This window comes from Streptomyces sp. NBC_00400, from assembly GCF_036048035.1.
GTDB lineage: Bacteria > Actinomycetota > Actinomycetes > Streptomycetales > Streptomycetaceae > Streptomyces.
Map to the genome: position 1 here is coordinate 2,042,683 of NZ_CP107940.1, position 52,318 is coordinate 2,095,000.

Here is a 52,318-nt window from a genome sequence, read left to right on the forward strand (position 1 = left end):
TAGTCGTCGGCGCCGAGGTTGAGGCCGTGGATGCGGGAGCGCACATCGGACCGCGCGGTGACCATGATGACGGGGGTGGCGCAGATCTTGCGGATCCGGCCGCACACCTCGAAGCCGTCCTGGTCGGGCAGCCCGAGGTCGAGCAGCACCACCGCGAACGGCTCCGCATGGGCGGGCAGCAGGGCCTTGAGCGCCTCCTCGCCGTTGCGTGCGTGCACGACGGACAGGCCGTGCTTGGCCAGCACCGCGGACAGGGCCGCGGCGACATGATCGTCGTCCTCGACGAGCAGCAGTCTCATGCGTGCCTCCTCCCGGGGTGCGTGTGTACGGGCCACAGGGCATCTACGGCGATACGAGGCATGCGCGTCAAGAGGAGGCCACCTCCTGGCCGCCATCCGTTACCCAGCCGGTACGCCCGCGGGGCCGGGCCGGCGTCGCCCTGCGGGGACCCCGCCTGACGCAGAGTGTCCGTTTGCGGCCGGATCGTTATCCTCAAGTTCCCCTCAGAAGTAATGACGCTGGTCGCAGGGCGTCATTACTGTCCTCCCAACCGAGGAGGACGGAGCTACACGCCGATGAGCGAAGTATCGGTGACCAAGAACGCCGAGGGTCCCGCGCCGGCAGGGGACCAGCTGGTCGTGCTGGACAACGTGAACAAGCACTTCGGCGCGCTGCACGTGCTCCAGGACATCGACCTGACGATCCACCGCGGCGAGGTCCTCGTCGTGATCGGGCCTTCGGGCTCGGGCAAGTCGACGCTCTGCCGCACGATCAACCGCCTGGAGACCATAGACAGCGGCAGCATCACGATCGACGGGAAGCCGTTGCCGCAGGAGGGACGGGAGCTGGCCCGGCTGCGCGCCGACGTGGGCATGGTCTTCCAGTCCTTCAATCTCTTCGCGCACAAGACGGTGCTCGAGAACGTGATGCTGGGGCAGACCAAGGTCCGCAGGACGGACAAGGCCAACGCCATGACGAAGGCCCGCGCCCTGCTCGACCGGGTCGGCGTCGGCACCCAGGCGGACAAGTACCCCGCACAGCTCTCCGGCGGTCAGCAGCAGCGGGTGGCGATCGCCCGTGCGCTGGCGATGGACCCGAAGGTGATGCTGTTCGACGAGCCGACGTCCGCGCTCGACCCGGAAATGATCAACGAGGTGCTGGACGTGATGCAGCAGCTCGCCCGGGACGGCATGACGATGATCGTGGTCACCCATGAGATGGGGTTCGCGCGCTCCGCAGCGAACCGGGTCGTCTTCATGGCGGACGGCCGCATCGTCGAAGAGGCTGAGCCGAACCAGTTCTTCAACAACCCGCGCAGCGACCGCGCCAAGGACTTCCTGTCGAAGATCCTCCACCACTGAGGCCGCAGTCGGGCCACCGTCATTGCCAACACTTGCTGAACCAAAGGATGTTCACCATGAGGATTCGTCAAACGGCTGCGGCCGGTGCGGTGGTGCTCGCGCTGGCGGCCACGGCGACTGCGTGCGGCGGCGAGAAGGGAACGGCGGGCGACAAGCCGGCCGGCGGAGAGGTCTTCAGCGGCACCTACAAGGTCGCCTCGGCACCGAAAATCGACTCCCCGGTGCTGAAGAAGGCCCAGAAGGCCAAGAAGATCGTCATCGGGGTGAAGGCCGACCAGCCGTTCCTGGGTTTCAAGGACACCGCCGGCAAATACTCCGGCTTCGACATCGAGATCGCCAAGATGGTCGCCGCCGACCTGGGCTTCTCCGAGAAGCAGATCGAGTACAAGACGATCGACTCCAACGTCCGTGAGACCACCATCTCCCACGGCCAGGTCGACTACTACGTCGGTACCTACACGATCAACGACGAGCGCAAGAAGCAGGTCGGCTTCGCGGGCCCGTATTACACCGCCGGCGCGGACCTCCTGGTGCGCAGGGACGACAAGTCCATCACCGGCCCGGAATCCCTCAAGGGCAAGAAGGTCTGCTCGATCGTCGGCTCGACTCCGCTGCAGGAGATCAAGAAGCCGAGGTACGGCGCGAACACCAGCGAGCAGTCGAAGTACTCGGACTGCGTCAAGAACCTCGTGGACGGCCAGGTGCAGGCGGTCACCACCGACGACGCGATCCTCAAGGGCTACGCGGCACAGCGCCCCAGCCAGCTCCGGGTCGTCGGCAAGCCGTTCACCAAGGAGCCCTACGGCGTCGGTATGCGCAAGGACGACAAGGCCCTGCGCACCGCCATCACCGAGGCGCTGGAGAACCACATCAAGAACGGCGACTACGAGAAGGCCTACAAGGGCACGCTCGGCAAGTCGGGTTCGCCCTTCAAGGCCCCGGAGACCCCGCTTCCGCGCGACTGAGGCACCCCGCCCGCCGGACCGCGCCGCCCCGTACGCCCGCCGCGGCGGGTGTACGGGGCGCGGTGTCTTCCGCGCCCGCCCCCTTTGATCCTCTTCCCGCCGTCGACCCGACCGCTACCGCGGAGACCCCATGAACGTACTCCTCGATTACCTGCCCGAGTTCCGGGACGGGTTCTTCGGAACCCTGGCGATCACCGCGTCCAGCGCGCTGCTCGCCCTGGTCCTCGGCGTTGCCATAGCCGGCTTCCGGGTGTCTCCGGTCCCGCCGCTGCGCGCCTTCGGCACGGCCTGGGTCACGGTGCTGCGCAACACCCCGCTGACGCTGCTCTTCCTGGTCGCGTTCTTCGTCGTCCCTCAGGTGCTCTTCCGCGGCGCCAGCCCGTACATCCTGGCCACCCTGGCCCTCGGCTTCTACACCTCCTCCTTCGTCTGCGAGGCGGTGCGGTCCGGCATCAACACCGTGCCGCTGGGCCAGGCGGAGGCCGCGCGCAGCATCGGCATGACGTTCTCCCAGACGCTGCGCGAGATCGTGCTCCCCCAGGCCACGCGCACCGTGCTGGCACCGCTCAGCAGCATCTTCATCGCGCTGACGAAGAACTCCGCCATCGCCGGAGCGTTCGGGTACGGCGAGCTGTTCAACGTCTCCAAGCTGCTCAACGACAAGGGGTACGCGATCGCCTGGATCTTCCTGTGGACGGCGCTCGCCTACCTCGTCATCACCTTCGCCATCAGCGGCGCCTTCCGGGTGCTGGAGCGCCGGATGGGGGTCGTGCGGTGAACGGACGCGGGAGGCCGGACGGGACGACGTGGGTGCCGCGCGCAGGCGGGGCGGAAACTAGTGAGGTAAGGGCATGAGCGGCGCCAGCGTTCTCTACGACGTACCCGGGCCGAAGGCAAAGACACGCAACCGCATCTACGGCGTCTGCGGTGCGCTCGCGATGCTGGGACTGCTCGTGTTCGCCGTGGTCCGGCTCAACACCAAGGGCCAGCTCGAACCCGAGGTGTGGAACATCTTCAACAACGCCGGAGTGCGGACCAACATCCGTGACGGCGTCCTGACGACACTTCAGGTCTTCGCGGTCGCGGCGGTGCTGTCGCTGGTCCTGGGCGTGCTGCTGGCGGTGGCGCGGCTGTCGGACCACAAGCCGGTCCGCTGGCTGGCGACCGGCTTCATCGAGCTCTTCCGCGCCGTCCCGCTGCTGATCACGATCTACGCGCTGTGGGTGGCGCTCCTGACCAACCGCGAAGCCCTCGGCCTCGGCGAGGACGGGCCGCAGTTCTGGGCACTGGTCATCGGGCTGACGGTCTACAACGGTTCGGTCCAGGCCGAGGTGCTCCGGGCCGGCGTCAATTCCGTCCCCGCGGGACAGCGTGAGGCCGCCTACGCACTCGGTATGACCAAGACCCAGGTCATGACGACGGTGCTGCTCCCGCAGGCCGTCCGCGCGATGCTCCCGACGATCATCAGCCAGCTCGTGGTGACCCTGAAGGACACCTCGCTGGGCTACATCATCACCTTCGAGGAACTGCTCTTCACCGCCCGCCAGATGAGCACCAACATCCTCGTCAACGGCAATGACACCTACGTGCCGTTCATCATCGTGACCGGTGCCCTCTACGTCGCGATGTGCCTGGCGCTGTCCTCCCTCGCCAACTGGATCGAGCGGCGCGGCAGCCGGGCCAGGACGGGCATCAAGGTGGCCGCGGCCGGCGAGCCGGTGGCGGCCGGCGACGCGATGGAGGTTGCCGACGCGGTACCGGACAAGCCGGCGGCCCCGCAGGACTGAGCTCCGGCCGCTGCGCCCCCGCGCCGCCCTGACGGCGCGCCGGCCCGCGCGGCTGAGATGAGACCGTCCGGAGGCGGTGGCACCGCTGCCACCGCCTCCGTCACTTGACGCGAGCGGCCGCAGTGGGTTGCATACGCTGTGTGATCACGCACCGGGTTCCAACTGCCAGTTTCCGCCTGTCCCGTACGTACCAGCGGCCCCGGGGAGCTGCGCCGTGGACCCGGTGATCGTGGTCGGTGCCGGCCCGGTCGGCCTCTCCCTCTCCCTCGCCCTCGCCCGCCTCGGCGTGCCCAGTGTCGTCCTCGACGAGACCACCGGCCAGGAGGACACCCGGCCCGCCCGCACCGCCGTGCTCCACCAGGACACCGCCGCTTTCGTCGGCCGTCTCGGCTGTGCCGACACCCTGGAGAGCGCCGGTACCCGGTGGACGGCCTGGCGCACGATGCGCCGCCGGCGCCTGCTGGAACGCATCGCCTTCGTCCCGCCGACCCCGGACGGCGCCGCCCCCGCCACCGCCGTGTCCCCGGTCCATCTGCCGCAGCATGCCCTCACCCGCGCGCTGCGCGCCGCACTCGCCCGCGAAAAGCTCGCCGAGATCGTCACCGGCAGCCGGCTCGCCGGCCTCGAACAGGACGAGCAGGGCGTCAGCGCCCTCACCCGCGGCACCAACGGAACGTGGTGGCGCGGGAGTTACCTCATCGGCTGCGACGGCCCCCGCTCGACGGTCCGCAAGCTGCTGGACATCCGCTTCCCGGGCCGTACGGCAGTGGAACGGCATGCGGTCGCCGCGCTGCGCTGCGAGCTCCCGTGGCCCGGCGAGGCACTGCTGCACCGCTCGCCGCCCCGGCACGGCGGCGGACCGGGCGGCGAGGTGTCCGCCCGCCCGCTGCCCGACGGCATCTGGCGGCTGGACTGGCTGCTGCCACCGGGGCGCGAACTGGTCACACCGGACGCGCTGGTCGCCCGGATCCGCGACTCACTGGCCGGCTGGACCACCGAATCCCCGGCGGACGCGGACGGCGCGGACGGCGGCGCGGCGCCCGCGCGGGGGCGCGGCCACGGGCGGCTGGTCCCGCCGTACGAACTCCTCGACACCGGTGTGCACACCGTCCACCACCGGCTGGCCCGGCGCTGGCGCCAGGGCCGCGCCTTCCTCGCCGGGGACGCCGCCCATCTGCTGGGCGCCCTCGGCACCCAGGGCCTGGACGAGGGGCTGCGGGACGCCGAGAACCTCGCCTGGAAGCTGGGCCTGGCCTGGCACCACGGCGCCTGTGAGGTACTGCTCGACAGCTACCAGGCCGAGCGCCGGGGCGCGGTCGCGGCCCGGCTGCGCGCCGCGGACCAGGCGCTGCCGCTGCTGCGCGACGGCCGGTCGGCCCGCTGGCGGACCGTGCTCCCGGGCGCGGTGCGCGGCCGCAGCACCCTGCTCACCGATGGTCATCTGAGCCGCGGCCCGCTGGGCGCGCCGCCGGTGTACGCCCGCACCCCGCTCGCGCCGCCCGTGACCGGGGGCCCCGTCGTCGAGACGCTTCCCGGCGCGGCCGTCACGGATGTGCCGGTGACCGCGTCCGACGGCTCGGTGGTCCGGCTGCGCGACCGGCTCGGGAAGGGCCTCCTGGTGGTGCTGGTGGCACCCGGTACCGGTGTCTGGGACCGGCGGCACTGGCAGTCGGCGGGCCTGATGCCGCGATTGGCCGACGCGGTCGGCGCCCTGCCGATGGCCGCCGAGATCCTGGTCACCGAGGCCTATCCGGGTGCGGCCGCGCACACCGTGCTGCTCGTACGGCCGGACGGCCATCTGGTCACCGCGCTGTCGGGGGTCCGCCCGGCCGAGATGGCCGCCTGTGCGGACGCGGTACGCGGCAGGGTGTCCGGGCAGGAGGCGGAGCCCGGCCGAGAACGGCGGCCCGAGGGGGCCGGCGACTCCGGGGGGTCCCGGGACGGCGGAGCCGGGCAGGGGGGAGCGGGAGCCGGGGCGGGTGAGCCCGGGGAGGGCGGAGCCGGGGCGAGTGGCGCCGGGGAGGGTGAGTACGGGGCGGGCGGAGCCGCGGAGAGCCGGGCTTGCGCGGTTGACCCTCCGCGAACGTCCATGCTTCACTCCGAGGGTGACTGATCACAGCTCGCGATTCTGGCGGAGGGTCCATCTCGACCTGCTCCGCTATGCGGGCTGTATGTGTCGTCCGTCCTGTTGATCCGCAGCTCCTTCCCCGCGCGGCCGCCTGCCCCTCCGGCAGCCGCGCCTCTTCGCGATCACCCAGGACGGTTTCCGTGCCCGACGTACGTACCCCTGCGCGCCCGCGTGCCACCGGCCATGACGGTGGGCCCGGCGCCCGTGAACTTCTCGACTTCGCCCACCGCACCGCCGCGGACCCGGAGCTCATCGCTTCGCTCCCGCTCGACCCCGAAGGCCGTACCTGGATCCGGCTGGACGGGCCGGGCGGCAGTGAGGCCTGGCTGATCGGCTGGCCGCCCGGCACCGGTACCGGCTGGCACGACCACGGCGGCTCGCACGGCGCCTTCGCGACGGCCGCGGGCGAGCTGACGGAACAGTCGCTCACCGCTCAGCTCCCCGCCGAGGGCTGGAAGACCCTGGAGCTCGCCGACGGTGTGGACCGGGAGCGCAAGCTCAGCGACGGCCGCGGCCGGGCGTTCGGCCCGCACCATGTCCATCAGGTGCTCAACCTCTCCCCACAGACCCATGCGGTGTCGGTACACGCCTACTACCCGCCGCTGCCGTTGATGCGCCGCTACAGCCGCACCGGGCCGCTGCTGCGGCTCGAAGCGGTCGAGCAGCCCGAGGAGTGGACATGAGCGCGGTCGACGAGCTGCTGGCCCGTGCCCGGCGCGAGCTGGGGCACCGGGTGGGTCCGCGGGAGGCCGCCGCCGTCCAGGAATCCGGCGGGCTGCTGGTGGACATCCGCTACGCGGAGCTGAGGGAGCGCGACGGCCTCATCCTCGGCGCACTGATCGTGGAGCGCAACGAGCTGGAGTGGCGGCTCGACCCGACGGGCGAGCACCGCGCCCCGGAAGCGACCCATCACGCCCTGCCGGTCGTGGTCGTCTGCAACGAGGGCTACGCATCGAGCCTCGCGGCACTTTCCCTGCGCGAGCTGGGCCTGCACCGGGCAACCGACCTGGAGGGCGGATTCCAGGCTTGGCGGGGGGCCGGGTTGCCGGTGGGGTGAGACGGCGGGCTGTGGGAGGTAAGGGGGCGGCGGCTCCTTCGCCGTCTTTCTCTCCCCCCACCCCTCCCCCACCCCCATGGCCTCGGCCTGCTCTGCTCACGTGTCCGGCAGACAGTGCTCCTCCAGGAGTGCCGGGTCCTCGCCTTCCTCCTCCAGGGCCTGCCTGACCACCCGGAGGGCGAGGCCTTCCGGGTACCCCTTGCGGGCCAGCATTCCGGCCAGACGGCGCAGGCGCTTTTCGCGGTCCAGGCCTCGCGTGGAGCGCAGTTTGCGGTCGACCAGCTCGCGGGCGGTGGCCTCCTCCTGTTCGGAGTCGAGGCGGCCGACGGCCACATCGATGAGGGCGGAGTCCACACCCTTGGTACGCAGTTCACGGGCCAGGGCGCGGCGGGCCAGGCCGCGCCCGTGATGGCGGGACTCCACCCAGGCGTCGGCGAATGCCGCGTCATCGATCAGTCCGACGTCCTCGAAGCGGGAGAGCACTTCTTCCGCCGCCTCCTCGGGGATGCCCCGCTGGTGCAGGGCGTCCCCGAGCTGCTTGCGCGTACGGGGGCTCCCGGTGAGCAGGCGCAGGCAGATGGCCCGTGCCTGCTCCTCGGGCGTACGCGGTGGTCCCGACCCGGCCCTCGACGCGTCGGGACCACCGCTGCTCTCCCGGCCATGACGGCCCCTGCGGCCCTGACGGGTCTCGGCGTCGCCGGCAGCGCTGCTGGTGTCGTCCTCGCAGCCCGGCCATTCCGTTCGCCGCGTCATGGCGGGCTAGCTCTTGACCGCGGCGGCCTTGGAACCCTTGGTGCCCTTGGCCGCCGGTGCCGGAGCTGCGACAGCCGGTTCGCCCGCCGCCACCGCGGCGTCCGCGCCGGGCTCCGCCGCCGGGTCCTGCGGCTTCACCCCGATACCGAGCTTTTCCTTGATCTTCTTCTCGATCTCGTTGGCGAGATCCGGGTTGTCCTTGAGGAAGTTGCGGGCGTTTTCCTTGCCCTGGCCGAGCTGGTCGCCTTCGTAGGTGTACCAAGCACCGGACTTGCGGATGAAGCCGTGCTCCACACCCATGTCGATCAGGCCGCCCTCACGGCTGATGCCCTGGCCGTAGAGGATGTCGAACTCGGCCTGCTTGAAGGGCGGGGAGACCTTGTTCTTGACGACCTTGACGCGGGTGCGGTTGCCGACCGCGTCCGTGCCGTCCTTGAGGGTTTCGATGCGGCGGATGTCGAGGCGCACCGAGGCGTAGAACTTCAGCGCACGGCCACCGGTGGTGGTCTCCGGGGAACCGAACATCACGCCGATCTTCTCGCGGAGCTGGTTGATGAAGATCGCGGTGGTCTTGGACTGGTTGAGCGCGCTGGTGATCTTGCGCAGCGCCTGGCTCATCAGCCGGGCCTGGAGGCCGACGTGGGAGTCGCCCATCTCGCCCTCGATCTCGGCCCGCGGCACCAGGGCGGCGACGGAGTCGATCACGATGAGGTCGAGGGCGCCGGAGCGGACGAGCATGTCCGTGATCTCCAGGGCCTGCTCGCCGTTGTCCGGCTGGGACAGGATGAGGGAGTCGGTGTCCACGCCGAGCTTCTTGGCGTACTCGGGGTCGAGGGCGTGCTCGGCGTCGATGAACGCGACGGAGCCGCCGGCCTTCTGGGCATTCGCGACGGCGTGCAGGGTCAGGGTCGTCTTACCGGAGGACTCCGGGCCGTAGACCTCGACAACGCGGCCGCGGGGGATGCCGCCGACGCCGAGGGCGACGTCAAGCGCGGTGGATCCGGTCGGGATGACCTCGATGGGTTCGTTCGGCCGCTCCCCCATGCGCATCACGGCGCCCTTGCCGAATTGCCGTTCAATCTGTGCGAGCGCGGCGTCCAGCGCCTTCTCGCGGTCGGTGCCTGCCATGGGTTCCACCCGATTTGCTTGAGTCGATCGCTTCACGTCCATGACGCTAACGCCTGCCACTGACAATGCGCCCGGACCCGGCTCCGGCCTGTGGATAACTCCACGGAAAAGCCCGAGGACACAGGCCGGATCTCCCATGAGAATGGATGTTCGATTTTGGTGTCAAGCGGTACCCCCGCGCGTCGCCGCCGCGGCTCCCGGCGTGCGCAGCAGTCCGGTCCGCTACGGCCTCCCGGCCGTGCGCAGCACCCCGGGGCCCTGCGCCGCGCGGGTCAGCGGACGCCCTCGCCGTCCTCCTGGACACCGCCGGCCGCCTTCCGGTCCTCCAGCGGGGCCGAGGGCTGCTCGTCGTGCAGGGTCCGCCGGAAGCGGGCCAGTGCGCCGGCACCGCGCCGGCGCCTGCCGTGGACCCGCAGGTCGTCGGTGACCTCGTACCGCTTGACGTATGCGCCGAGGAACGCCTGCAGCGTCGCCGTGGCCGGGATCGCGATCAGTGCGCCCACCGCGCCCATCAGGGCCGTGCCGGCGACGACCGAGCCGAAGGCGACGGCGGGATGGATGTCCACGGTCTTGGCGGTGATCCGCGGCTGCAGGAGGTAGTTCTCGAACTGCTGGTAGGTCACGACGAAACCGAAGACCCACAGGGCGTACCAGGGGTCGACGGTGAACGCGATCAGGATGGGCAGTGCGCCCGCGAGGTAGGTGCCTATGGTCGGGATGAACTGGGAGACCAGCCCCACCCAGATGGCCAGCGCCGGGGCGTAGGGCACCTCCAGGACCTGCAGCAGGACATAGTGGGTGACACCGGAGATCAGCGCCATCAGGCCGCGGGAGTAGAGGTAACCGCCGGTCTTGGCGACGGCGATCTCCCAGGCGCGCAGCACCTCCGTCTGGCGGTGCGGCGGGAGCACCGAGCACAGGGCACGCCGCAGCCGGGGGCCGTCGGCGGCGAAGTAGAACGAGAACAGGGCCACCGTCAGCAGGTTGAACAGGCTGCCCAGCACCGTCGCGGAGACGGCCAGGACGTTGTTGGCGCTGTCCTGGACGTACTTCTGCAGCCAGTCGGACTTCAGCAGGTTGTTCTGCACCTCGACCCGCGAGAGGTGGGTGTGCAGGGTGCTGTTGATCCAGCTGATGACGGAGTCCAGATACTGCGGGAACTCCTCCACCATGTTGGCTATCTGGCCGGCCAGCATGGAGCCCAGGAGGGCGAAGAACCCGGCCGCGGCGACGAGGATGCTCAGAAAGACCAGGCCCGTGGCCAGTCCGCGCCGCATGCCCCGGGCCGCCATCCAGTCGACGGCCGGTTCGACGGCCAGCGCGAGGAAGAACGCGATCAGCACATTCAGCAGCAGGGTGATCAGCTGGTGGAATCCCCAGGTGGCGAGCTGGAAACAGGCCACCAGAGCGAGCGCCAGCACCATGGCGCGCGGCAGCCAGCGCGGCATCCGCGCATCGGACCGGTCCTCAGGACGGCCCTCGGGGCGTGGGATGTCGTTGCTGATGATCTCATCTGACTCGGGCACGGAGCCAAGTGTCGCGCACAGCTGCGGCACCCCGGGTCCTGGCCCGTGCCTCCGCCCGCGGCGCCGGGCCGCCGGGCTCGCTTGTTTCCCAGGTCAGAGCCTCGCGCCCGGCCCCTCTCAGCGCTTTTCGGGCGGCACGTCCATCACCGAGCAGACCACCCGCCACACCTCTTTGGCGCTCCACCCCGCATCCAGCGCCTCATGAACGGTCCGGCCGCCGAGGTCCGCCATCACATGATCGCGCGCGAAGGAGTCGGCATACGCCGCACCGAAGTGGTCCGCCATCCGCTGCCAGAAGATCGTCAACCGCATGAGTTCCGCTCCGTACCCGCTGTGACCTGTAGGTCCGCTGCATGTTCTGCCCGCATGCCTTCGCATGTCCCGCACGCTCACGCAGGGATGTACGCAGAGTAAGGCCCACCCCGCCATGCCCGGGCCGGCAACCGGCCCGGACCGACGACCGGCGCCGGGCCGGCAAACCCCGGCAAGCCGGGGAATCCCGAGGTGTCCGGAGCGCGGATATCCCCGGGACGGGACGGACGGCAGGGACGTACAGCAGGGACGTACAGCAGGGAGGGGCGGCAGGAACGGGCGGCAGGAACGGGCGGTAAGCAGAACAGCGAGAAAAGCCGCCGCATTCTCGAATTTCCGGCCCGGGAAGAAGGCCGCTCTCGCGCCTCCCGAGTAATTCGGACGGATCTTTGGGTTCTTTCCTCACCTCCGGGAGGAGGTGCCCTCACACACGGGTGGGGCCGGACACCGAGGTCCGGCCCCCACCCGCAGGACGAGGATGTCGTGCCATGAATTCACCAGCGATACCACCGGCCACGCTTACCGCCGGCGCCCGCGGAACGCAGCACGAATCCCAGCAGCCACACGGCGAGCACGATGACCGCCACGATCCACAGGGCCTTCAATGCGAATCCGGCACCGAAGAGAAGAAGTGCGAGAAGAAGTACGAGAAGCAGGGGGACCATAGTTATCAACCTCCGAGGCGTCGTGTGAGGCATCGTGTGCCCCGCGGCATTTCCCCCAACCTCCCGAACTTATGTGTTTCTCAGCCGGTTCCCGGGGCATCAGGAATTGCTCACCTGACAAGATCTATTTCGTCGGCAGGCCCGGAGGCCCTAAAGGTGCCAGCTGAGGGTCCCGCTCCGGGAGGACAGCACCACGAGCAGCACGAGATCGAGGGCGCCGAACGCCAGGCCCAGGCAGGCGCGGAGACGGCGGACGGTTCCCCGGTAGAGGGCCGCGGCACCGAAGAACAGCGCGCACGGGCCGAGCACGATGTTGAACGCCAGGGCGCCCAGCAGACCGCAGACGAACCCGGCGACGGCCATCCGGTCGGCCTGGGGATGCGGTCCGGTCCTGACGGGGATCCGGGCGGAGGTCATCGGCCGCCCCCCTTCGCCGCCTTACGGCGTTCCTTGGTGAAGAAGACCACCAGCCAGGCCACGATGGCGAGAGAGGCGACGACGGTGACGGGCACGGGGACGTGCCCCGCGGTCCCCATCAGCACACCGAAGAGGAACAGCGCTACGACCAGAAAGAGCATGATGCACCTTTCCCATGAGTGGGACGGCAAGGAAGCGGCGAGCCCTCGCGGGCTCCAACTGCGCCTTTGCGGTGCCGCTTTCGCCCGCGTACCCAGACCGGCCGCATCCCACCGGGTCGGTTCCGGACGATCCGGGGAGGCACCGCTCCCCGACCCGATCGGACCGGGCACAGGATGTCGGGTCCGGCAGCCCGGCCGCTTCCTAACGTGAGCACCGAAAGGGAAGGAGGCCGAGATGCTGGAGCGGCTGAACCAGGCCATGGAACACATCGAGTCGCATCTCGACCGGGAGATCGACGTGGCCCGTCTCGCGCACATGGCAGTGACGTCGGAGTACCACTTCCGCCGGCTGTTCTCTGCGCTGGCGGGCATCCCGCTGTCGGAGTACATCCGGCGCCGGCGGCTGACCGTGGCGGGCGCCGAAGTGCTCGCCGGTGAGCGGACGCTGCTGGAGGTCGCGATGCGCTACGGCTACGGCTCGGGAGAGGCCTTTGCCCGGGCGTTCCGCAGTATGCACGGGGTCGGCCCGGGTGAGGCCAGGCGGACCGGTGCGGCTCTGCACTCCCAGCCTCGGATGTCCTTCCGTCTCATCGTCGAGGGGAGTAGCAGCATGCGATACCGGATCGTGGAGAAGGAAGAGTTCCGTGTGGTCGGCAAGAAGGCCCGCGTCCCGCTGGTGCACACAGGGGTCAACCCGGCGATCGCCGAGTTCATCCGGGGCATCGGCCCCGAGACGCTGCAGCGCATCACGGCACTGTCCGACCAGGAGCCGGACGGCATCATCGCGGTGAGCGACCAGCTCGATCCGAGCCGGGCGGAGGGGACGGAACTCGACTACTACCACGGCGTGGTGACCTGCGCCGAGGTGCCCGAGGACATGGATGCCCTCCCCGTCCCGGCGGGGATGTGGGCCGTCTTCGAGAGCTCCGGCCCGTTCCCGCAGACGCTGCAGTTCATGTGGCGGGACGTGTTCACCCAGTGGTTCCCGTCGAATCCGTACCAGAGCAGGCAGGGGCCGGAGATCCTGCGCACCCGCCTGTCGCAGGACGGGGCGCAGGCGGAGGCGGAGCTGTGGATTCCGGTGGAGCGGTCCGCCGCCTGAGGGGCGCCACCGCACCACGACAGCACGGCACCACGGCACGGCGGTCCGGGCTCGGTCCCGGGCCGCCGTGCCGCGCCGGACACGCGCGCACCCCGGGGCGCCTCCCCCACGCCGCCCACGGTGTGCCGATCCCCCACCGCCCACGGTGTGCCGATCCCCCACCGCCTACGGTTTGCCGAACCAGTCGACGCACAACACCAGGGAGTCGTCCAGGGGTTCCGCGGCGCGGAACTCGGCCAGGTGGCGGAGCACGGCGCGGGGCACGGTGGCGGCGGGCAGCAGCAAGCCGGCGCGCAGGGCCCGGGCCAGAGCGCGCTGGGCGTACCCCTCCCCCTCGGGCGAGAGAGCCGCGTACACCCCGTCGCTGACGATGAGGAGCCGGTCTCCGGGCAGTACCTCGAACTCCTTCGCCACGTACTGGGTCTCCTCGAACATGCCGAGCGGCATCTGCGGATCGAGGTCGATGAGCTCGACCGCCTTCCCGCGCATCCGCCACAGCTGCGGCGATCCCGCGTCCACCGCCTGCACCCGGCCGGTCGTGAGATCGAACCGCAACAGCAGGCTGGAGACGTACGCGCTGCCGCGGTACTGGGCGTAGAGGGCCTGGTCGGCCAGTGCCGCCTGGTCCGCGATGCCGATGCCGGCCCGGCGCGCGTTGCGCAGTGCGTTGACGGCGAGGTGGGTGAGCAGCGACGCGTTGACGCCCGTACCCATGCCGTCGGTGACGGAGAGGGTCAGCTCGTGGGCGTCCGAGGCCCAGTCGTAGTTGTCGCCGTGGATGGCGTAGGCCGGCTCCAACTGGGCCCCGATGGCGTACTCGGCGGCGGAACAGGCCCGGGCCGGCAGCAGTTGCCACTGCATCTCGGCGGCCAGCGTGAGCCGGCTGATGCGCCGCGCCCGCTGGTAGACATCGGTGTCGCGCTCGGCCACCAGGAGTTCGTGGCCGAGCAGTTCCGCCGCGTACACCAGGTCGTCGACCGTGTGCGGGACGGACCGCTCGACGGGCAGCCGCACGGTGAGAATGCCGGTGCGCTCCCCCCGGACCGATACCGGCAGGTGGTGTTCGACCACATCGCCCTGCCGGACCTGCCGGCGGGGCTCCTGGCTCCCGAACACCCTGCCCTCGACGCTGTTCGCCACCGGGATCGATGCGCCCGGCGTGCCCGGCGCACCGAAGGGGGTGAGCGCCGTTGCCCCGTAGTCGGCGAGCAGCAACTGCACACAGAGCGCTCCATACGATTCGGTGAGCACCGCACGAAGCGTGTCCACCAGAGCGTGCGGGGCCGACGCCCGCAGTGCTCGTTCCACATCACAGCGTTGAGTCACGGTCTCTCAGGCATTCTTCGTCCACGGACGACGCAAAGGCGGGGGCTGGCTGGGGACCGCGCCGGATGACAGAGTGACCGGGTGACCCGTTTCACTGGTTCGCCGCCTGCCCGCGAGCGCGCGGGCGCGGCCGCCCTCACCGCCTCCGGGCCGCCGGCGGCGCCGCGGGGCGAGGCCCCGGCCCAGAGGCCTGCGGCAGCGCGCATACGGGTGTCCGCCGCAGTTCTCGGGCACAGGGAATCGGCGGCCGTCGCCCGCCGTGCGGCGGGACGCAGAGCGTTCCACGCGGCGGCCTCCTCCCCCTTCGCAGATGAGAGTGACGGCCCACGCGTCGTCGGCGGCCACGCTCGTGTGTCTGACAGCACGTAGCGGGTCTCAGGCCGCTTCTCGTCCCCAAGCCGCGCCGGGCGCGGCCGTCTTGCCAGGTATCGGGAACAGATTGTTGCCTTATGGTGAATGTTGTCAAACGGCAACTATGACTTCTATCCTTGGCGGTGCCGCACCCCCAGGACCTGTCCATTCACGAAGCGTCAGCCCCTACAGCGAGGTTCATCGTGCTGTCCCAGCCCCATGGCGGCCGGCCCCTGCGGATCGACACACGACAGGAGCAGGGGGCGGTGATCCTCACCGTCGCCGGACCGCTCGACCTGGACACCGTCGCGCCGCTCGACGCCACCCTGCAGCAACTGGCGCAGGACGGCGCCGGCCCGGTCGTCATCGACCTGTCGGACGTCTCGTTCGCGGATTCGACGACGGTCAACGTCCTGATCCAGGCGCACGACGCACTGGGCCCCGCGCTGCGCCTCGCGACCCCCTCCGCCGTTCTGGAACGGCTCTTCACACTCACCGGACTCGACACGGTGCTGCCGCTGTACGGGTCCGTCCGCGCGGCGCTCGACGCCTGAACCTCAGCTGCGTTCGGAGCCGACGGCGGCGACGGCGACGGCCAGCTCGCCCAACGCCGCGACCAGCGCGCCCCGTTCGTCCGTCGGCATCCGGCGCAGCACCGCCGCCATACGGTCCACCCGGGTCGCCCGGAAGCGCTCCAGGAACGCCTCGCCCTCAGTGCTCAGCTGCAGCCCGATCTCGCGCCGGTCGGCGGCCGTCGGGCGGCGGAGCAGCAGACCGGCGGACTCCAGTGCGGCGCAGACCCGGCTGGCGCGCGGCAGCCCCAGACCCACGGCGGCGGCCACCGTGGTCAGGTTCCGCCCGGGACACACCGAGACCACGGACAGCACTCTCAGGCCGCCCGGGGAGAGCCGCGGTTCCACCGGGTCGGCCGCGTCCCGCATCAGGGCAGTGATCGCCTCACCGGCGGCGGCCAGTTGTTCCGCGGCCTCGCGCAGTGTCTTTGCCGGCCCTCCGGCGCTGTGGCGTTGCATGGACGCATCCCGTTCCCACGGTCCGACGACAGGTGCGGTGCGCCCTGCGGAGGCAGGGCTCGGGGCCATCCGAGGAGCGTCCGCAGGCGCACGGTCCCTGTGCCCTGCCCGCTTCTCCCGGGATCACACGGCCCCGGGCACGTCAGCGGCCCGGCACCGGGGCCGTCTTCAGCGTGCGAGAGCGGCCTGCACGATCTTGCCGCCGCCGGGGCGGGGGCCGACGGTGACCTCGCGGGCCAGGGCGCACACCAGGGGCCAGCCGAAGCCGCCGTCGCGGCCGGTCAGGTCGGGGCTGCGCTCCGTCGGCCGGGCGGGACTGGCGTCCTCGACGCGTATCCGGATGGTGTCCTGATCCGCGGTGAGACGCAGCGCCGTGACGGCACCCGCGTGGCGCAGTGCGTTGGTGACGAGTTCGGACACCAGCAGCAGCAGGTTCTGGGTGGTCCGGGCAGCCGGCGCCGGATGGAGCAGGTCGGCGAAGCTTCTGGCGAAGTCGCGGGCATCTGCCGCCGTGCCCGGACTGCAGAGGTCCCGGGCGGGCGGGGTTGAGGGGTCGTCCGTCGCAAGAGGATGGTGCACAAGCTTTCACCCCGGTCAGTGGAACGCCTCGTTCGGCTGGTGTGCAGCAAGCGTCATCAGGTGTTCGTGAGGCGTCTACCCAGCAGAACCCTTGCGGAACGGGGAACTTGGCGTGCCGGTGGGCAGCGCGGCCGGGCAACCGAGGACGCGGGTGGCCGACTGTACCCGGCGCCCCTGGCGGCCGGCGGAAGCAGCGGGGGCCGGGCCGGTCACGCCTGCGTCCGCGCCCCCGCCCGCGAGGCGTCCCGCCGGGCCCGGCGGACGGCAAGGGCGAGGGTGTCGTCGGAGTGCAGGATGACGGTGTGCATGTCCTCCGCGACGGCGCCGGGGATGTCGTCCACCGGTCGGCGGGCATGGGCCCGGGCGCTCTTGATCAGGCGCGCCTCGCCTTCGATGGGGTCGCGCCGGCTCTCGGTCAGGCCGTCGGTGTAGAGCACCAGAAGGTCGCCCTCGTGCAGGGTGTCGCGCCGTACGGTCTCGCTCCCCGGCAGCGGGAAGCCGATACCCCGGCCGCGGACCTCCAGATAGTCGGAGGTTCCGTCGGCACGCACCAGCAGGGCCGGCGGATGACTGCCGTTGGCCAGGCGGAGTTCACCGGTGTCGGGGTGGATACGGGCGAGCAGCACCGTCGCCATGATCTCGGGGTCGAACGGGGCCAGGATGTCGTGGGTACGGGCGACGATGGATTCGAGCGGGTGGCCTTCGAGCGCCAGGGTGCGCACGGCATGAGTGACGTTGAGCGCGCTGCGGGTACTGCGCACACCGTGTCCCAGCGCATCGACGACGGTGATGTGCACGGTGCCGTCGGGGAGACTGAGCCAGTCGTAGAAGTCGCCCCCCGTGGGCGCATCGGTGCCGGCCGGCTCGTAGTGGACGGCGAACTCCAGGCCCTCCACGCTGAGCGGCGAGGGACGCAGCGCGTCCTCCAGCTCCCGCAGGGTCTGGCCGTGGGCCCGCCGTAGCTGTTCGTCCCGCTCCTCCAGCTGGACGTAGAGGGCGAGCACGCCGCTGTTGGTCTCGGCGAGTTCGTCCTTGAGGCGGTGCAGTTCGGTGGAGAGGGTGTCCGCCCGGGAGAGGGCCGCGGTGAGATCGCCTTCGAGCGCCGCGATCCGTGCCTCGTACGCCTCGGCGGTCTCCGCCTCGCGCGTCCCGGCCTGGCCGGGCACTGCGCCGTGCGCGCCGGCACTGGGAGCGGGCCCGGCCTGCTCCTCGCCGAGGGGCAGGTGCCAGGCGACCACGCCGTCGGGTGTGGCCTGACCCGGCAGCGGCAGGTGGGCCCAGCTCGGCGGGGCCGGCGTCGGTGCGGCGTGCAGCGTGACGGCCAGCAGGGCGGTGCCGCCCGGAGCGGTCTGCTCGGCGGCTTCGAGGCGGACGGGACCGCCGGCGCGCAGGGCGGCGCCGGCCACCTGGGACACGGAGAGCACCAGGCGCCCTCCGGTCCGGGAGGGGAGCCGGTGCGCTTCGCAGATCCGCCGTACGGCGGAGCGGAGGGCCGGCAGGTCGTGGAAGGTGTGGGGGGTCACGGAAGTCTCTGGCGGGGACGGGCGGCGAGCACGGTCGCATCGTCGCGGGGGAGGCGGTGGCTGTGGACGAGGGACGCGGCGAGCAGGGACGGGGGCAGGCGGCGCACAAAGGCCGAGGGCGCCTGGGCCCAGCGGTGGTCGACGCCGTCGGAGTGGAGCAGTACCGTGCCGCCGGGCGGTACGGGGAAGGCTCGCACATGCGGTGGCGTCATGTTCAGTCCGGCAATTCCCGGCTGACCGCTGAGCCGGTGGCCCGGGCCGAGCGAGGTCAGCGTCACGACGCGTACGTTGCCGACGCCGCAGTACTCCGCCCGTTCGGGGTGCAGGCGCAGCAGACCGACGGCCGCCCCGCGGGTGCGGCGCAGTGCCCGGTGCAGGCCGGTGAGGATCTCGGGCAGGGGCGCGTCCGGTCCGCGGTGGAAGGACCGCAGCGCCACCTGGGCGGCCTCGGCGGCGTGCGGTCCGTGGCCGAGGCCGTCCACGACGAGTGCGGTGCGCGCGGAGCCGTGATCGGCGAGGGCGCACCCGTCACCGCTGGTCTGTTCACGGTCTGCCGGTACGCAGATGGCGCCTGCTTCCTGGTCCGCCGAGGCGGTCTCGTCAGGGGCGGTGAGGCGGGCGCTGACGAGGGTTCCGTCCCCCGGCGCCGTACGGATGGTGAGGGTGGTGGCTATCCGTTTCACGGCTCCCAGGCCGGCGCCGAGGGTGCTGCCGGTGGTGTAGCCGTCGGTGAGGCACTGCTGCAGTTCGCCGATGCCGGGCCCGTGGTCCGCGGCGACGATCTCCATGCCGCCGCCCAGGGGCAGGGACTGGATGAACAGCGCACCATTGGTCGCGTGATTGGCCAGATTGCTGGCCAGTTCCGAGGCGATGACCGCGGCCCGGTCGGGCAGCGCTCCCGGCAGCCCGCACTGCCCGGCGACCGCCCGTGCGGTTTCGGCGGCCAGATGCACGGCGCTGTAGTGGTCCACGACGATATGTGCCGTCGGCCGGGGGCAGGGGAGCGTCAACGACTCGCCCATCGCGTGACGATCACGGTCGTGCCCTGTCCCGGAGCCGAGTGGAGTTCGAAGTCGTTCATCAGCCGCCGGGCGCCGCCCAGACCGTGGCCGAGCCCTGCGCCGGTGGTGAAGCCGTCGGTCAGTGCGGCGCCGACGTCCGCGATGCCGGGACCGTCATCGGTGATCGTCAGCCGGAGTCCCGCGGTGTCGGCCGACATCAGGCAGTCGATGGTCACGGTGCCCCCTCCGCCGTGGATGTAGGCGTTACGTGCCAGCTCACTGGCGGCAGTGACCACACGCGTCTGGTCGACGATGCTGAAACCGGCCTGCACGGTGGCCGCCCGTACGGCGTGGCGAACGGTCAGCAGGTCTTCTTCGGTCCGCACCTGGTGCACCGATGTGCTGCCCTCCGCGCCGGGGACGTGCCGGGCGGCCGTGGCGAGGCCCACCGCGTGATCACTATTCCGTGCCGAACTCACGCAGCACCCCTTCGGAAGGCTGCAGGCTCTGATGCCAGCCCAGCGCGGCCATGCCGTGCTCGGCGTTGAGTGCCGTTTCCACCCCGGTCAGCTGCAGCCCCAGCTCGACCAGGGTGATGGCGACCGGCGGCCGCATCCCGGCGACGATCACCCGGGCACCCAGCAGCCGTGCCATGGTGGTCAGCTCCATCAAAGTACGGGCCACGAAGGAATCGACGATTTCCAGCCGGGAAATGTCGATGAGGACCCCGCGCGCCCGGTCACCGGTGATGCGTGCGGTGAGCTCCTCGGTGAACGCCACGGCCGTCTTGTCGTCGAGCTCGTTGAGGAGCCCGGTGACCAGGACGTCGCCCAGTCGCAGAATCGGCACACCGGCCGAGGCGGGGACATTCACCGCTGTGCCAGGGGGGCGGACTTCGACGGCGCGGCATCGGTGAGTTTCACGGCCTCTCCCAGGGCGTCGGCCAGGGTGGCCCGGGTCATGATCGTCGACAGGTCGATGCCGAGCTGGGCGATGGTCTGGGCGATCGGCGGCCGGATACCGCTGATGATGCAGTCCGCGCCCATGAGGCGTACCGCATTGACCGTGTGCATCAGATGCTGGGCGACGGCGGTGTCGACGGTGGGTACACCGGTGATGTCGATGATGGCGACCAGCGCCTCGTGCTCCTGGATGGCCTGGAGCACGTTTTCCATCACCACCTGGGTGCGTGCGGTGTCGAGCGTGCCGATCAGCGGGACGGCCAGAACCTGGCGCCACAGCCTGACGACCGGGGTGGACACCTCCAGCAGCTGCTGACTCTGCCGGCGGATGATCTCTTCCCGGCCCTCCACGAAGATCTCGAAGGTGAGTGCTCCGGCGCTGTCCAGGAGGCGGTTGATCAGCACCGCACTGTGGAAAAGGCCCTCACCGTCACGGGTGTGCCGCTGAACGGCCTTCAGCAGGGCTTCCTTCAGCGACATCACGGCCAGCGACGTCGCGGTGGGCGAGACGCCCCGGCGGGCGCGCCGCAGGGAGATCTCGGATACGGCTTGATGAATCTCCTCGTGTGAGGTGACCACGTGTTCCACCGGCAGACCTCGGTCCAGGCCGGAGAGCAGGGCGCTGACCAGGGCATCGGCTTCCTCGCCGAGCTCGGCCTCGCTCACCTCCCCGTCCAGCGTCGGCTGCGCCAGTTGCAACTGCACCCAACGGTCCGAGATCTCATCGGCCTCTTCGCGCAGCACGCTCATGACGCGCTCACGTGCGGCAACCTCAGCGGATCCCAACTCATCGTCCTTTCGGTCGGCCGGCCCGGATGGCTGCCTCGGGCCGGTTCACCCTGCGGTTGCGGCGGGCCGGTCCGCTCACCGTTAACAGTTGTCGCCCGGCAAATGTTAGCGAGCACGATCAAGGGCCGGAACCCGCGTGCCCGGCTCTTCACCCACCGGCGGTCGCGAGCGGCCGGGCAGCCGAATCCTTGCGGTCGGCTCTCCCGGGACACCCGTAACCTCCTGCCCAGGCACAACGCCGGTGACCGCAGTGCATCACGGCCGGCCACGTTCCCGCACAGGGGCAGCGATGATCTTTGTTCAGCAGTGACCGTCGCCGATCCAGTCAAGACACAGCACCAAAGCGTCATCGAAGGACTCCGCCTCACGGTAATCGGCCACATCGCGCAGGACCTCACGGGGCACCATGGCGGCCGGCAGCAGACTCGTGGCGTGGATGGCGCGCGAGAGCGCTTGCTCGGCGTACCTCTCCTGCCGTGGCGAAAGCGTCTCGTACACCCCGTCGCTGACGAAGATCAGGCGGTCTCCCGGGGCGAGCGTGAACTCCTGCGGGGTGTAGTGGGACTCCTCGAACATGCCCAGGGGCAGCTGGGCATCGAGAGCGATGCGCTCGACCGACTTCCCCCGCATCCGCCACATCTGCGGCGATCCCGCGTCGATGGCTTCCACCCGGCCCGTCGCGAGCTCGATGCGCAGCAGCAGCGTGGACACATGGGCCGCGCCCCGGTAGTGGTCGTGGACGGCCTGGTCGGCCAGGGCCGCCTGGTCCGCGAGGCCGACACCGGCCCGGCGGGCGTTGCGCAGGGCGTTGACCGCAAGGTGGGTGAGGAGCGAGGCCTCGATGCCCTCGCCCATCCCGTTGGTGACGGTGAAGGTCAGCTCGTCGGCGTCCGCGGACCAGTCGAAGTTGTCACCGTGCACGGCGTACGCGGGCTCCAGCTGGGCCCCGAGGGCGAACCGCGCGTCGCTGTACGCGCGGGCGGGCAGCAGCTGCCACTGCATCTCCGCGGCCAGGGTGAGGCGGCTGACCCTGCGGGCCCGCTGGTAGACGTCCGTGTCGCGCTCGGCGACAAGGATCTCGCGCCCGAGCAGGTCCGCCACGTACCTGAGCTCGTCGACGACCTCCGGCGTGGAGCCCTCTTCCGGGAGCCGCACCGTCAGGATGCCGATGCGGTCGCCACGCACCGTCACCGGCAGATGGTGCTCGACGGCGTCCCCGTGCGCCACCTGCTGCTCCCGGGGTTCCTGGCTGCCCAGCGCCCGCCCCTCCGGGCTGCCGAAGACGGACAGCGAGTCCTCACCGTGCCCCGAGCCTTCGCACGATCTGAGCACCGTCCCGCCGTAGTCCGTCAGCAGCAGCCGCACCGCGGTGGCCCGGTAGGCGGTGGTGACGACGTCCCGCAGGGCGTCGACCAGGGCATGCGGCGCCGCGGCGCGCAGCGCCGTTTCCACTTCGAGGCGTTGGGTCATGGTTTCGCGGACACCCTTCGTCCAGGTCCAAGGGCAGGGTCGGTCTGACAAGGGCACGCACAGGGTGACAGAGTGTTCGTGTGTCCCGTTTCACCGGTCGGCCCCATTCCCACGAGCGCGCAAGCGCGGCGGCGCTTGCCGCGGCCGAGTTGCTCGAGGTGCTGTGGGGACGCGGGCAGGAAGCGGCACGCTCGGCGGAGGTCTCGCTGTCCCAGCTGCGCGCTCTGCTGGTGATCGAGCGCCGCGAGGGCACCAATCTGCGCACCCTCGCCGAAGCGCTCGGCTCGCGTCCACCGGCGGTCAGCAGGCTCTGCGACCGCCTCGAAGCCATGGGCCTCGCGGAGCGGGGACCCAGCGCGACCAGCCGGCGGGAGGTCGAGCTGCGGCTGAGCCTGCGCGGCCGGGTGCTGCTCGAGCAGTACCGCGTGGCGCGCAGCCGGGAGGTCACGGCCACCCTCGACCGCATGGAACCGGCCGATGTCGCCCGGCTCGCGGCAGGCCTGGAGGCCTTCCACGCGGCGTCCGCCCGGCTCGCGGCGGACCGGGACGACGCGGCGCCCCGAGGCGGCGACGTCGCGGACAGCGCCTAGCGCCGCCGCGGTCCCGCTCCTCCCGTCGCCTCGCACCGCCGGGGGACGGCCTGCAGACCTCGCACGGCCTGCACGCAGCGGACCGCCTGCGCGGTGCCTCCCGCGGCCCGCAGCCGGCCCGGGGCCGGCGGACACCGCCGCAAGATCCGTCAACCGCATGCCTTCAGTATCCCGCCTGGGAGGGCAGCGGTGCGCGAGCCGGTGCCGCCGGGGGATTTCCGCCCTACGGTCAGGCCATGGCCGACAACGCAACTCCTCCTTCGACCCCTCTCGCGCGCGGCGAGCGCTTCGTCTGGCTGACCGCGCGGGTGCTCGAACAGCGGCTTTTCGCGTACCACTTCCTCGGCGGCGCGGCCGACCCGGTCGAGACCGCACTCGCCGCGTACCGCAATGACGACGAGGGCTTCGGCCACGCGCTGGAGCCCGATCTCCGCGGCCCGGTCAGCCAGCCGCTGCACACCGCCCACGCCCTGCACGTCCTCGATCTGATCGGGCGCTGTGACGGCCGCCAGGTGGAGCGCATCTGCCGCTATCTGACCAAGATCTCCACTCCGGACGGCGCACTGCCCGCGGTGCACCCCTCGCAGCGCGGCTATCCGGCCGCGCCCTGGATCCCGGTGGTCGACGACCCGCCGAGCGCACTGCTGGCCACCGGCCCCGTGGTGGGGGTACTGCACCGCAACGAGGTCTGGCACGCCTGGCTCTTCCGCGCCACGGACTACTGCTGGGCGACCGTGGAGTCCCTGACCCGGACCCATCCGTACGAGGTCGAGGCGGCGGTGGCCTTCCTGGACGGCGCCCCGGACCGGCCGCGGGCCGCCGCGGCGGCGCAGCGCCTCGGCCGGCTCGTCAGGGAACAGCACCTGGCGCTGCTGGACCCGGAGCGGGCCGCGGACGTCCCGGTGGCGCAGGGGTACGCCCCCGGCGAGCATCACCTGGCGTACGACTTCGCGCCCGCCCCCGGCTCGCTGGCGCGCGACTGGTTCACCGACGAGGAGATGGACCGGGCGCTGGACCACCTCGGCGCGCTCCAGCAGGAGGACGGCGGCTGGCCGGTCAACTGGCGGGCGTGGGCGCCCGGGACGGCGCTGGAGAGCCGCCCGATGGTGACGCTCAAGGCGCTGCTGACCCTGCGGGCGTACGGGCGCCGCATCAGCTGAGCGCTCCCCTCCCGGGCCGGTTCGCCGGCGGTGACGGCCGCGGCGATGCCGGTGGGACGGCCCGGGAGAGCCCGCTCCGCGGCCGGCGGCGCGGCGCGCGACGACCGCGTTGTCAGTGGTCCGGTGCACGATGGAGGACATGGCCAAGGCAGCGCTCGACTCCTTCTCCCCCGCGACCCGCGGCTGGTTCGCCGGGGCGTTCAGCGCGCCCACCGCCGCGCAGGAAGGGGCCTGGCGGGCGATCGGCGCGGGCTCCGACGTCCTGGTGGTGGCCCCCACGGGCTCCGGCAAGACCCTCGCCGCCTTCCTGGCGTCCCTGGACGCGCTGGCGAGCACTGCCCCGCCCGCCGAGCCGAAGAAGCGCTGCCGGGTGCTGTATGTCTCCCCGATGAAGGCGCTGGCCGTCGACGTCGAGCGCAATCTGCGCAGTCCGCTGACGGGCATCCGGCAGGAGTCGGTCCGCCTCGGGCTGCCGGAGCCCGACCTCAAGGTCGCCATCCGTTCCGGCGACACCCCGCCCGCCGAGCGTCGCTCGATCGCAAGCCGCCCGCCGGACATCCTCATCACCACCCCCGAGTCGCTGTTCCTGATGCTGACGTCCTCGGCCCGGGAGGCGCTGGCGGGCGTCGAGACGGTGATCGTGGACGAGGTCCATGCGGTGGCCGGCACCAAGCGCGGTGCGCATCTGGCGCTGTCCCTGGAGCGGCTGGACGAGCTGCTGGACCGTCCGGCCCGCCGGATCGGGCTGTCCGCCACGGTGCGGCCGGTGGAGGAGGTGGCGCGCTACCTGTCACCGCGGCGCCGGGTGGAGATCGTCCAGCCACCGTCCGGGAAGCGCTTCGACCTGTCGGTGGTCGTCCCGGTGGAGGACATGGGCGAGCTGGGCGGCTCCCCCGTCCAGGAAGGCGACACCGGCGAGAAGCCGTCCATCTGGCCGCAGGTCGAGGAGAAGATCGCCGATCTTGTCCAGGCCCACCGCTCCACGATCGTCTTCGCCAACTCCCGCCGGCTGGCGGAGCGGCTGTGCAACCGCCTCAACGAGATCGCCTACGAGCGGCAGACCGGCGAGGCGCTTCCCGAGCACCACTCCCCCGCCCAGCTGATGGCCGAGGCCGGGGCGGCCAGGGGCGCCCCAGCGCTGCTGGCCCGCGCCCACCACGGCTCGGTGTCCAAGGAGCAACGCGCCCAGGTGGAGGAGGACCTGAAGGCGGGCCGGCTGCCGGCCGTGGTCGCCACCTCCAGCCTGGAGCTGGGCATCGACATGGGCGCGGTCGATCTGGTCATCCAGGTGGAGTCGCCGCCGTCGGTCGCCTCCGGGCTGCAGCGGGTCGGCCGGGCCGGGCACCAGGTCGGCGCCGTCTCCACGGGCGTCGTCTTCCCCAAGTACCGCGGCGATCTGGTGCAGGCAGCCGTGGTCACCGAGCGGATGCGCTCGGGCGCCATCGAGGCGCTGCGGGTGCCGGCCAATCCGCTGGACGTCCTCGCCCAGCAGCTCGTCGCCATGGCCGCGATGGACACCTGGGACGTCGAGGAGCTGCTGGCCGTCGTCCGGCGGGCGGCCCCGTTCGCGGGGCTCCCCGAGTCTGCGTTCACGGCCGTGCTGGACATGCTCGCCGGCCGCTACCCCTCCGACGCCTTCGCCGAGCTGCGGCCGCGCCTGGTGTGGGACCGCGTCGCGCAGACCGTCACGGGCCGCCCCGGCGCCCAGCGGCTGGCCGTCACCTCCGGCGGCACCATCCCCGACCGCGGCCTGTTCGGGGTGTTCCTGGCGGGCGGCGACTCCGGCAAGGGCGGGGGCGGGCGACGGGTGGGCGAGCTCGACGAGGAGATGGTCTACGAGTCCCGCGTCGGCGATGTCTTCACGCTCGGCACGACGTCCTGGCGCATCGAGGACATCACCCGCGACCGGGTGCTGGTCACTCCCGCCCCCGGCGTACCGGGACGGCTGCCCTTCTGGAAGGGCGACCAGCTGGGCCGCCCCCTCGAACTGGGCCGTGCGCTCGGTGCGTTCCTGCGCGAACTGGGCGCGCTCGGGCCGGAGGACGCCCGGACCCGGCTGTCCGCCGCCGGGCTGGACGACTGGGCGGCGTCCAATGTGCTGAGCTATCTCGCCGAGCAGAAGCAGGCCTGCGGCCATGTCCCCGACGACCGCACGATCGTCGTGGAGCGGTTCCGTGACGAGCTCGGCGACTGGCGGGTGGTCGTCCACTCCCCCTTCGGCGCCCAGGTGCACGCCCCGTGGGCGCTGGCCCTCGGCGCCCGCCTCGCCGAGCGCTACGGCATGGACGCCCAGGTGATGCATGCCGACGACGGCATCGTGCTGCGGCTGCCCGACGCCGATCTGCTGGGCCTCGACCTCCTGGACGGCGACGGCGCCTTCGATCCGGCCGCCGATCCGGGCCCGGCCGCCCGCGGCACGGAGTACGACCCCGAGCAGTCCCCCGTGGGGGCGGCCGATGTCGCCTTCGAGCACGGCGAGGTCGACCAGATCGTCACCGACCAGGTGGGCGGCTCCGCGCTGTTCGCCTCCCGGTTCAGGGAGTGCGCCGCCCGCGCACTGCTGCTGCCCCGGCGCAGCCCCGGCAAGCGCACCCCGCTGTGGCAGCAGCGCCAGCGCGCCGCGCAGCTCCTCCAGGTGGCGAGCGAGTTCGGGTCCTTCCCGATCGTGCTGGAGGCCGTCCGCGAGTGCCTGCAGGACGTCTTCGACGTACCGGGCCTGTCGGAGCTGATGGGGGACATCGGGGCGCGCCGGGTCCGGCTGGTGGAGGTCACCACTCCCGAGCCGTCCCCGTTCGCCCGCTCGCTGCTGTTCGGCTATGTCGCCCAGTTCCTGTACGAGGGCGACTCCCCGCTCGCCGAGCGCCGCGCCGCCGCCCTCTCCCTGGACACCCGGCTGCTGGCCGAGCTGCTGGGCCAGGCCGAGCTGCGCGAGCTGCTGGATGCCGAGGTGCTGACCGGGCTGGAGCGCGAGCTGCAGTGGCGCACGGACGACCGGCGGGTCAAGGACGTCGAGGGCGTCGCCGACGTCCTGCGGCTGCTGGGGCCGCTGACCGACGCCGAGCTGGCCGAGCGCGGCGCCGATCCGGCCTGGACCGGGGAGCTGGCCGCCGCCCGCCGGGCCATTGCGGTGCGGATCGCCGGGGCCGAGCACTGGGCCGCCGTCGAGGACGCCGGCCGGCTCCGCGACGCCCTGGGCACCGCACTGCCGGTCGGCATCCCCGAGTCGTTCACGGAACCGGTCAAGGACCCGCTGGGCGATCTGCTGTCCCGCTACGCCCGCACCCACGGCCCGTTCACCTCCGAGCAGGCCGCCGCCCGCTTCGGCCTCGGCACGGCCGTCACCGACGGTGCGCTGCATCTCCTCGCCGCGGCCGGCCGGGTCGTCCAGGGGGAGTTCCACCCCGCGGGCATCGGCCAGGAGTGGTGCGACGCCCAGGTGCTGCGCAGGCTGCGCCGCCGCTCGCTCGCCGCGCTGCGCGAGGAGCTGGAACCGGTGCCGCCCGCCGCGCTCGCCGCCTTCCTCCCCCAGTGGCAGCACCTCGGCGCGCCCCGGCCGGCGCCGGCGAGCGGGGTGCCGGCGCCGCTCACCGGCGCGTCGCACAGCCTGCGCGGTATCGACGGTCTGGTGCGTGCCGTCGAGCAGCTGCAGGGCGCCCCCGTACCCGCCTCCGCCCTGGAAAAGCTGGTGCTGCCCTCCCGCGTCGGCGGTTACACCCCCGCCCTGCTGGACGAACTCACCACCACCGGCGAGGTGGTGTGGGCCGGCGCCGGAGCGCTCCCCGGCAAGGACGGCTGGGTCGCTCTCCATCTCGCCGACTCCGCCCCGCTCCTGCTCCCGCAGCCCCTCCCGCTGGAACTGACCGCGCTGCACGAGTCGTTGCTGACCGCCCTCGCCCCCGGATACGGGCTGTTCTTCCGCCAGCTCGCCGACCAGGTCCGCGCCACCACCCACCCCGAGGCCACCGACTCCCAACTGGCCGACGCCCTGTGGGACCTGGCCTGGTCGGGCCGGCTGACCAATGACACCCTGGCCCCGCTGCGTGCCCTCCTCGGCTCGGGCCGTACGGCCGGCTCGACCGCCCACCGCGCCCGCCGGGCCGTTCCCCGGGGCAGATACGGCTCGCTGACCGCGGCCGCGGGCCGCGGCGGCCGCCCCACCGCCTCCCGCTCCGGCCCGCCGACGGTGGGCGGCCGCTGGTCGCTGCTGCCCGCCCCCGAACCGGACCCCACCCACCGCGCCCACGCCCTGGCCCGCACGCTCCTGGACCGGCACGGCATCGTCACCCGCGGCGCGGTCGCCGCCGAGGGGGTCGAGGGCGGGTTCTCCGCCGCGTATCGCGTACTGGCCGCCTTCGAGGAGTCCGGCCAGGCCCGCCGCGGCTATGTGGTGGAGGGGCTGGGCGCCGCCCAGTTCGCGATGGACGGCGCGGTGGACCGGCTGCGCGCGGTCAGCACCCAGCGCGAGCGCACCGCCGATGACGCCCTGACGGACGGCGGCCCGGCGCAGTCCCGGCGCGGCGGCCCGCAGCGCGCGATCGTGCTGGCCGCCGCCGACCCGGCGAACGCCTACGGCGCCGCCCTGTCCTGGCCCGAGCCGCCCGAGGGTTCGGCCCACAAGCCCGGCCGCAAGGCGGGCGCCCTCGTCGTCCTCGTCGACGGCGAGCTGACGCTCTACCTGGAGCGCGGCGGCAAGACCCTGCTCGTCTGGCCGCTCGGCCACGACCCGGCGCCGGCCGCCACGGACCCCCGCCTGCAGCTCGCCATCGAGGCGCTGACGGATGCCGCCCACGCCGGCGCCCTGGGCACCCTCACCACCGAACGCATCAACGGCACCTCGGCGCTCACCTCCCCCTACGCCCCCGCCCTGGAGTCCGCCGGCTTCCACCCGACCCCGAGGGGACTGCGGCTGCGGGGGTGACGGGATGCGGCAGCCGCGCCCCCGCGCCGGGAGCCCCGCCCGCGCCCACCCGCGCGGCATGATGGTGACATGCCCGAAGGTGACACCGTCTGGCGCCTGGCCCAGCGGCTCGGCGACGCGCTGGCCCGCCACCCGCTGACCTGCTGCGACCTGCGGGTCCCCCGGCTCGCGACGGTGGACCTGACCGGCCGCGAGGTGCTGGAGGTGCGCTCCCGCGGCAAGCACCTCCTCACCCGCTTCGAGGGCGGTCTCACCCTGCACTCCCCTCTGCGGATGGACGGCGCATGGAAGATCTACGCCCCGGCCGAGCGCTGGCGCGGCGGCCCCGCCCATCAGATCAGGGCGGTCCTCGGCACCGCGGAACACACCGCCGTCGGCTACCGTCTCCCCGTCCTCGACCTGCTGCGCACCGCCGACGAGTCCCGGGTCGTCGGCCACCTGGGACCCGATCTCCTCGGCCCCGACTGGGACCCGGAACAAGCCCTCGGCCGGCTGCTCTCCGCCCCCGGGCGCCCGCTCGGCGAGGCCCTGCTCGACCAGCGCAATCTCGCCGGTATCGGCAATGTCTACAAGTCCGAGCTGTGCTTTCTGCTGCGCGCCTCCCCCTGGCTCCCGGTCGGCCAACTGCCCCGGCCCGAGCGCCTGCCCGCCCTCGCCAAAAAGCTCCTGGAGGCCAACAAACACCGCCCCGCCCGCACCACCACCCCCTGGGGCCACCCCCACCCCTTCGAGCACAGCAGGAGAGCCCGCCCCGACCGCCGGCTGTGGGTCTACGGCCGGGCCGGCCGCCCCTGCCTGCGCTGCGGTACCGGGATCCGCACCGCCGACCAGGGCCCCGCCGCCGAGGAGCGCGTCACCTACTGGTGCCCCGCCTGCCAGCCCGACCGGCCCGCCGCCCGGCCCGCGGACTGAGCCGGACCGGATCACAGCACACCAATTGACGCACCGTCAGATACTTCCCTACCCTCGCCCCATGCCCTTCACGGCGTACGACCTCACGGGCCGCACCGCGATCGTCACCGGCGCGGCAAGCGGTATCGGCCGCGCCACCGCCGCCCTCCTCGCCGAGGCCGGGGCCACCGTCCACTGCGCCGATCTCGACGATCAGGGCGTCCAGGCGACCGCGGCGGCGATCACCGCGGCAGGGGGCGCGGCGCACGCCCACCGCCTCGATGTCACCCGGCGCGACGAGATCGCCGCGGTCGTCGACGCCGCCCGCAGCGCCACCGGCCGCCTCGACGTGATGGCGAACATCGCCGGGATCATGTACTCCTCCACCGTCCTGGAGACCGAGGACGCGGAGCTGGACCGGGTCTGGAACACCAACTTCAAGGGCGTGCTCCACGGCTGCCAGGAGGCGGCCCGCGCCATGATCGCCACCGCCACCCCCGGTTCCCTCGTGAACATGGCCTCCGGCGCGATCGACACCGGTGCACCCGGCCTGCTCTGCTACGGCGCCGCCAAGGCCGCCGTCGTCCAGCTCACCAAGACCCTGGCCACAGAGGTGGGACGGCACGGCATCCGCGTCAACGCCGTCGCCCCGGGGTGGGTCCGCACGGCGATGACCGAGCGGCACACCGACCGGGCCCAGCAGCAGGCGGAGGGGCCGATGATCCGGATGTCGCCCCTGGGGAGGGTGGGAGAGCCGGAGGACATCGCCCACACCGTGCTGCATCTGGCGTCGGATGCCTCGTCGTTCATGACCGGCCAGATCCTCCGCCCGAACGGCGGCGTCGCCATGCCCTGGTGACCACCGTCCGCCAGGCCCCCCGCGCCCCGTGAAACCCCCTGACCACCCGGACCAGAGCGCGCCGCGGGCCGCCGTCAGGCCGGTCCGCCCGCGGAACGCAGTGCACCGGCAGCAGGCTGAGCCCCCAGCCGCCCAGCACCACGACCCCCTCGACCACCCCCGCCGACTGCGGCCACACCACCAGCCGGACCGCCGCCCACCACCACAGGGCCCCGACAACGGCCCCGGATATCCAGCGCCCGGGTACGGCCCGCAGGCGCCGGCCGGCCGACGCACGGGCCGCGACATCACGCCACCCCATGGCTGCCTCCTCCGGCCGACGCTAGACGGGCCCCGCCGCCCGGCGGGAGGGCGCACCGGGGCATTTCCGGCGCGCAGCCCGCCCCACAAAGCCCCGCAACGGACCCCGACGCCGCACGGCCCCGGAGCGGGCACCGCAGGCCCGCACGGCACGCCCCGGCACGCCGGCCCCAGCGGGCGCCACAGCCCCACGGCGGGCGCCGCGGTACCTCAGCGGGCGCGCCGCGGCCGTCAGTGGGCCTCGGCCTGGAACATCCAGTGGTGCTTCTCCAGGTCTGCGGTCAGCCCGATCAGGATGTCCTGGCTGACCGGGTCCGGGTCCGCGGTGGCAACGATCCGCTCGCGCATCCGGCCGATGACCGCGCCGAGCGCGTTCACCATCGCCCGCACCACATCGCCGTCCTTGATCCACCCATCCGTGATCTCGCTGATGCCACTGGTCTTGGCGACGGTGACGGCCCGCCCGTCCGGGGACACCCCGATCGCGGACGCCCGCTCGGCCACCGTGTCGGCATGCTGCCGTGCGCTGGCGACCACATCGTCGAGCTGCAGGTGTACGGAGCGGAAGCGGGGCCCGACGACGTTCCAGTGCACCTGCTTGGCCACGAGAGACAGGTCCACCAGGTCGACGAGCGCTCCCTGCAGGGAGGTCCCGACCACTTTGCGGTCCTTATCGGACAGCGTGCTCTTGACGACAGACATCCAGACACTCCTGATTCAGGCGATATATCCGATTTGCCCATCGTATAAATGAATCGCCCGTTCCGAGCTGCCCGGACAGCCCGTACGGGCCCCTCCCCGGGGTGCCGTTCCGCCCCGCACCCCCGCCCGCACCCGGACAGCACGGAGCCCCGGCGGGCTGCCGCCCGCCGGGGCTCCGGTACGTACGAACAGGGGTGTCAGGCCGCGACGACATCCACGACGTCGGCCGGGGACTTGATGGTCACGCGCTCCTCCGGCACACCGGCCAGAGACGTGACGGACACCGAATTGAGCTTCGGCCGCACCGGTGCGGGCACCGGGTCGCTCGCGGCCGCGGACGCTGCCAGCTCGGCGAGTGCCAGCTCGTCGCTGACCTCCCGCATGAGCTCGGACATGCGCACATCCAGCGCGTCACAGATCGATGAGAGCAGTTCGGAGGAAGCCTCCTTCTGCCCCCTCTCCACCTCGGACAAATAGCCGAGCGATACCCGGGCGGAGGAAGAGACCTCGCGCAGGGTTCGGCCCTGGCGCTGACGCTGTCGGCGCAGCACGTCACCCAGCAGGCGACGAAGCAGAATCATCGCTGGCTCCCTCCTCGGACCTCGGATCCGGATCCTTCTCGCCCCACCGTACCGCCTCGGGCTGGAGGCGTGCGGGGTGCAAGTACGTGTTCACTCAGGGCTGCAAACATCCATTCCCCCCGTGTTGTTCCGTATCCTGTGCCCGCGTATTTTCTGTCAGTTCGCTCAACAGCATTGCGAGCACGGCATGAATGGTGTCCTGGCGGATCCGGTCACGATCACCCTCCAGCGCCAGCCGCCGCACCTGCCCGGCCCCGTCCGGCCCCTGAACCGCCACGAAAACGGTGCCCACCGGATATCCGTCCTGCGGATCGGGGCCGGCCACCCCCGTCGTGGCGATGCCCCAGTCGGCACCCAGCACCCGCCGCACACCGCGCGCCATCTGCCGCGCGACCTCCCCGTCCACGGCACCGCACGCGGCCAGCAGGGCGGCGTCCACGCCCAGCACCTCCCGCTTGAGGTCGGTGGCGTACGCCGTGACCGAGCCGCGGACCACCCGCGAGGCCCCGGGGACAGCGGTCAGTGCACCCGCCACCAGGCCGCCGGTCAGTGATTCGGCCACCGCCAGGCTCTGCCCACGCCCGGCGAGCAGTTCCAGCGCCCCGGCCGCGGCAGAACCCGGCCCGCTCACCGTGCCGCGTCCCGCTCGGCCCGCTCCCGGACCAGTCCGGCCCGGCGCAGCACCACGGCCTGCCGGATGTAGTCGAACCCGGTGACCACGGTCAGCGCGACGGCCACCGCCATCACCCACCAGCGGAAGGTCGCCAGCGGGCCGGTCAGCACCAGGACGTACATGCCCACCGCGGTGCCCTGCGCCAATGTCTTGATTTTGCCGCCACGACTGGCCGGAATCACTCCGTGCTTGATCACCCAGAACCGCATCAGCGTGATGCCGAGCTCCCGGAAGAGGATCACGCCGGTCACCCACCACGACAGATCCCCCAGCACCGACAGACAGATCAGCGCCGCACCCATGATCGCCTTGTCCGCGATCGGGTCCGCGATCTTGCCGAAGTCGGTGACCAGGTTGTACGTGCGCGCCAGATGCCCGTCGAAGACATCGGTGATCATGGCGACGGCGAAGGCGGCCCAGGCGAAGACGCGCCAGACGGGGTCCGTTCCGTTGTCGTGCATCAGCAGCAGCACGAAGGCCGGGACCAGCACCAGCCGCAGCATCGTCAGAAGGTTGGCGATGTTCCACAGCCCGGCCTGCCGGACGACCGGCGCCGTGCGCGGGCCGCCAGCTGCGGAAGCCGGGACTCCGCTCATCTGGCCGCCTCCTCGGTACACCCCGTGCCCTCCACCGACAGCACCTCCGCAACGAGATCGACGCCCTCGCTCGCCACCACCTTTGCTTCGACCATACGGCCGGGTGCCAGCTCCTGGCCGGTCGACAGCAGGGTGACGCCGTCGGTCTCCGGCGCCTGGTGCGCGGCCCGCCCGACGAGGCCGTCCTCGTCGTCGTTCCGGTCGACCAGCACCCGCACCGTCTCGCCGATCCGCTCCTCGGCACGCTGGGCGGTCAGCTCCTCGGCCAGCCGGGAGACCCGCGCCAGCCGCTCGGCGACCACGTCGGGGTCGACCTTGTCCTCGTACGAGGCGGCCTCGGTGCCGTCCTCGTCGGAGTAGCCGAAGACGCCGATGGCATCGAGCCGGGCCTCGGTGAGGAAGCGCTCCAGCTCCGCGAGGTCGCTCTCGCTCTCCCCGGGGAAGCCGACGATGAAGTTGGAGCGGGCACCGGCCTGCGGCGCCTTCGTACGGATCGTCTCCAGCAGCGCCAGGAAGCTGTCGGTGCCGCCGAAGCGCCGCATGGAGCGCAGCACCCCGGGCGCCGAGTGCTGGAAGGACAGATCGAAGTACGGCGCGACCTTGTCGGTACCGGTCAGCACATCGATCAGACCCGGCCGCATCTCGGCGGGCTGCAGATAGCTGACCCGGATCCGCTCGATGCCGTCGACCGCCGCCAGCTCCGGCAGCAGCGTCTCCAGCAGCCGGATGTCGCCGAGGTCCTTGCCGTAGGAGGTGTTGTTCTCGGAGACCAGCATGATCTCCTTGACGCCCTCCCCGGCCAGCCAGCGCGTCTCACCGAGCACATCGGAGGGCCGGCGCGAGATGAAGGAGCCGCGGAAGGACGGGATGGCGCAGAACGAGCAGCGCCGGTCGCAGCCGGAGGCCAGCTTCACCGAGGCCACGGGGTTGCTGCCGAGCCGGCGGCGCAGCGGCGCACGCGGCCCGGAGGCGGGCGCGATGCCCTCCGGCAGATCCTCGGGCGGGGAGGCCGCCGGCTCCTCCTGGGCGTGGCCGGGCAGCGCGACACCGGCGGAGCCCTGGCGCTCGGCCGGGCTGATCGGCAGCAGCTTGCGGCGGTCGCGCGGGGTGTGGGCGGCGTGGATGCCGCCGTTCAGGATGGTCTGCAGGCGGTCGGAGATACTGCTGTAGTCGTCGAAGCCGAGCACACCGTCGGCCTCGGGCAGCGCCTCGGCGAGCTCCTTGCCGTAGCGCTCGGCCATGCAGCCGACGGCCACCACGGCCTGGGTTCTGCCGTGATCCTTCAGATCGTTGGCTTCCAGCAGGGCGTCGACGGAGTCTTTCTTCGCGGCCTCGACGAAACCACAGGTGTTGACGACGGCGACATCGGCATCGGCGGCTTCCTCGACGAGGTCCCAGCCGTCCGCTGCCAGGCGGCCTGCGAGCTCCTCCGAGTCCACCTCGTTACGGGCGCAGCCAAGAGTGACAAGGGCGACGGTACGGCGTTCGGGCATAGGCCTCAGCCTACTTTGTCCCGGCCACCCCCTTGGCGCGCAGGTCTCCGCCGCCCGTTCCGGGAGCCCGGCGCGGGCGGCGGGCACCCACCGAGCGTGGGCGGCCGGCACCCACCGAGGAGGGCTCTCAGCCCGCCTGGGGATCCCCTGGCGTATAGCTGAGCCGCTCCACCGTGCCCTTGTCGCCGACCTTCTTGACCTCCTTGCCGTTGACGTACAGCTGTACGGCTCCGGCATTGCCGAGGACCAGGTCGATGCGTTCCTTGTCGGTGATGGTCTTGGACTCGCCCTTCTTGAGCAGGCCGTCCTCCAGGAGCTTGCCGTTGGCGTCCTTGGCGGAGACCCAGCTCTGGCCGTCACGGGCGGTCACCTTGATCGTGACCTTGTCCTTCGGCAGTCCGGCGACGGCGCTGTCGGAGGGATCGGGCTTGACGGGCGGCTTGATGGTCGAGGGATGGCGGGTGGGCGCCGGCGCCGGCTTCGCATTGGCGTCGCCGCCCGCGACCGGGCCGCTGTCGCTCTTGCCGTTGCCGGTGAAGAGCGTGAAGCCCATGAACCCGACCACCGCGACGATCGCCGCGACCATCGCCGCGGTCCAATTGGGGCGGCGCGGCTCGGAACGGATCCGCTCGGCCTCGTAGAGCGGTGCGGCGGGGGTCGGCGCGGGCCGTCCGCCGTGCTCGGCGTCGAACTGGTCGATCAGCGGCCGGGAATCGAGGGAGACCGCGCGGGCGAGCGCCCGGATGTGCCCCCGGGCGTAGACATCGCCGCCACAGCGGGAGAAGTCGTCCTGCTCGATCGCCTGCACGAGGGGGATGCGCACCCGTGTCGTCGTACTGACCTCTTCGACGGTCAGTCCCGCTCCGATACGGGCCTTCTGGAGGGCAGCGCCGACGGAAGGACGGTCTGCTTCGGGGGAGTTGCCGATGGACACGGGGGCGCCTTTCGAGCGTGTAGCCACCTGCTGGAAGTTCAGTCTAGGGGTGGAGCGAAAGGGTCGGGCAAGCGGGAGAGCGGGGTTTTACGCCATCGGAACGCCCTCGGCGGTGCCCTGGGGCTTGATGGTGAAGCATCGTTCCCTCGTCTCCCTCAACTTGACGTATCGGCAGGCGAAACGGTTGCCTTCTTCTCTCGTATGCGGGACCCGGATGTCTGTGCTACTCGGTAGCCTCCCCCCGGATCACCGCCAGCACTCCATCCAATTCATCGGGCTTCACCAGAACGTCGCGGGCCTTGGACCCCTCGCTCGGCCCGACGATAGTGCGCGACTCCATGAGGTCCATCAGCCGGCCGGCCTTGGCAAAGCCCACCCGCAGCTTGCGCTGAAGCATCGACGTCGACCCGAACTGCGTGGAAACCACCAGCTCAGCGGCCTGGCACAGCAGATCGAGATCATCGCCGATGTCCTCGTCGATCTCCTTCTTCTTCGCCGTGCCGACGGTGACGTCGTCGCGGAAGACCGGCGCCATCTGATCCTTGCAGTGCTGGACCACGGCCGCGACCTCTGCCTCGGTCACGAACGCGCCCTGCATACGGACCGGCTTGTTGGCACCCATCGGCAGGAACAGCCCGTCGCCCTTGCCGATCAGCTTCTCGGCGCCCGGCTGGTCGAGGATGACCCGGCTGTCGGCGAGCGAGGAGGTGGCGAACGCGAGCCGGGAGGGCACATTGGCCTTGATCAGGCCGGTGACCACATCGACGGACGGGCGCTGGGTGGCGAGCACCAGATGGATGCCCGCCGCGCGGGCGAGCTGGGTGATGCGGACGATGGAGTCCTCCACATCACGCGGCGCGACCATCATCAGGTCCGCCAGCTCGTCGACGATCACCAGCAGGTACGGGTAGGGCGCCAGCTCACGCTCGCTGCCCTCGGGAGAGCTGACCTTGCCGCTGCGCACCGCTTCGTTGAAGTCGTCGATGTGCCGGAAGCCGTACGCCGCGAGGTCGTCGTAGCGCAGGTCCATCTCGCGCACCACCCACTGCAGCGCCTCGGCGGCGCGCTTGGGGTTGGTGATGATCGGCGTGATCAGGTGCGGGATGCCTTCGTACGCGGTCAGCTCGACGCGCTTGGGGTCGACCAGCACCATCCGGACGTCCTCCGGCGTGGCCCGCACCATGACCGAGGTGATCAGGCAATTGATGCAGGAGGACTTGCCGGAGCCGGTGGCACCGGCCACCAGGACGTGCGGCATCTTGGTCATGTTGGCCATGACATAGCCGCCCTCGACGTCCTTGCCGAGCGCCACCAGCATCGGATGCTCGTCGCCCGCGGCATCGGCCAGCCGCAGCACATCGCCGAGGTTGACCATCTCGCGGTCGGTATTGGGGATCTCGATGCCGACCGCGGACTTACCGGGGATCGGGCTGATGATCCGGACATCGGGGCTGGCCACGGCGTAGGCGATGTTCTTGGCCAGCGCGGTGATCTTCTCGACCTTGACCGCCGGGCCCAGCTCGACCTCGTAGCGGGTGACCGTCGGGCCGCGGGTGAACCCGGTGACCGCCGCATCGACCTTGAACTCCTGGAAGACCGTGGTCAGGGCGGTCACTATGGCGTCGTTGGCGGCGCTGCGGGTCTTGCCGGGCCCGCCGCGCGAGAGCAGGTCCAGCGAGGGCAGCGAGTAGGTGATGTCACCGGACAGCTGAAGCTGCTCGGCCCGCGCCGGCAGCTCACCGGACGGCTCCGGCGGCGCCTTGGTGAAGTCCGGTACGGCCGGGGTGTCCTCGGCCACGGACGGCTTCGGCTCCGCGCCGCGGGCCGGCGGCACCGTGCCGCTCTCCCCCGCGGTGTCCTCGCCGTCGTCCCCCCGGCGCTCCCCGGAGATGCTGCTGCTGAGCCCGGCGACGAGCGGGGAGGGCTGCACACCGTGCAGCACCGCGCCGTCCAGCGCAGCGGCGGCCGCCGCTGCCACATCCACCGCATCCATCGGCCGGTCCGCCGACGGCTGTACGGAGGCCCGGCGCGGGCGGCGGCGCTGGGCCAGGGCCGCTTCCTCTATCGCCTCCGGGTCGCTCGCGGCCGGTGCGGCGGCGCCGCGGCGCGGTGTGCGGGCGGGCTGCTCGCGCCACTCCTCCGCATAGTCCTCGGCCTCGTCGAAGTACTCCTCGGGCTCGTCCGGTTGCACCACGCCCAGCCGGACGCCGAGCGCCCGCAGCCGCTGCGGGATGGCGTTCACCGGCGTCGCGGTGACAACCAGCAGCCCGAAGACGGTCAGCAGCGCCAGCAGCGCCACGGCCAGGGTCTGTCCGACGGTGAAGATCAGCGGCTTGGACGCGGTCCACCCCAGATAGCCGCCGGCATCCTGTATGGCGGCCAGACCGTTGTCCCGGCCCGGCGAGCCACAGGCCATGGCGACCTGTCCCAGGACACCGACGACCAGCGCGGACAACCCGATGACGATCCGGCCGTTGGCCTCCGGCCGCTCGGGGTGCCGGATGAGGCGGATCGCGATGCCGCCGAGCAGTATCGGCACGACCAGATCGAGCCGGCCGAACGCCCCGGTCACCAGCAGCTCGACGAGGTCACCGACCGGGCCGCTGAGGTTCGACCACGTACCGGCCGCGATGACCAGCGCCAGGCCGAGCAGCAGCAGCGCCAGCCCGTCCTTGCGGTGCGCCGGATCGAGGTTCTTCGCGCCGCGGCCCATACCGCGGAACACCGCCCCGATGGCGTGCGCCAGCCCCAGCCAGCAGGCACGGACGAGGCGGTAGACGCCGCCGGTGGGTGACGGCGCCGGCTTGGGAGCCGCCTTTTTGGCCGGAGCCCGCTTGGCCGGAGCCTTTTTGGCCGGTGCCTTCTTCGCGGCCGCGGTCTTCTTGACCGCCGGCTTGGCGGGTGCCTTCTTCGCGGCGGTCTTCTTGGCGGCGCCCGCGGTCCGTCCGGCGCGCTGCTTGGAGGGTCCCGCCGCGCTCTGGGTTCCCTTGCCGGACGTACGTGAGGCCATGGCGACGAGATTACAGGCGAACACGGGCATCTCACGAGCGCACAGCGCTTCACCCGAACGTGTCGCGCGCCCGCCTCATGAAAGGGCGTCAGTCACCCCGCGACGCTGCCCGCTCCCGGTTCCAGAGCATCCAGAGCCCGGCGCAGACCCGTCAGTTTGCGTTCCAGATGGGCGGCCGTGGCGACCGCCGCCGCATCTGCCGTCTCGTCCAGCTGTTTGGACAGCGCCTCGGCCTGCTCCTCGACCGCGGCCAGCCGCGCGGAGAGCTCGGCGAGCAGCCCCGCGGACTCCCGCGCCTCGTCGGCGCTCGGCCGCCCGCCCTCCAGCTGCAGCCTCAGCAAGGAGGCCTGCTCGCGCAGTTGGCAGTTCTTCATGTAGAGCTCGACGAACACCGAGACCTTGGCGCGCAGCACCCAGGGGTCGAACGGCTTGGAGATGTAGTCCACCGCGCCGGCCGCATAGCCGCGGAAGGTGTGGTGCGGGCCGTGGTTGATGGCCGTGAGGAAGATGATCGGGATGTCGCGGGTCCGCTCCCGCCGCTTGATGTGCGCGGCGGTCTCGAAGCCGTCCATCCCCGGCATCTGCACATCGAGCAGAATCACCGCGAAATCGTCCGTGAGCAGTGCTTTGAGCGCTTCCTCCCCGGACGATGCCCGCACCAGTGTCTGATCGAGCGCAGAGAGGATCGCCTCCAGCGCCAGCAGATTCTCCGGCCGGTCATCGACCAGGAGGATTTTGGCCTTCTGCACCATGGCCCGTCCTCCTCGCCCCGGCATGGAACCGGACGCCACCCCAGGGGACGACTCCGTCACGCCGCCCGTCCTTGTGCCGGTCATGGTAGCTGCACCCCGCCTGTCGCCACACCCTGTCACCGCGATGTCACTGTGCACGTAGCAGAAACGCAGACAGAGACCAGAAGGTTCCCCGAATCCTGCGCTTCCACACGTCCACGACGACACTGAGTCAACACGCGATGATCCTCTTACGCCTCCATACTGGACGCTCCCTCACTCCGCGCGCATCCATTGCTCCATGACCGACAACAGATGATCGGTATCCACCGGCTTGGTCACATAGTCGGAGGCTCCGGAGTCGATGCTCTTCTCCCGGTCGCCCTTCATCGCCTTCGCGGTCAGCGCGATGATGGGCAGTCCGGCGAACTGCGGCATCCGGCGGATCGCCGCCGTGGTCGCATAGCCGTCCATCTCCGGCATCATGATGTCCATCAGGACCAGCACGATGTCGTCGTGCTGCTCCAGCACCTCGATGCCCTCGCGCCCGTTCTCCGCGTACAGCACCGAAAGCCCGTGCTGCTCCAGGACGCTGGTGAGCGCGAAGACATTGCGGATGTCGTCATCGACGATCAGCACCTTCTCGCCGTGGAAACCGCCCTCGAAAGCGGGATCCACCAGATCCTGGCCGTTGCCGATCCAGGGCTCCTCGACGGGCTGCTGCGCGACCGGCTGCGGCGGCGCCTCGGGCGCCTGGGGGGCCTGGGGGGCCTGGGGGGCCTGCGGGGGCGCCGTGGACGGCTGCTGCCGTCCCGGCAGCTCGAAGCGGCGCGCAGAGCCCGAAATCGCCCGGCGGCGGCGCCGGTTGAGGCTGCCCCCGGAGTCCAGCTCACGGCCCTGCTGCTCTTCGGCCTCCTGGCGCCCGACCTCCGTCTCCCGCGCCTCCGCGTCCATCGCGATCCCGCCGGCCACCAGCTGCGGATAGCCCTGCGGCGGCAGTCCGCCCGGGTTGTGCGGGAGGTAGAGCGTGAACGTGGAGCCGCGGTTGGGCTCGCTCGCGGCATGGATCTCGCCGCCCAGCAGCCGGGCGATCTCCCGGCTGATGGACAGACCCAGGCCCGTACCGCCGTACTTGCGGCTGGTCGTGCCGTCCGCCTGCTTGAACGCCTCGAAAATGACCCGCATCTTGCTCGACGCGATGCCGATACCGGTGTCGGTCACCGAGAAGGCGATCATGTCCGCATCCGGGTCGCGCAGCGAACCGTGCTCCAGCAGCTGCTCGCGGATGGCCACCGGGACATCCGCCCCGGCCGGCCGGATCACCAGCTCGACGGCGCCGCTGTCGGTGAACTTCACCGCGTTGGACAGCAGATTGCGCAGCACCTGCAGCAGCCGCTGCTCGTCGGTGTGCAGGGTGGCCGGCAGCTCCGGGGAGACCCGTACGGAGAAGTCGAGCCCCTTCTCCGCGGTCAGCGGCCGGAACGTGGCCTCCACGTAGTCGACGAGCTGGACCAGCGCGATCCGCGTCGGGCTGACGTCCATCTTCCCGGCCTCGACCTTGGACAGGTCCAGGATGTCGTTGATCAGCTGGAGCAGGTCGCTGCCGGCGCCATGGATGGTTTCGGCGAATTCGACCTGCTTCGGGGAGAGATTCCCCTCGGCGTTGTCGGCGAGCAACTTGGCCAGAATCAGCAGGGAGTTCAGCGGCGTCCGCAGCTCGTGCGACATGTTCGCCAGGAACTCCGACTTGTAGCGCATCGAGACCGCAAGCTGCTCGGCACGCTCCTCCAGGACCTGCCGCGCCTCCTCGATCTCGGTGTTCTTCACCTCGATGTCGCGGTTCTGCGCACGCAGCTGCTCGGCCTTCTCCTCGAGCTCGGTGTTGGACAGCTCCAGCGCCTTCTGCCGGCTCTCCAGCTCGCCCGAGCGCTCCTTGAGCTGTTCGGTCAGCTCCTGCGACTGCTTGAGCAGCACCTCGGTCTTGGTGTTGACCGAGATGGTGTTGACGCTGGTCGCGATCATCTCGGCGATCTGGCTGAGGAAGTCCTTCTGGATCTGGGTGAACGGCTGGAAGGACGCCAGCTCGATCACGCCGAGCACCTTGTCCTCGAAGAGCACCGGCAGCACGATCACATTCGCCGGCGGCGCCTCGCCCAGCCCGGAGGCGATCTTGAGATACCCGGACGGGACGTTCTCCACCAGGATGGTGCGCCCCTCCTCCGCGGCCGTGCCGATCAGCGTCTCGCCCGGCCGGAAGGTCGTCGGCATCCCGCCCATGGCGTAGCCGTACGAGCCCATCAGCCGCAGCTCGTAGGCGCCCGCCTCGCCGCCGTCCGCGCCGATCTCCTGGCTGTCGGGCTGGGCGGCGAGGAAGAACGCGCCGTGCTGGGCGGAGACCGCGGGCGACAGCTCGCTCATGATCAACGTGGCGACGTCCTTGAGGTCGCGACGGCCCTGCATCAGACCGGAGATCCGGGCGAGGTTGCCCTTGAGCCAGTCCTGTTCCTCGTTGGCGAGGGTGGTCTCGCGGAGCGTGGAGATCATCGTGTTGACGTTGTCCTGGAGCTCCAGGATCTCGCCGGCCGCGTCCACGTCGATCCGGACGTTGTGATCGCCGAGGGTGACCGCCGCGGCGACCGCGGCGATGGCCCGCACCTGACGGGTCAGGTTCCCGGCCATCTCGTTCACCGACTCGGTCAGGTCCCGCCAGGTGCCGGCCACGCCCCGCACCTGCGCCTGACCGCCCAGCTGGCCTTCCGTACCCACCTCACGGGCCACTCTGGTGACCTGCTCCGCGAAGGACGACAGCTGGTCGACCATGGTGTTGATGGTGGTCTTCAGCGCCAGGATCTCGCCCCGCGCATCGATGTCGATCTTCTTGGTCAGATCACCCTTGGCGATGGCGGTGGTGACCATGGCGATGTTGCGGACCTGGCCGGTCAGGTTGTTGGCCATCGAGTTCACGGACTCGGTGAGGTCCTTCCACGTACCGGCGACGCCGGGGACGCGGGCCTGACCGCCCAGGATGCCGTCGGTGCCCACCTCACGGGCCACCCGGGTGACCTCGTCGGCGAACGATGACAGCGTCGTGACCATCGTGTTGACCGTGTCGGCGAGCTGCGCGACCTCGCCGCGCGCCTCGACCGTGACCTTCTTGGTCAGGTCTCCGTTGGCGACCGCCGCCGAGACCTGGGAGATGTTGCGCACCTGGATGGTCAGGTTGTTGGCCATCAGGTTCACGTTGTCGCTGAGGTCCAGCCAGATCCCGGTCGCGCCCGGCACCCGCGCCTGGCCGCCCAACTGGCCCTCGGTGCCCACCTCACGGGCCACTCTGGTGACCTGCTCCGCGAACGACGACAGCTGGTCGACCATCGTGTTGACGGTCGTGACCAGTTCCAGGATCTCGCCCTTGGCATCGACGGTGATCTTCTTGGACAGATCACCGCGGGCCACCGCGGTCGTCACCTCGGCGATGTTGCGCACCTGCGAGGTGAGGTTGTTCGCCATGAAGTTGACGGACTGGGTGAGGTCCTTCCAGGTACCGCTGACACCCTGCACCTCGGCCTGGCCGCCCAGGATGCCCTCGGTGCCCACCTCACGGGCGACCCGGGTGACCTGCTCCGCGAACGAGGAGAGCTGGTCGACCATGGTGTTCAGGGTGTTCTTCAGCTCCAGGATCTCGCCCCGGGCGTCCACGTCGATCTTCTGCGACAGGTCACCGCGGGCCACCGCCGTGGCGACCTGGGCGATATTGCGGACCTGGGCCGTCAGGTTGCCGGCCATGCCGTTCACCGAGTCGGTCAGATCGCGCCAGACGCCGGCGACGCCCGGCACCTGTGCCTGGCCGCCCAGCCTGCCGTCCGTACCGACCTCCCGGGCGACCCGGGTGACCTGCTCGGCGAAGGCGGAGAGCTGGTCGACCATCGTGTTGATGGTGTTCTTCAGCTCCAGGATCTCGCCGCGCGCGTCCACGTCGATCTTCTGCGACAGGTCGCCACGGGCGACCGCCGTCGTCACCTGCGCGATCTGCCGTACCTGAGAAGTCAGGTTCCCCGCCATGAAGTTGACGGAGTCGGTCAGTTCCTTCCAGGTGCCGCTGACGCCGTCCACCCGGGCCTGGCCGCCCAGCCGGCCCTCCGTGCCCACGTCCCTGGCCATCCGGGTGACCTGGTCGGCGAACGACGACAGCTGATCCACCATGGTGTTCACGGTGTTCTTCAGCTGCAGCATCTCGCCGGAGACATCGACGGTGACCTTCTGCGACAGATCACCGTTGGCCACCGCGGTCGTGACCTGGGCGATGTTGCGCACCTGCCCGGTCAGGTTGCGGAAGGCGGTGTTCACGGAGTCCGTGAGGTCCTTCCACGTCCCGGCCGCCCCGGGCACCGCGGCCTGGCCGCCCAGCTCGCCCTCGACACCGATCTCCCGCGCAACGCGCGTCACTTCGGCGCCGAACGACGACAGCTGACCCACCATCGTGTTGACGGTGTTCTTCAACTCCAGCATTTCACCGGCCACATCGACGGTGACCGTCTGCGACAGATCACCGTTGGCGACCGCCGTCGTCACCTGCGCGATGTCCCGCACCTGCGCCGTCAGGTTGCGGAAGGCGGTGTTCACCGAGTCGGTGAGGTCCTTCCATGTCCCGGCCGCGCCCGGCACCTGTGCCTGACCGCCCAGCTGCCCCTCGGCACCGACCTCGTTCGCCACCCGCGTCACTTCGTCCGCGAAGGTCCGCAGCGTCTCGGTCATGGTGTTGATCGTGTCGGCCAGCTGCGCGACCTCGCCGCGTGCACTGACCGTGACCTTCTGCGACAGATCGCCATTGGCGACGGCAGTGGTGACCTGGGCGATCCCGCGCACCTGAGCGGTGAGGTTGCCGGCCATGAGATTGACCGAATCCGTCAGGTCCTTCCACACCCCGGCCACGCCGGGGACCTGCGCCTGACCACCGAGCTCGCCCTCGGTGCCGACCTCACGGGCGACCCGCGTCACCTCGGAGGCGAACGAGGAGAGCTGGTCGACCATCGTGTTGACGGTGTTCTTCAGCTCCAGCATCTCGCCGGAGACATGGACGGTCACCTTGCGCGACAGATCACCCTTGGCCACCGCCGTGGTGACGAGAGCAATGTCACGCACCTGGGCCGTCAGCCGGGACGCCATGGTGTTGACGGATTCCGTGAGGTCCTTCCACGAACCCGACATTCCGCGCACCCGCGCCTGGCCGCCGAGCTTGCCCTCCGTACCGACCTCACTGGCCACTCTGGTGACCTCGTCGGTGAACGCGGAGAGCTGGTCCACCAGCCCGTTGACGGTCCGGCCGACCTTCAGGAATTCACCCCGCAGAGGGTGCTCCGAAGAGCTGTCCGAACTGCGCGACCGCAGATCCATCCGCTGTTCCAGGTCGCCCTCGGACACCGCCGACAGCACCCGTCCCACCTCGGAGACGGGCCGTACGAGGTCGTCGACCAGAGCATTCGAGGCGTCGATCGCCGCGGCCCAGGAGCCCTCGGCGGCGCCGACCTCCAGCCGTTCCGTGAGCTTTCCCTCACGACCGACGACCCGCCGCACCCGCGTCAGCTCGCCCGTCAGATGCAGATTGCGATCCGCAACCTCGTTGAAGACCGCCGCGATCTCCGACATCACGCCATCGCCGGAAACCGTGAGCCGCTTGCGGAAGTTCCCGTCCCGCATCGCGACCAACGCGACCAACAGCCGATTCAGCGCAGCCGTATCCACCTCGGTCGTCCCGTTGTTCCGGGATCGTCCGCCTTTCGCGCGCGTGCTTGCGCCCCGCGCCGCTGCGCCAGACTCCACCGTGTCCCTCCCGCAAGGGTCGACCGTTCTACCCGGGCTTTCTCTTGATACGTGCCCAGTGTTTCACCATGGCCCAACCAGGCCATAACAGTTCGGCAGCATCGCACACCGTCCCGGGGCACGATTGGGGCGGAAACACACGTGACCGGCATCCTCGGGTGCGGCGAAGGTAAGTAACCTGGCATACGGCTGTCCACCGTCCCGGCCATCGAGCACGGGCAGTGGTGGAGGCACCACAGGTTTATTCGGAGGGGCGCCGCGAGTATGGGGGAGCAGATCACCGACACACGCATGAGGAGACCAGTGATCACCGCGCGGGCCGCCGCAACCTTCGAGCCGGTCGGGCGCTCGGTCGCCACTGCCCGTGCATTCGTCCGCGACACCCTCCAGGGCTGGGGCTGCGCCGACATCATCGACGACGCCGTGGTGCTGACCAGCGAGCTGGTCACCAACGCCGTGGTGCACGCCGGCACCGCCGCCGATGTGCTGTGTCTGCGCAACGACGACGGCGTACGGATCTCCGTCGCCGACCGCTACCCCGAACGCGAGATCCCGCTCCAGAACGCCGGCCAGGTCGTCGTCCACCCGGACCGCGAGGGCGGCCGCGGCCTGCTGCTGTGCGGCGCGCTCGCCACCCGCTGGGGCGTCGAGTACACCGCCGCACAAAAACACGTATGGTTCCAGCTCGACCTCCCCGAACGCCCGGCCGGCACCCGTTCCGCCGGCCCCGCCCTGCCGGTGGACGCCCTCCCGGTCGCCGAGACCCGCGTCCGGGTCGCGGTGATCCAGATCGACCGCGGCGGCTGCATCAGCTTCTGGAACGAGGACGCCCAGGGCCTCTTCGCCTACGACCCCGAGCAGGTCATCGGCAAGCCGCTCACCGACTTCGCCGCCTGGCCGCACACCCCGGGAACCGGCACGGGCATCGTCGAGGCCCTGCAGCTCTCCCGCTGGGAGGGCTCCTACGGCATCCGTGGCTCGGACGGCCGGGTCGTCCCCGTCTACGCCTCCCACCTGCGCGTCCGCGACGCCGACGGCGAGGCCTCCACGGTCTGCCTCCTGGTACGCGACCACGAGCGCGCCATCCTGCAGAGCCCCCAGCGCACCCCCGCCCCGGACGCCGCGTCCCAGGCCGGCCGGTCGGAGGGACGCCTCGCCGACCCCTTCGAGGTCTTCATCGGCTCACCGGCCCCCGACGACCTCGACGGCCTGCTCCAGCGCACCGTCGAACGGGCCCGCGACATGCTCGACGGCGACGCCGCCTACCTCCTCCTGGCCACCGACGACGAGACCGAACTGGAGGTCCGCGCCTCCACGGGCCTGCCCTCCGCCCGCCAGCGGTTCGCCCGCGTCCCCGTCGAGGCCGGATCCGGACGCTACGGCTCCGCCCGGATGCCCGCCGTCCACGAAGACCTCACCGCGGTCCCCGGCGCCGTCCCCCTCCTCAGCGGCACGGGCATGCGCTCGGTCGTCACCGTCCCGCTCAAGGTCGAGGGCCGGCTGACCGGCTCGCTCGGCGTCGCCGCGGAGGGCGCCGGCCGCTACACGAACGAGGAGGCGCTGCGTCTCCAGTTCGCCGCCGACCGCATCGCCCTCGCCGTCGAACGCGCCCGCCTCACCGAGCTGGAAAAACTCCGCCGCGGCTCCCTCTCCTTCCTCGTCGAGGCCTCCGACCTGCTGGCCGGCACTCTCGACCGGGACCAGACCCTGGCCCTGATGGCCCAGATGACGGTCCCCACCCTCGCCACGTGGTGCGCCGTCTACACCGTCGCCGACCAGACCTCCGAGCCCGAGCTGTCCTATGTGCTGCACGAGGACGAGGACCGGATCGACGGCCTCAAGACGCTGCTGATGAAGGTCGACCCGCCCGAGCCGGTCCCCACCCCCGGTGCCCGTGTCTGGACCGCCCCCGGCGACGCCGCGCACGACGCCGCCCTGCGCACCTCCATGCGCAGCCTGGGCCTGGGCAACGCGGCCCGGCCCTCCACCGGCCCCGGCGCCACCCTCGCCACCGCCTCCGCGGTGGGCGGCGAGACGGTCGTCCTTCCCCTCGTCGCGCGCAACCGCGTCATCGGCATGCTGACCCTGGGCAAGCCCACCGAGGAGCACTTCCGCCAGGAAATCCTCGAACTCGCCGAGGACCTCTCCCGCCGGGCCGCACTCGCCCTGGACAACGCGCGCCTCTACTCCGAGCGCACGGCCATCAGCCAGTCCCTGCAGCGCAGCCTGCTGCCCCCTGAGCAGCCCGCGATCCCCGGCATGGAGGTCGAGGTCATCTACCGCGCGGCCGGCGAGGGCAACGAGGTCGGCGGCGACTTCTACGACATCTTCCCGATCCGCGACGGCGCCTACGGCTTCGCCATCGGTGACGTCTGCGGTACGGGCCCGGAAGCGGCCGCCGTCACGGGCCTGGCCCGGCACGCGCTGCGCCTGCTCGCCCGCGAGGGTTTCGGCGGCCCCGCCGTCCTGGAACGCCTGAACGCCGCCATCCTCGACGAGGGCGCCCGCAGCCGCTTCCTGACGCTCCTTTACGGCGAGCTCTGGCCCCAGGCCGACGGCAGCGCCGTCCTCAAGGTCGTCTGCGCAGGCCACCCCCTGCCGCTCCGTCTCCGCCAGGACGGCACCGTCGAGCCGGCGGCCGAACCCCAGCCGCTCCTCGGCGTCATGGACGATCTGGAGCTCTACGAACAGACCGTCAGCCTCGACCCCGGCGATGTCCTGCTGTGCGTCACCGACGGCGTCACCGAGCGCCGCGAGGGCACCCGCATGCTCGGCGACGACGGCCTCACCGACCTCCTGACCACCTGCACGGGACTGACCGCCGGCGCCGTCGCCGCCCGCGTGCTGCGCGCCGTGGAACGCTTCGCCGCCGAACCTGCCTCCGACGACATGGCCATCCTCGCCATGCGCATCCCCGAGGCCCCGGCGGACTGACCCCCGGGGAGCGGCCGATGCCCACCACTCACGGGCCCCGGCCGCTCCCCCACCCCCAACCGCCGCCCACGACGCGGCCCATGGCTCGCCTCCGCGGCGCTGATACGACATCACCGGACCGGCAATAAACCGGCAACGGACCGGCATACGACAAAGACCCCCGCCGAATGGCGGGGGCCTTTGTCCTCTGGAGCCCCAATACGGAATCGAACCGTAGACCTTCTCCTTACCATGGAGACGCTCTGCCGACTGAGCTATTGGGGCGCGGCAACGGAATAGATATTACCCCAACTCCGCGTCGTCTTCTAATCGTCGGCCACCTGGTCCACCGATACCCGGCTAAAAGGCCGGCTGCAGCAGCCCGCCGAGCGCATTGCACGCGCCGACCATCTTGTGGAGCTCCCGCCGTGACATCCCCGCGTGCACGGGCAACGCCAGGGTCTCGTCCACCGCCCGCTCGGTCTCCGGCAGAAAGACATCCCGCCGCAGCCCCGGCATCCGGTACACCGGAGCCAGCACGGGCACCTTGCACGCCACGCCCTTGGCCCGCAGCGCCCGCGCGAACGCATCCCGGTCAGGCCGCCCGTTGCCGGGTACCCGCACCACATACTGCTCGTAGGTGTGCCCGGCCGCCGGTGTGGGCGTCCGGACCCCGCTGAGCCTGCCGTCCAGGTACGACGCGTGCGCCCGCCGCAGCTCAGCGCCCTCCGGGTCCGCCCCGGCTTCGTTCTCCACGAGCACCAACAGCCCGCGCCGCTGGCCCACTTCACGGATCCACCCGGTGTCCGCCTGCCGACCGAACCGGTGAATCGCCACGACCGCGGCCGTCTGGCTGGTCACCACGTCCGACACCGCGGCCGGGTCCAGGCAGTAACTGTCGCCGTCCACATCGGCGAACACCGGCACCGCGCCCAACTCCAGCACGGCCCGGGCCACCTCGGCGTTGCCGTACGCCGGCACCACGACCTCATCACCAGCACTGACACCGGCCGACTTGAGCGCTCCTACTGTCCGCATGAAACGGATCCTGCTCAGGGCAGATGAACGTCGAGTTACACCCACCACCCGAAAATCAGAACAAAAAAGCTCCGGTCCCTGAACCATCAAGGTTCAGGGACCGGAGCTGAAAAATTGTTCGGCGGCGTCCTACTCTCCCACAGGGTCCCCCCTGCAGTACCATCGGCGCTGAAAGGCTTAGCTTCCGGGTTCGGAATGTAACCGGGCGTTTCCCTAACGCAATGACCACCGAAACACTATGAAGTTGACCAACCCGGCACAATCACAGGTCGTTACTTCAGAACCTACACAGTGGACGCGAGCAACTGAGGACAAGCCCTCGGCCTATTAGTACCAGTCAACTCCACCCGTTACCAGGCTTCCATATCTGGCCTATCAACCCAGTCGTCTACTGGGAGCCTTAACCCCTCAAAGGGGGTGGGAGTACTCATCTCGAAGCAGGCTTCCCGCTTAGATGCTTTCAGCGGTTATCCTTTCCGAACGTAGCCAACCAGCCATGCCCTTGGCAGGACAACTGGCACACCAGAGGTTCGTCCGTCCCGGTCCTCTCGTACTAGGGACAGCCCTTCTCAATACTCCTACGCGCACAGCGGATAGGGACCGAACTGTCTCACGACGTTCTAAACCCAGCTCGCGTACCGCTTTAATGGGCGAACAGCCCAACCCTTGGGACCGACTCCAGCCCCAGGATGCGACGAGCCGACATCGAGGTGCCAAACCATCCCGTCGATATGGACTCTTGGGGAAGATCAGCCTGTTATCCCCGGGGTACCTTTTATCCGTTGAGCGACGGCGCTTCCACAAGCCACCGCCGGATCACTAGTCCCTACTTTCGTACCTGCTCGACCCGTCAGTCTCACAGTCAAGCTCCCTTGTGCACTTACACTCAACACCTGATTGCCAACCAGGCTGAGGGAACCTTTGGGCGCCTCCGTTACTCTTTAGGAGGCAACCGCCCCAGTTAAACTACCCACCAGACACTGTCCCTGATCCGGATCACGGACCCAGGTTAGACATCCAGCACGACCAGAGTGGTATTTCAACAATGACTCCACCATGACTGGCGTCACGGCTTCAAAGTCTCCCACCTATCCTACACAAGCCGAACCGAACACCAATATCAAGCTATAGTAAAGGTCCCGGGGTCTTTCCGTCCTGCTGCGCGAAACGAGCATCTTTACTCGTAATGCAATTTCACCGGGCCTATGGTTGAGACAGTCGAGAAGTCGTTACGCCATTCGTGCAGGTCGGAACTTACCCGACAAGGAATTTCGCTACCTTAGGATGGTTATAGTTACCACCGCCGTTTACTGGCGCTTAAGTTCTCAGCTTCGCCACACCGAAATGTGACTAACCGGTCCCCTTAACGTTCCAGCACCGGGCAGGCGTCAGTCCGTATACATCGCCTTACGGCTTCGCACGGACCTGTGTTTTTAGTAAACAGTCGCTTCTCGCTGGTCTCTGCGGCCACCACCAGCTCAGGAAGTAAATTCCATCACCAGCAATGGCCCCCCTTCTCCCGAAGTTACGGGGGCATTTTGCCGAGTTCCTTAACCATAGTTCACCCGAACGCCTCGGTATTCTCTACCTGACCACCTGAGTCGGTTTAGGGTACGGGCCGCCATGAAACTCGCTAGAGGCTTTTCTCGACAGCATAGGATCATCCACTTCACCACAATCGGCTCGGCATCAGGTCTCAGGCTTCATGCTGTCCGGATTTACCTGGACAACGCCCTACACCCTTACCCCGGGACAACCACCGCCCGGGCTGGACTACCTTCCTGCGTCACCCCATCACTTACCTACTACCACCTTGGATCAGCGGCTCCACCACTCCCCTTTGTCCGAAGACTCCAGGGCGGCTTCACGGCCTTAGCATTAATGGATTCGATATTGGGCGCTTCAAAGCGGGTACCGGAATATCAACCGGTTGTCCATCGACTACGCCTGTCGGCCTCGCCTTAGGTCCCGACTTACCCTGGGCAGATCAGCTTGACCCAGGAACCCTTAGTCAATCGGCGCACACGTTTCCCACGTGTGTATCGCTACTCATGCCTGCATTCTCACTCGTGAACCGTCCACAACTCGTTTCCACGGCTGCTTCACCCGGCACACGACGCTCCCCTACCCATCACAACGGACGTTGGTCCTCATGCTGCAATGACACGACTTCGGCGGTGTGCTTGAGCCCCGCTACATTGTCGGCGCGGAATCACTTGACCAGTGAGCTATTACGCACTCTTTCAAGGGTGGCTGCTTCTAAGCCAACCTCCTGGTTGTCTCTGCGACTCCACATCCTTTCCCACTTAGCACACGCTTAGGGGCCTTAGTCGATGCTCTGGGCTGTTTCCCTCTCGACCATGGAGCTTATCCCCCACAGTCTCACTGCCGCGCTCTCACTTACCGGCATTCGGAGTTTGGCTAAGGTCAGTAACCCGGTAGGGCCCATCGCCTATCCAGTGCTCTACCTCCGGCAAGAAACACACGACGCTGCACCTAAATGCATTTCGGGGAGAACCAGCTATCACGGAGTTTGATTGGCCTTTCACCCCTAACCACAGGTCATCCCCCAGGTTTTCAACCCTGGTGGGTTCGGTCCTCCACGAAGTCTTACCTCCGCTTCAACCTGCCCATGGCTAGATCACTCCGCTTCGGGTCTTGGGCACGCTACTCAACGCCCTATTCGGACTCGCTTTCGCTACGGCTTCCCCACACGGG

43 protein-coding genes, 1 tRNA gene and 2 rRNA genes (2 of these 46 running past the window's edge) are annotated in these 52,318 nt (G+C 70.4%); 16 read left to right on the forward strand and 30 right to left on the reverse strand.

What is annotated here, in order from left to right; genetic code table 11:
• Nucleotides 1–299, reverse strand: the start of a protein-coding gene (locus OHS81_RS08900; RefSeq protein ID WP_328384070.1) for a response regulator transcription factor. 442 nt of this gene lie to the left of the window's left edge; 299 of the gene's 741 nt are visible here — the first part of the coding sequence; its start codon is at nucleotides 297–299; the stop codon falls past the left edge of the window.
• A gap of 276 nt (nucleotides 300–575) precedes the next feature.
• Between OHS81_RS08900 and OHS81_RS08905 the strand changes: the two genes are divergently transcribed.
• The 8 genes from OHS81_RS08905 (at nucleotide 576) to OHS81_RS08940 (ending at nucleotide 7,298) form a co-directional block, all read left to right on the forward strand.
• On the forward strand, nucleotides 576–1,361 hold the full coding sequence (locus OHS81_RS08905) for an amino acid ABC transporter ATP-binding protein (protein WP_328384072.1): 786 nt from the start codon (nucleotides 576–578) through the stop codon (nucleotides 1,359–1,361).
• A 56-nt stretch (nucleotides 1,362–1,417) separates the two neighbouring features.
• Nucleotides 1,418–2,326, forward strand: a complete 909-nt coding sequence (locus OHS81_RS08910) for a glutamate ABC transporter substrate-binding protein (protein WP_328384074.1) — start codon at nucleotides 1,418–1,420, stop codon at nucleotides 2,324–2,326.
• 130 nt (nucleotides 2,327–2,456) lie between these two features.
• Nucleotides 2,457–3,104 (forward strand): amino acid ABC transporter permease, encoded by a 648-nt coding sequence (locus tag OHS81_RS08915; protein ID WP_328384075.1) that lies wholly within the window; start codon nucleotides 2,457–2,459, stop codon nucleotides 3,102–3,104.
• A 73-nt stretch (nucleotides 3,105–3,177) separates the two neighbouring features.
• Entirely contained in the window at nucleotides 3,178–4,113 is a 936-nt protein-coding gene (locus OHS81_RS08920; RefSeq protein WP_328384077.1) for an amino acid ABC transporter permease, read from the forward strand.
• A gap of 214 nt (nucleotides 4,114–4,327) precedes the next feature.
• A complete protein-coding gene (locus OHS81_RS08925) occupies nucleotides 4,328–6,226 on the forward strand; it encodes an FAD-dependent monooxygenase (protein WP_328384079.1) in 1,899 nt (632 codons plus the stop codon).
• Nucleotides 6,219–6,305: a putative leader peptide gene (locus tag OHS81_RS08930; protein WP_311624691.1), complete on the forward strand. Its 87-nt coding sequence runs from the start codon at nucleotides 6,219–6,221 to the stop codon at nucleotides 6,303–6,305. Before OHS81_RS08925 ends, OHS81_RS08930 begins: the two co-directional genes overlap by 8 nt.
• Before the next feature lie 76 nt (nucleotides 6,306–6,381).
• The gene (locus OHS81_RS08935; RefSeq protein WP_328384081.1) at nucleotides 6,382–6,924 is read left to right on the forward strand and encodes a cysteine dioxygenase; all 543 of its coding nucleotides are present in this window, start codon (nucleotides 6,382–6,384) and stop codon (nucleotides 6,922–6,924) included.
• Nucleotides 6,921–7,298 carry a rhodanese-like domain-containing protein gene (locus tag OHS81_RS08940; protein WP_328384083.1) on the forward strand — a complete coding sequence of 126 codons (378 nt, stop codon included), beginning with the start codon at nucleotides 6,921–6,923 and terminating at the stop codon, nucleotides 7,296–7,298. Before OHS81_RS08935 ends, OHS81_RS08940 begins: the two co-directional genes overlap by 4 nt.
• Before the next feature lie 96 nt (nucleotides 7,299–7,394).
• Here OHS81_RS08940 and recX read toward each other — a convergent pair whose 3' ends face one another.
• The 7 genes from recX to OHS81_RS08975 all read right to left on the reverse strand — a co-directional run bounded on the left by recX (nucleotide 7,395) and on the right by OHS81_RS08975 (nucleotide 12,260).
• Entirely contained in the window at nucleotides 7,395–8,051 is a 657-nt protein-coding gene (gene recX / locus OHS81_RS08945) for a recombination regulator RecX (protein ID WP_328384085.1), read from the reverse strand.
• Between the two features lie 6 nt (nucleotides 8,052–8,057).
• Nucleotides 8,058–9,179 (reverse strand): recombinase RecA, encoded by a 1,122-nt coding sequence (recA, locus tag OHS81_RS08950; protein WP_328384087.1) that lies wholly within the window; start codon nucleotides 9,177–9,179, stop codon nucleotides 8,058–8,060.
• Nucleotides 9,180–9,451: 272 nt separating this feature from the next.
• On the reverse strand, nucleotides 9,452–10,627 hold the full coding sequence (locus tag OHS81_RS08955) for an AI-2E family transporter (protein ID WP_328391002.1): 1,176 nt from the start codon (nucleotides 10,625–10,627) through the stop codon (nucleotides 9,452–9,454).
• A gap of 195 nt (nucleotides 10,628–10,822) precedes the next feature.
• Nucleotides 10,823–11,017 (reverse strand): DUF3046 domain-containing protein, encoded by a 195-nt coding sequence (locus OHS81_RS08960; RefSeq protein ID WP_088800389.1) that lies wholly within the window; start codon nucleotides 11,015–11,017, stop codon nucleotides 10,823–10,825.
• A 494-nt stretch (nucleotides 11,018–11,511) separates the two neighbouring features.
• Nucleotides 11,512–11,682, reverse strand: coding sequence for a hydrophobic protein (locus OHS81_RS08965; RefSeq protein WP_086716166.1), 171 nt, complete (start codon nucleotides 11,680–11,682; stop codon nucleotides 11,512–11,514).
• Between the two features lie 150 nt (nucleotides 11,683–11,832).
• Nucleotides 11,833–12,099 (reverse strand): DUF4190 domain-containing protein, encoded by a 267-nt coding sequence (locus OHS81_RS08970; protein ID WP_328384089.1) that lies wholly within the window; start codon nucleotides 12,097–12,099, stop codon nucleotides 11,833–11,835.
• Entirely contained in the window at nucleotides 12,096–12,260 is a 165-nt protein-coding gene (locus OHS81_RS08975; RefSeq protein WP_164992943.1) for a hypothetical protein, read from the reverse strand. Before OHS81_RS08975 ends, OHS81_RS08970 begins: the two co-directional genes overlap by 4 nt.
• 235 nt (nucleotides 12,261–12,495) lie before the next feature.
• On the opposite strand from OHS81_RS08975, the gene OHS81_RS08980 reads away from it, so the two are divergent.
• Nucleotides 12,496–13,362, forward strand: coding sequence for an AraC family transcriptional regulator (locus tag OHS81_RS08980; RefSeq protein WP_328384092.1), 867 nt, complete (start codon nucleotides 12,496–12,498; stop codon nucleotides 13,360–13,362).
• Nucleotides 13,363–13,527: 165 nt separating this feature from the next.
• Here the strand turns inward: OHS81_RS08980 and OHS81_RS08985 are convergent, their stop codons facing one another.
• On the reverse strand, nucleotides 13,528–14,688 hold the full coding sequence (locus OHS81_RS08985; RefSeq protein WP_328384094.1) for a PP2C family protein-serine/threonine phosphatase: 1,161 nt from the start codon (nucleotides 14,686–14,688) through the stop codon (nucleotides 13,528–13,530).
• Between the two features lie 554 nt (nucleotides 14,689–15,242).
• Here OHS81_RS08985 and OHS81_RS08990 point away from each other — a divergent pair.
• Nucleotides 15,243–15,593, forward strand: coding sequence for an STAS domain-containing protein (locus OHS81_RS08990; RefSeq protein WP_328384095.1), 351 nt, complete (start codon nucleotides 15,243–15,245; stop codon nucleotides 15,591–15,593).
• Between the two features lie 3 nt (nucleotides 15,594–15,596).
• Here OHS81_RS08990 and OHS81_RS08995 read toward each other — a convergent pair whose 3' ends face one another.
• From OHS81_RS08995 to OHS81_RS09030, 8 genes are all read right to left on the reverse strand, one after another.
• Nucleotides 15,597–16,070, reverse strand: a complete 474-nt coding sequence (locus OHS81_RS08995; RefSeq protein WP_328384097.1) for a MarR family winged helix-turn-helix transcriptional regulator — start codon at nucleotides 16,068–16,070, stop codon at nucleotides 15,597–15,599.
• Nucleotides 16,071–16,238: 168 nt separating this feature from the next.
• Nucleotides 16,239–16,649: an ATP-binding protein gene (locus tag OHS81_RS09000; RefSeq protein ID WP_328384099.1), complete on the reverse strand. Its 411-nt coding sequence runs from the start codon at nucleotides 16,647–16,649 to the stop codon at nucleotides 16,239–16,241.
• A 209-nt stretch (nucleotides 16,650–16,858) separates the two neighbouring features.
• A complete protein-coding gene (locus tag OHS81_RS09005; RefSeq protein WP_328384100.1) occupies nucleotides 16,859–18,172 on the reverse strand; it encodes a PP2C family protein-serine/threonine phosphatase in 1,314 nt (437 codons plus the stop codon).
• Complete coding sequence (locus OHS81_RS09010; protein WP_328384102.1) at nucleotides 18,169–19,194, reverse strand: SpoIIE family protein phosphatase; 1,026 nt, start codon at nucleotides 19,192–19,194, stop codon at nucleotides 18,169–18,171. Before OHS81_RS09010 ends, OHS81_RS09005 begins: the two co-directional genes overlap by 4 nt.
• Nucleotides 19,179–19,568 (reverse strand): anti-sigma regulatory factor, encoded by a 390-nt coding sequence (locus OHS81_RS09015; protein ID WP_328391004.1) that lies wholly within the window; start codon nucleotides 19,566–19,568, stop codon nucleotides 19,179–19,181. The genes OHS81_RS09010 and OHS81_RS09015 overlap by 16 nt, the downstream gene beginning before the upstream one ends.
• Nucleotides 19,569–19,632: 64 nt before the next feature.
• Nucleotides 19,633–20,046, reverse strand: a complete 414-nt coding sequence (locus OHS81_RS09020; RefSeq protein WP_129293879.1) for an STAS domain-containing protein — start codon at nucleotides 20,044–20,046, stop codon at nucleotides 19,633–19,635.
• Nucleotides 20,043–20,921: an STAS domain-containing protein gene (locus OHS81_RS09025; RefSeq protein ID WP_328384105.1), complete on the reverse strand. Its 879-nt coding sequence runs from the start codon at nucleotides 20,919–20,921 to the stop codon at nucleotides 20,043–20,045. The genes OHS81_RS09020 and OHS81_RS09025 overlap by 4 nt, the downstream gene beginning before the upstream one ends.
• Nucleotides 20,922–21,224: 303 nt before the next feature.
• On the reverse strand, nucleotides 21,225–22,394 hold the full coding sequence (locus OHS81_RS09030; RefSeq protein ID WP_328384107.1) for a PP2C family protein-serine/threonine phosphatase: 1,170 nt from the start codon (nucleotides 22,392–22,394) through the stop codon (nucleotides 21,225–21,227).
• 80 nt (nucleotides 22,395–22,474) lie between these two features.
• Here OHS81_RS09030 and OHS81_RS09035 point away from each other — a divergent pair, with 80 nt between their 5' ends.
• The 5 genes from OHS81_RS09035 to OHS81_RS09055 all read left to right on the forward strand — a co-directional run bounded on the left by OHS81_RS09035 (nucleotide 22,475) and on the right by OHS81_RS09055 (nucleotide 30,812).
• Nucleotides 22,475–22,984 carry a MarR family winged helix-turn-helix transcriptional regulator gene (locus OHS81_RS09035; RefSeq protein ID WP_328384109.1) on the forward strand — a complete coding sequence of 170 codons (510 nt, stop codon included), beginning with the start codon at nucleotides 22,475–22,477 and terminating at the stop codon, nucleotides 22,982–22,984.
• A 236-nt stretch (nucleotides 22,985–23,220) separates the two neighbouring features.
• Complete coding sequence (locus OHS81_RS09040; RefSeq protein ID WP_328384111.1) at nucleotides 23,221–24,144, forward strand: hypothetical protein; 924 nt, start codon at nucleotides 23,221–23,223, stop codon at nucleotides 24,142–24,144.
• 139 nt (nucleotides 24,145–24,283) lie between these two features.
• Complete coding sequence (locus OHS81_RS09045; RefSeq protein ID WP_328384113.1) at nucleotides 24,284–29,062, forward strand: Lhr family helicase; 4,779 nt, start codon at nucleotides 24,284–24,286, stop codon at nucleotides 29,060–29,062.
• A 69-nt stretch (nucleotides 29,063–29,131) separates the two neighbouring features.
• Nucleotides 29,132–29,974 carry an Fpg/Nei family DNA glycosylase gene (locus tag OHS81_RS09050; protein WP_328384115.1) on the forward strand — a complete coding sequence of 281 codons (843 nt, stop codon included), beginning with the start codon at nucleotides 29,132–29,134 and terminating at the stop codon, nucleotides 29,972–29,974.
• A 61-nt stretch (nucleotides 29,975–30,035) separates the two neighbouring features.
• Entirely contained in the window at nucleotides 30,036–30,812 is a 777-nt protein-coding gene (locus OHS81_RS09055) for an SDR family NAD(P)-dependent oxidoreductase (RefSeq protein WP_328384117.1), read from the forward strand.
• A gap of 531 nt (nucleotides 30,813–31,343) precedes the next feature.
• Here OHS81_RS09055 and OHS81_RS09065 read toward each other — a convergent pair.
• The 9 genes from OHS81_RS09065 to OHS81_RS09105 all read right to left on the reverse strand — a co-directional run bounded on the left by OHS81_RS09065 (nucleotide 31,344) and on the right by OHS81_RS09105 (nucleotide 45,649).
• The gene (locus OHS81_RS09065) at nucleotides 31,344–31,814 is read right to left on the reverse strand and encodes a Dps family protein (protein WP_328384120.1); all 471 of its coding nucleotides are present in this window, start codon (nucleotides 31,812–31,814) and stop codon (nucleotides 31,344–31,346) included.
• 197 nt (nucleotides 31,815–32,011) lie between these two features.
• A complete protein-coding gene (locus OHS81_RS09070) occupies nucleotides 32,012–32,395 on the reverse strand; it encodes a helix-turn-helix domain-containing protein (RefSeq protein WP_086720541.1) in 384 nt (127 codons plus the stop codon).
• Between the two features lie 94 nt (nucleotides 32,396–32,489).
• Nucleotides 32,490–33,026, reverse strand: coding sequence for a CinA family protein (locus OHS81_RS09075; RefSeq protein ID WP_328384123.1), 537 nt, complete (start codon nucleotides 33,024–33,026; stop codon nucleotides 32,490–32,492).
• The gene (gene pgsA, locus OHS81_RS09080; RefSeq protein ID WP_328384125.1) at nucleotides 33,023–33,664 is read right to left on the reverse strand and encodes a CDP-diacylglycerol--glycerol-3-phosphate 3-phosphatidyltransferase; all 642 of its coding nucleotides are present in this window, start codon (nucleotides 33,662–33,664) and stop codon (nucleotides 33,023–33,025) included. The genes OHS81_RS09075 and pgsA overlap by 4 nt, the downstream gene beginning before the upstream one ends.
• Complete coding sequence (rimO, locus tag OHS81_RS09085) at nucleotides 33,661–35,157, reverse strand: 30S ribosomal protein S12 methylthiotransferase RimO (RefSeq protein ID WP_328384127.1); 1,497 nt, start codon at nucleotides 35,155–35,157, stop codon at nucleotides 33,661–33,663. Before rimO ends, pgsA begins: the two co-directional genes overlap by 4 nt.
• 127 nt (nucleotides 35,158–35,284) lie before the next feature.
• On the reverse strand, nucleotides 35,285–36,091 hold the full coding sequence (locus OHS81_RS09090) for a helix-turn-helix domain-containing protein (protein ID WP_328384129.1): 807 nt from the start codon (nucleotides 36,089–36,091) through the stop codon (nucleotides 35,285–35,287).
• 223 nt (nucleotides 36,092–36,314) lie between these two features.
• The gene (locus OHS81_RS09095; RefSeq protein WP_328384131.1) at nucleotides 36,315–39,101 is read right to left on the reverse strand and encodes a DNA translocase FtsK; all 2,787 of its coding nucleotides are present in this window, start codon (nucleotides 39,099–39,101) and stop codon (nucleotides 36,315–36,317) included.
• A 92-nt stretch (nucleotides 39,102–39,193) separates the two neighbouring features.
• Entirely contained in the window at nucleotides 39,194–39,853 is a 660-nt protein-coding gene (locus OHS81_RS09100) for a response regulator (protein WP_129293893.1), read from the reverse strand.
• Between the two features lie 255 nt (nucleotides 39,854–40,108).
• Nucleotides 40,109–45,649, reverse strand: a complete 5,541-nt coding sequence (locus OHS81_RS09105) for a HAMP domain-containing protein (RefSeq protein ID WP_328384134.1) — start codon at nucleotides 45,647–45,649, stop codon at nucleotides 40,109–40,111.
• A 291-nt stretch (nucleotides 45,650–45,940) separates the two neighbouring features.
• Here OHS81_RS09105 and OHS81_RS09110 point away from each other — a divergent pair, with 291 nt between their 5' ends.
• The gene (locus OHS81_RS09110; RefSeq protein ID WP_328384136.1) at nucleotides 45,941–48,583 is read left to right on the forward strand and encodes a SpoIIE family protein phosphatase; all 2,643 of its coding nucleotides are present in this window, start codon (nucleotides 45,941–45,943) and stop codon (nucleotides 48,581–48,583) included.
• Between the two features lie 188 nt (nucleotides 48,584–48,771).
• On the opposite strand, the gene OHS81_RS09115 is transcribed toward OHS81_RS09110, so the two are convergent.
• The 4 genes from OHS81_RS09115 to OHS81_RS09130 form a co-directional block, all read right to left on the reverse strand.
• A tRNA-Thr gene (locus OHS81_RS09115) sits at nucleotides 48,772–48,847 on the reverse strand.
• A 75-nt stretch (nucleotides 48,848–48,922) separates the two neighbouring features.
• Nucleotides 48,923–49,600, reverse strand: a complete 678-nt coding sequence (locus OHS81_RS09120; RefSeq protein WP_328384137.1) for a DegT/DnrJ/EryC1/StrS family aminotransferase — start codon at nucleotides 49,598–49,600, stop codon at nucleotides 48,923–48,925.
• Between the two features lie 116 nt (nucleotides 49,601–49,716).
• A 5S ribosomal RNA gene (gene rrf / locus OHS81_RS09125) occupies nucleotides 49,717–49,833 on the reverse strand.
• 74 nt (nucleotides 49,834–49,907) lie between these two features.
• Nucleotides 49,908–52,318 (reverse strand): 23S ribosomal RNA (locus OHS81_RS09130); it runs 710 nt beyond the window's last position.

Excerpts from the sequence above, each read along its gene's own strand:
- pgsA (WP_328384125.1), bottom strand. The coding sequence starts at position 33,664 with ATGAGCGGAGTCCCGGCTTCCGCAGCTGGCGGCCCGCGCACGGCGCCG.
- OHS81_RS09065 (WP_328384120.1), bottom strand. The coding sequence starts at position 31,814 with ATGTCTGTCGTCAAGAGCACGCTGTCCGATAAGGACCGCAAAGTGGTC.
- OHS81_RS09110 (WP_328384136.1), top strand. The coding sequence starts at position 45,941 with ATGAGGAGACCAGTGATCACCGCGCGGGCCGCCGCAACCTTCGAGCCG.
- OHS81_RS09010 (WP_328384102.1), bottom strand. The coding sequence starts at position 19,194 with ATGGGCGAGTCGTTGACGCTCCCCTGCCCCCGGCCGACGGCACATATC.
- OHS81_RS09120 (WP_328384137.1), bottom strand. The coding sequence starts at position 49,600 with ATGCGGACAGTAGGAGCGCTCAAGTCGGCCGGTGTCAGTGCTGGTGAT.
- OHS81_RS09095 (WP_328384131.1), bottom strand. The coding sequence starts at position 39,101 with ATGGCCTCACGTACGTCCGGCAAGGGAACCCAGAGCGCGGCGGGACCC.
- OHS81_RS08915 (WP_328384075.1), top strand. The coding sequence starts at position 2,457 with ATGAACGTACTCCTCGATTACCTGCCCGAGTTCCGGGACGGGTTCTTC.
- OHS81_RS08905 (WP_328384072.1), top strand. The coding sequence starts at position 576 with ATGAGCGAAGTATCGGTGACCAAGAACGCCGAGGGTCCCGCGCCGGCA.
- OHS81_RS08940 (WP_328384083.1), top strand. The coding sequence starts at position 6,921 with ATGAGCGCGGTCGACGAGCTGCTGGCCCGTGCCCGGCGCGAGCTGGGG.
- rimO (WP_328384127.1), bottom strand. The coding sequence starts at position 35,157 with ATGCCCGAACGCCGTACCGTCGCCCTTGTCACTCTTGGCTGCGCCCGT.
- OHS81_RS08910 (WP_328384074.1), top strand. The coding sequence starts at position 1,418 with ATGAGGATTCGTCAAACGGCTGCGGCCGGTGCGGTGGTGCTCGCGCTG.
- OHS81_RS08975 (WP_164992943.1), bottom strand. The coding sequence starts at position 12,260 with ATGCTCTTTCTGGTCGTAGCGCTGTTCCTCTTCGGTGTGCTGATGGGG.
- OHS81_RS09040 (WP_328384111.1), top strand. The coding sequence starts at position 23,221 with ATGGCCGACAACGCAACTCCTCCTTCGACCCCTCTCGCGCGCGGCGAG.
- OHS81_RS09070 (WP_086720541.1), bottom strand. The coding sequence starts at position 32,395 with ATGATTCTGCTTCGTCGCCTGCTGGGTGACGTGCTGCGCCGACAGCGT.
- OHS81_RS08955 (WP_328391002.1), bottom strand. The coding sequence starts at position 10,627 with ATGCCGCGCTGGCTGCCGCGCGCCATGGTGCTGGCGCTCGCTCTGGTG.
- OHS81_RS08995 (WP_328384097.1), bottom strand. The coding sequence starts at position 16,070 with ATGCAACGCCACAGCGCCGGAGGGCCGGCAAAGACACTGCGCGAGGCC.
- OHS81_RS08980 (WP_328384092.1), top strand. The coding sequence starts at position 12,496 with ATGCTGGAGCGGCTGAACCAGGCCATGGAACACATCGAGTCGCATCTC.
- recA (WP_328384087.1), bottom strand. The coding sequence starts at position 9,179 with ATGGCAGGCACCGACCGCGAGAAGGCGCTGGACGCCGCGCTCGCACAG.
- OHS81_RS08970 (WP_328384089.1), bottom strand. The coding sequence starts at position 12,099 with ATGACCTCCGCCCGGATCCCCGTCAGGACCGGACCGCATCCCCAGGCC.
- OHS81_RS08960 (WP_088800389.1), bottom strand. The coding sequence starts at position 11,017 with ATGCGGTTGACGATCTTCTGGCAGCGGATGGCGGACCACTTCGGTGCG.
- OHS81_RS08920 (WP_328384077.1), top strand. The coding sequence starts at position 3,178 with ATGAGCGGCGCCAGCGTTCTCTACGACGTACCCGGGCCGAAGGCAAAG.
- OHS81_RS09055 (WP_328384117.1), top strand. The coding sequence starts at position 30,036 with ATGCCCTTCACGGCGTACGACCTCACGGGCCGCACCGCGATCGTCACC.
- OHS81_RS08965 (WP_086716166.1), bottom strand. The coding sequence starts at position 11,682 with ATGGTCCCCCTGCTTCTCGTACTTCTTCTCGCACTTCTTCTCTTCGGT.
- recX (WP_328384085.1), bottom strand. The coding sequence starts at position 8,051 with ATGACGCGGCGAACGGAATGGCCGGGCTGCGAGGACGACACCAGCAGC.
- OHS81_RS09030 (WP_328384107.1), bottom strand. The coding sequence starts at position 22,394 with ATGACCCAACGCCTCGAAGTGGAAACGGCGCTGCGCGCCGCGGCGCCG.
- OHS81_RS09050 (WP_328384115.1), top strand. The coding sequence starts at position 29,132 with ATGCCCGAAGGTGACACCGTCTGGCGCCTGGCCCAGCGGCTCGGCGAC.
- OHS81_RS09045 (WP_328384113.1), top strand. The coding sequence starts at position 24,284 with ATGGCCAAGGCAGCGCTCGACTCCTTCTCCCCCGCGACCCGCGGCTGG.
- OHS81_RS09100 (WP_129293893.1), bottom strand. The coding sequence starts at position 39,853 with ATGGTGCAGAAGGCCAAAATCCTCCTGGTCGATGACCGGCCGGAGAAT.